Genomic DNA, 55532 nt, shown 5'->3' with positions numbered 1-55532 from the left:
GGGGAAATAGTCGACCTTTATCCTCGAGCGGCGAACGCCCATGGCCAGCAGCTTCTGGCGCAGCGCCTTGACCATCGCCTGCGGGCCGGAAATGTAGAAGGTGCGCTCGAGATAATCGGGCACGGCCAGACGAATCAGGCGCTCATCGATGTATCCGTGATACTGCCCGCGCTCGCTGCCACGCGCCACCGCGTGGACCGTCTTGATACCAAGTTCCTGCCTGGCCGCGCCAAGCACATCGCGATACGCGATGTCCTGCTGTCCCTCGGTTCCGTAGAGGATGACGATCGGTCGCCGCTCCTTGCGATCGAGCAGATATTGCAGCATCGAGCGGAACGGCGTGATGCCTATGCCTCCGGCCAGGAAAGCGATCTTGGTTTCGCGACGGGCGGGCAGTGTGAAGTTGCCGGCCAGTTGCGCGGCGTGGATCGTGCTGCCTGGCTTCATGGTCATCAATTCGCGCTTGAAGGCGCTTGATTGCGGATAGAACTTGACGCCGAGGCGGACCGTTTCCTCCGTCGGCGCCGAGGCCACCGTGAAATAACGGCGATTGCCGCGATTGTCGGCACGATCGAGGCCAAGCGTCCATTCAAGATATTGGCCGGCCTCAAAGGCGAGCTTGCGCGGCGACCGGAAGATGAAGTCAAAGCTATCGACGGCCGATTGCTCGATGCGTTCGAGCGTCAGCACGAAGCGACCCTTGGGTCCTGCCGCATAGGCAAACAGGTTGCCGGCGAGCAGCGCCAGTTCCGGTGTGAAATAGAACGAACCGATATGGATGTTGGGAGCAAACAGAAAGCCGACGATGGCGGCAAAGGCGAGGCGCGGCCATCGCATCGTCGGCGCCGTCAGCGGCTCGGTCAGCATCACAAAGGCAAAGAACAGCAGAGGTGACGAACCCAGTGTCTCCGTAAGTGCGGTCCAGTACTGCGACGGATCGCTGGTTGCCAGAATGGTCGCCAGCGCCACGACAAAAAAGGTCGAGACAAGATCAAGCCGGCGCAGTTTGCGGACAATGAGCATGCCGCCGAGCAGAACGAGCGGAAGCAACGGCAGATTGCCGCCAACCCACCAGGTGGCTGATTGGTCGAGCAGCAGCGCCGACAGCGCCACGCCCAGCGCAGCCGGATTGAAAAGGTGCTTCCGGCCGATGGCGAGAATGAATTTGGATGAAATCGCCCAGACGGACGCGAATCCCACCGCTGCGATTCCCTTGATGTCGGTGGTGGCTACCGGATCGAGGATGAGCGCAAGGATGAGCGCGGTGATGTAGACGGACTCGTTGTTGGCCGGGACCGCGAAGACATGCGCAAAGACCTTGTTGGTGAGCCAGCAGGCGGCCAGCGCCAAAGTCATTGTGAAGGCGAGCGCAATCGGATCATGGGGCACGAGCTTGGCGAAGCCGAGCACGAGCGCTGCGCCGACCAGCGCCATCAGATAGTAGAGGACCAGCCGGTACATGGTCAGATGATCGAGAAATCGGTCGATGGTTTTGATCATGGCAGGCAAAGGGCTCCGAACCCGGTTGTCGGTGTGGCGCGGCCATTGGTGTCTATGACATAGCCCTCCAGGCCGGGCGTCTGCTCGATGAAGAGAATGCCGTCCCGGCCCATGGCGAAAGCTGCAGTGGCGAAACGATCGGCTTCGAGCACATCGGCGCCGATGACGGTCAGGCTGACGATGTCCTGGATCGGACTGTCAATTGCATGCGGGTTGTAGATGTGTTGACCCCGCACATAGGTTCCGGAGGTCGCCAGTCCGCGACCACGGGGATAGACGATTTTTACGATCTCGTGGGCGTTGAAGGGATTGCGGATGCCGACGCTCCAGTCCTGACCCGAGGCATTCTTGCCGCAGGACTGCACGTCGCCTCCTGCCTCGATGAAGAAATCGCGGATGCCGGCTCGCTGAACGATGGCTGCCGCATTGCGGATTGCCCAGCCCTTGACGATGCCCGATGGATCGAGCGATCCGTCGGGCTTGCGAATATCGAAGTATCCGCCGGTCTCGTCTTTCGTCTGCCGCGCGAGAGCAAACACTTCGGTCATCTCGCCGCTCCACTCGACGACCGGAACGTCGCCGCGGTTGATGGCCGTGATTTCGCTGTCGGCCCGGTATGTGCTGAAGCGCCGATCGATATGCTCGAAATAGCCGAAGACCGTCTCGATCAGCTCATCGCTCGACGCGCCGCCGACGTCGACCGTAATGGGCATTCCCATCAAAATACGCGTTTCGCGCATGGACCTAGGACGACGCTTTCTTCAGCGCGCCGCGCAGCGACTGGATGAAGGCCCTGCTGGTCAGGGTCGCGCCCGAAATGATGTCGACATTGGCGCTTTGGGCGCGGATCGCTTCGTCGCGCAGCATGGGCAGCGCCTGCCTGTTGATGCTGACGGAGGTGCGGCGATCGGATGGATATTTGAGCACTTTCAGCGCCGTAAGCTGTCCGCCCTGCACGAGGGCCTGAATCTGGATGATGCCGTAATAGGCATCGGCGGGCGGGCCAGTGTAGACGCCGTCGGCATAGGCCTGTGCGGCGAGCTTCATGCCGACCCGGACAACATGTGCGGGCGCCTCCGGATATGCCGGCCGCTGCTGCGGGACAGGTATGTAGACGGCAGGAGTTATGGTGAATGAAGGCGTTGACGACGCAGGATTGCTGACAGCCGGCAGTACTGGCTGCTTCGGTGGCGCCGGCGATGGTTGTGGTGCCACCCCAACTGCTGTCTGCTCCACGGGATCATTTGGCCGTCTGGCGTCAACTGCTACGCCCGCCGTCGCTTCCCTTGCGATCGGGAACCTTGTCCTGAACTGGGGTGAGGGCGCCGGCAAGGTCCGGAACACCGGCGCGGCTGAGCCTGGCGCCTCTGTCGCGTCTGCCGGCAGCGCCGAACCAAGCACATCTTCGGCTGGCCGTTTGCCGGCTTGATCCCAGACATAGGCGCCGGAGGCGGCGATCACCAGAAGTGACAGAGCAATCTGTTTCATCGGAATTGTGCTTCCACGTTGAACCTTGCAGAGGCGACCCATCTGGTGCGCTTCGGGTGCAATATCCCACGACCAAGCTTACAACTGGCTGTCAGCCGAGGACGAACTCCGAGGGCCGTGAAAGCTCAAGGGACGGCAAAGTGACTTGTCCTAGATCAAGATCGTCGCATAAGCAGCGAGGTAGGAAGGTTCTCTCAAACGAGGTAGCTGCCTATGACTGTTGCCCACGAGCCGGCCGGATACACCGGAACCCAGATAGTGCTGCATTGGACTATCGCGGTGCTGATCGTTCTGCAGCTTGTGATCGGTGAGGACATCAAGCCGGCTTACCGGGCGTTCTCGCGCGGCACCGAGCCGGCAGCTGGCGACATCCTTAACGCGAACATTCATGTCTATGTCGGTTTGGCCGTTCTGGTGCTGGCGACCTGGCGGTTTGCGATCCGTCTACGGGATGGTGTGCCGGCGGCGGCGCCCGAAGAAAGCATCTTGTTGAAGCGGATTGCCGCGGCAGCCCATTTCCTGCTGTATCTTTTCATTTTCGGGATGCCGATTACCGGGGCGCTGGCATGGTACTCCAGCTTTCGAGTGATGGGGGAGATTCACGAACTCGCCAAGCCGGTGATCATCATTGTCGTCGGCCTGCATGCCGCAGCCGCGCTGTGGCAACATTTCTATGTAAAATCGGATGTGCTGGTCAGAATGCTGCGACCTGCCGGACGGCGTGCGCAGTGATGTCATGAGCCGCCTGCACAATGAAAACCATCTCGTATCGCGCGTCGGCTGGTTGCGTGCCGCCGTGCTAGGCGCCAATGACGGCATCGTTTCGACGGCCAGCCTGATCGTTGGCGTGGCGGCGGCCAATGCCGCGGCCTCCAATGTTCTGGTGGCTGGCGTCGCCGGACTGGTCGCCGGTGCGATGTCGATGGCGGCGGGCGAGTATGTCTCGGTCAGTTCGCAGTCCGATACCGAACAAGCCGACCTTGCCCGCGAGAAAGGGGAACTGGCGACGCAGCCAGATTTCGAGCGACAGGAACTTGCGGAGATCTATGTCAAACGTGGCTTGGAACCAGCGCTTGCCTTGCAGGTTGCCGACCAATTGATGGCGAAGGACGCGCTCGGCGCCCACGCTCGTGACGAACTCGGTATTTCGGAGGTGACGACGGCCAGACCGATCCAGGCCGCGCTGACCTCTGCGGCAGCATTTTCGGTTGGCGCGGCCATGCCATTGGCGATGGTGCTTGTTACGCCGGCCGCCTGGCTTGCCGCAACGGTGTCTGTTGCCTCGCTCCTGTTCCTGGCGGTTCTGGGCGCCATTGGGGCCAAGGCCGGCGGCGCCAATGTGTTGAGGGCAACTGTTCGCGTCACCTTCTGGGGGGCGCTGGCAATGGTGCTGACCGCCGGTATTGGTGCCATCGTTGGTACTGCCATCTGACGGTTTTGCGACCTTGATCCCGACCTCCGCCATCGGCGCTTTTCCTCCCGCAATATAGTCTCGAGAGGGTTCGGCCCATTTCTACGAAGTTGCGCAAGCACAACGAAGGCGGCGCGCGCGGGATGTATCACGAGGCTTCGCAAATCGCGGAGACCCTATCGTGAAGGAACTCAGTTCGATCGGGCGGGACATGATCGTCGACGAGATCATGCGGAAATGGCCGGCAACGGTGGCGGTGATGCTGAGCTACAGGATGCTTTGCGTTGGCTGCCCGATCGGCACTTTCCATACCGTTGCCGAAGCATGCCGCGAACATCGGATCGACGAGGCCCGCTTCATTTTGGACCTGGAATCGGCTGTTCGAGGCGAACGGTGAGGATCACCCCTTGCTGCGGTTCTCGGCCAGAACCACAAGGCGATGCGCATCTTTCACGGTGACTTTCTGGCGCCCGCTGACGATTATTCCATTGTCTTCCCACTTGCTGAGCAGGCGGCTGACGGTGTGCAGCGTCGTTCCCGTCATCTCGGCAATATCCTGCCTCGAAATCGGGAAGTCGATTTCGATGCCGCTGTCGGTCTTTCGGCCGGTCTGGTTTGCCAACCGCAACAAGGCATGCGCAACACGCTGCTCCACCTGCTCCGTGGACATCTCCACCACCCGCGTCTGCGCCTCCTGCAGCCTGGCTCCCACTGTCCTGTAGGTGGTTGCCCCAAACGCCGGGAACCGTCGCGCCAGCTCCGGCCAAAGAGCGTTGGGCCAGGCCAGCACCACGCAGTCGACCGCCGCGACAGCGCTGGCGGGATAGTTGGTCCGGCCAAGCGCCGCGGCGACACCAAAAATCTCGCCTTCGCTGATGTATCTGGCGATGACCTGCTGCCCATCCGGCGTGGTGCGGACGACGCGTATGTGGCCAGAGATCAGCACGAAAAACGAATGGGCCTCGGTTTCCTGCTCGAAGATGGCGGAGTCCTTGGCGTAGCGTGACGATCGAGCGCCTTTGAGAATCTCGCTTTGCTCCTGGGGCGCCATCCCCTGGAAGAGCGGCAGCCGCGATATCAGCGATCGGTCCAGCGCAACCAAGCGGATTTCCTCACAGCCCTACGGTTTCTTTCCTATGGGTTCAGGCATCGTAGCGCAGTTTGGCTGACTCCCGCTCTGGCCCAACTTCGTTCTGGATTAGCGGTCGCTCTTGTCTTCCCGATCGATGAGGATCCTCTCGGCTGCTCCATCAAGATCTTCATACTGGCCACTTTTCAAAGCCCACAGGAAGCCCCCAAGGCCAAGTGCCCCAAGGAAGAGGGCTACGGGTATGAGGTAGGTGAGGTTTGTCATGACAAGCGGGCCAGTTCGTTGAAGTCGGATTGCCTGTTCCGGCGAACGTCTTTTGCCGGTGAATTCGGCATAGAAGTCTGCAATCGCAGTGCATTTCCGATGACAAGCAGTGATGAGGCGGACATGGCGATCGCCGCGATAAGAGGTGTGACATGCCCCAGAATGGCGATTGGCACGGCGACAGCATTGTAGACGATCGCGATCGCGATGTTCTCGCGTATCAGGGTTCCTGCCTTGCGTGAGACGCCCAGAGCGAGTGGGACAGCGAGAAGGCTTTCGCGCAGGAAGACGAAGTCGGCTGTGTTGCGGCCAATGTCGGCGGCGGTGGCTGGTGCAATCGACACATGTGCCGCGCTCAGCGCAGGGGTGTCGTTGAGGCCATCGCCAACCATCAGAACTCTATGTCCGTCTTTGGCCATGGTCTCGATGCGTTCGACCTTGCCTGACGGCAGCAGGCACGGAACGAAGTCGTCGACACCGAGCATTCTTGCAACTTCGCCGCAGGCGCCAGCAGTGTCACCCGACAGCATTTCCACCGACACCCCGGCGTGGTTCAGTTGCTCGATGGCCGCCCTGGCGTCGGCACGCAGCGCGTCTTCGAAATCAAAGGTCGCGACAATGAACCCGTCTTTTGTCAGGACCGTTCCGCCATAGCCATGTTTGCCTTCGCCACCGGTTCGGGCCTTCCATCCAGCCCATCCACGTCGACCCAGTCGCCAGGTGCTCCCGGCGTCAATGGCTTCGATACCAAATCCGGGGTGCTCGGTGACCGCTTCGAATTTGTGTTGCCTTCCAGAAGCGGCGAAGCCGGCTATGGCCTTCGAAAAAGGGTGGCGGGAATGCGCGGCCATGTCTGCAGCGATTGCCAGCATGCCCGTATCGATCGAAGCCGAATTCACCAGCCGAGGCTGGCCGAGCGTGAGTGTTCCGGTCTTGTCGAACACTGCGGTATCAATCGTCGCCAGGCGCTCCATGGCCGAACCATCCTTGACCATGATGCCGTTCTCGAACAGGCGCCGCGCGGCGACCACCTGAACGATCGGCACGGCCAGGCCGAGCGCGCACGGGCATGTGATGATGAGAACGGCAATGGCGATGGTAATCGCCCGGTGCCAGTCGCCCGTCGCCGCCATCCAGCCAAGGAATGTTGCGAAGGCGGTGAGATGAACCACCGGAGCATAGAGCGCTGAAACACGATCGGCGATCCGGCGATAGTGCGCGCGGCCGCCCTCTGCGGCCTCCATCAGCCGAACCATTTCCGCCAGGAACGAATCCTTGGCGGCGGCTGTCGCCTCGATCGTCAATGAGCCGGTGAGATTGAGGACACCGGCCTGCACGGTCTCGCCTGGCGCCACGTTTCTGGGCGTGCTCTCGCCAGAGACCACAGAGCAATCCAGGTCCGACGCGCCATGAGTGATCTTGCCGTCGACGGGGATCCTCTCACCAGCCGTTATCAGGAGCTGCATTCCCGGTTCGATCTCGCCTACCGGCAGATAGTCGCGGGCGCCATTGCCGCGCAGCACCATGGCGCCACGCGCGGCCAGCTGTGACAGCCCTTTCACGGCGGTGCGGGCGCGTTCGCGCATCACGTGATCCAGCGTGCGGCCGATCAACAGGAAGAACAGCAGCGACACCGACGCGTCGAAATAGGCGTGGTCGCCATGGTTGATTGTCTCATAGAGGCTCATTGCATAGGCCAGCGAAACCCCAACCGCTATCGGTACGTCCATGTTCATGCGGCCGTGGCGCAATGCGTTCCAGGCCGAGCGGAAGAAGATGCCGCCGGCGAAGGCCAGCGCGGGAATGGCGATCAGCGCCGAGACCCAGTGGAACAGGTCGCGGGTCGCACCCTCTGCGCCGGACCAGACCGAGACCGAAAGCAGCATGATGTTGCCAGCCGCAAAGCCGGCAACAGCGACGGCGCGGATCAGCTCCGAAAGCATCTTGTCTTTCTCTTCGACCTCGGGCTCGAACAGGTGCGCCTGGTAGCCCAGCCGTCCCAGCGCGGCGACGAAAGGTGGTACTTCGTTCCCACGCCAGCGGACCGCGACCCGCTTCGTCGACAGGTTGACACGAACGGCCTCGACTTGATCGAGCTTTGCCAGTGCTGTCTCGATCGCCTGGATGCAGGCCGCGCAATGAACCGTCGGCACTGAAAGGTCGGTCTGGCGAAGATCATCGCCAAGCGATCGGCTTGCCAGCCTGATCTCCTGGCTGGACGGCAGGACCGATGTGGTGCTGGTCAGATCCAGCGCCATTTCAGCGCCCGGTGCACAACAGCTCATTTCAACGCTCCATGGGAAATCATGATCCTGCGGACTTCGCGGTAGGGCTCTGCCAGACCGGCGTCGGCGTCGACTTCGACGATCCAGACGCCGTCCTTCGGCATGTGCTGTGCGGCGAATTCCTGGCCTGAGGCGAGAGCAAGAATGACGGCCTTGTCCTCTTTCTCGTAGGCGGGATGGCGAAACAGCACCTTAACGCCATGCAGGGGAACCGGCTTGCCGGCGGCGTCGGTGAGGCCATAGCGGACTTCACCCCATGCGATGGTCAGTTTGCCGGTCCAGCCCAAGGCTGCCTGCGCGCGCCCTTCCTCTGCCTTCTTGTTGAACTGCTGGCTCGCCACATAGGTGTTTTCAACGACAAGTCCGGTCCAGCTTGTGTTGGCGAGCGTCGCCATCGTCAGGTTGACCGCGATGACCACGCCGAAGAAGGCAAGGATGAAGGCCAACATGTGCCTGCCGGTGAATTCCCGGGGTTTTTGAGCTTTGACGGTCATCTGGCGATCTCCGGTGCGTTGAAGGTGGCGGTGTATTCGTCGGCCTCGAAGCTCGCCTTGTCCTCGACACGGAATTTGAAGGTTTGCGCTATGCTCTGGATCTGACCCGCGGGCTGGCGCACGAAGACCTTCAGCATTTTCAGGCGGTCGGGCTCGACCGGAATGGCAAAGGAGCGGCCTGGCTGGATGTCGTCGCCGACCACACTCATGTCAGCCCCTTGCAGGCCTTGCATCGTGACGACGATGGTCCTTGGCTCGGGGACCATGTTGAGCAGCTTGACTGTATAGCCATTGCGGATCGAACCGTCGGACAGCGTGACGAATTGCGGATTGCGGTCATGCAGCACGTTGACTTCGAGCCGATCGCGCGTCAGCAGCGAATACAGCAGGCCCAGGCCGATCAGCGACCACATGCCCATGTAGACGTAGGTGCGCGGCCGAAAGATCTTGCGGATATGGAAATGCGCCACCTTGTCGGAGAACAGCCCATCAGCGGCCCGGACCAGCGACGGATCGACTGAACTGGTGCCGCCGGCGGTCGCCAGCATCATGTTTGCGTTGTAGTCGGAAAGCGTTGCGTAGGAGATCAGCCCGCGCTCCTTGCCGATCTTGTCCATGACTCCGTCACAGGCGTCGATGCAAAGCGCGCAGGTGATGCATTCGAGTTGCTGGCCGTCGCGAATGTCGATCCCCATCGGACAGACAGCGACGCAGGCATTGCAGTCGACGCAGTCGCCGACGGGCTGCCCTGCGGCAAGAACCTTCTTGGCATGACGTGAGCGCGGTTCGCCGCGCCAGTCATTGTAGGTGACGGTGAGCGAACTTTCGTCGAGCATGGCCGCCTGGATGCGCGGCCATGGGCACATATAGGTGCAGACCTGCTCACGCATCAGCCCGCCGAACGTATAAGTCGTTGCCGTCAGCACGGCGACGGTGATGTAGGCGACAGGTGCCGCTGTGCCGGTGAAGAGCTCGCCAATCAGCGTCGGCGCGTCGGCGAAATAGAAGATCCATGCGCCGCCGGTCGCCGCGCCTATGACCAGCCAGATGGCGTGCTTCGATACACGAAGCACGAGCTTGCGGGCGGTCCAGGGGCCGGCATCGAGCTTGATACGAGCATTGCGGTCACCCTCGATGGCGCGCTCGACGACCAGAAACAGATCGACCCAGACGGTCTGCGGGCATGTGTAGCCGCACCAGGCACGACCGACAGTCGACGTGATCAGGAAAAGACCGATGCCGGCCATGACCAGGAGGCCGGCCACATAGTAAAATTCCTGGGGCCAGATCTCGATGAAGAAGAAGTAGAAGCGCCGATTGGCGAGATCGAGCAGCACCGCCTGGTCCGGGGCAAACGGACCCCGATCCCATCGCAACCACGGCGTTAAATAATAGATGCCGAGCGTGATCGCCATCACGATCCATTTGAACTGGCGAAAGCTTCCTGAAGCCCGCTTCGGAAAAATCTTCTTGCGCGCGGCATACATTGGCTGGCGCACACGGGCGGAGTTGACCGCCTCGGCCTCAAGCCGTTCCACCTGCGTATTATCCAGCACCGCTATCTCCAGTCGCGCAGCTTCTCATATCGCCGGGGGCAATCGGCCTGATTCTCTCAGGCAGGTATGCCACATGCTGCGTTGAGTAGACTTTGCCGTGGACTGGGTTACGCCGCGTTGATGCAGGTCAATCGCCGGGACCGCAATACAAGTCGAGGCCCGGACCAGCCGGGCCTCGTCGCCTTGACGGTGAAGGCAGGGAATAGGCCCCGTTCCTATTCCCCTCCGCCAAGCGAATGGATATAGACCGCCAGTTCCTTGACCTTGGTCTCGCCCAGGCGTCCGCCCCAGGCCGGCATCACGCCCTGTTTCGGCGCGCGGACCTGTGCGGCGATGGCTGTTTCGCCGGAGCCATAGAGCCAGATGGCATCGGTCAGATCGGGAGCCCCGAGTTCCTTGTTGCCTTTTGCGTTGTCGCCATGACAGGCCACGCAATTTTCGGCAAAGACCTTGGCGCCAGGCTCGATCAAGCTGGCGTCCTGGGCCTTGCCGGAAAGGCTGGCGATGTAGGCACTGACCTGAGCGATCTGGTCAGCGGTAATGATGTCACCAAAGGCTGGCATTTCCGACAGCCGCGTGTCGGGGTCGGACGCAAAACGGACCCCGTGCGTGATCGTCTGCTGGATCTGCTCGGCCTTGCCGCCCCACAGCCAGTCATCGTCATTGAGGTTGGGGAAGCCAGCCGAGCCCTGGGCGCCCGAGCCATGGCACTGTACGCAATTGACCTTGAAGGCCGCGCCGCCGGCCGCGACGGCGAACTCGCGCAACGCATCGTCCGCGGCAATCTCCGAGACGCTCTTCGACTCTACCGCCGCGACATACTTGCCCTTCGCGACTTCAGCCACGGCCAGTTCGTTCTTGACCTCGTTGCGGCTGGAATAGCCGAGCACACCCTTGGTTGCCGAGTGCAGCAGAGGCCATGCCGGATAGGCGATGGTGTAGCCGATTGCCCAGACCACAGTGATGTAGAACGTCCAGACCCACCAGCGCGGCAGGGGGTTGTTCAACTCTCGAATGCCGTCCCATTCGTGGCCGGTGGTCGAGATGCCAGAGATTTCATCGATATGCTCGTCGCTCATGATCACTCGTCCTCAAGGGGAATCCGGGCAGCTTCGTCGGCCAGCTTGCGGCTGCCGGGGCGGAGTGCGAAGGCAATTGCGCCGACAAAGAAAAGCGCCATGGCGACCAGACCCCAGCTGTCGGCAAACTCTCGCATCAAATTGTAATCCATGAATAAAACTCCCTCAGCGGTAGCCGGCGGCTTCGTCGTAATTCTTGAAATCGACCAGCGTGCCAAGCATCTGCAGATAGGCGACGAGGGCATCCATTTCGGTGACCTGTTGCGGGTTGCCGTCGAAGTCGCCGACCTTGGCTTTCGGATAGCGCGCCTCAAGGCCCGAACTATCGGCGTTCGGGTCGGCCTGTGCCATCAGATCGGCGTTGGCATGCGCGATCATGTCGTCGGTGTAGGGGACGCCAACGCGTGCGTTGGCAACCAGATGCGTCGAGAAGTCCTTCACATCGATCGGCGCGTCTTTAAGGAACGCGTAGCTCGGCATGATCGATTCCGGCACGACCGAACGTGGGTCGGAAAGGTGATCGACGTGCCAGACATTGGAGTAGCGGTCGCCAACCCGGGCGAGGTCCGGTCCGGTGCGCTTCGATCCCCACTGGAAAGGATGATCGTACATCGACTCGGCCGCCAGGCTGTAGTGGCCATAGCGTTCAACCTCGTCGCGGAACGGCCTGATCATCTGGCTGTGGCAGAGGTAACAACCCTCGCGCACATAGATGTTGCGCCCGGCAAGTTCGAGCGGTGAGTAAGGCCGCATGCCTTCCACCTTCTCGATCGTGTTGTCGAGATAGAAGAGCGGTGCGATCTCGACGATGCCGCCGACGGTCACCACAAGGAGGGAGCCGACGAGAAGAAGCGTGGCGTTCTTCTCGATCAGTGCGTGTTTGTCCATCAAGCCCATTTTCTGGCTCCTTATTCGGCAGGCTGAAGGGCGGGAACGGAGCCGGGTAGAGGCTCCTCCTCGCGCTGGTATCCAAGGATCGTCATGGTGATGTTCCAGGCCATGATCAGGGCGCCGGAGAGGTACATGGCTCCGCCGATGGCGCGCATGACATAGTAAGGGTGCATGGCGGCGACGGTTTCGGCGAAGGAGTAGACCAGGAAGCCCTGCTCGTCGTATTCGCGCCACATCAGGCCCTGCATGATGCCGGACACCCACATGACCGCGGCGTAGACAACGATGCCGAGCGTCGCCAGCCAGAAGTGCCAGGTGACGAGCCGCAGCGAGTAGAGACGTTGACGGTTCCACAGCTTCGGCACCATGAAGTAGATTGCGCCGAACGAGATCATGCCGACCCAGCCGAGGGCACCGGAGTGAACGTGGCCAATGGTCCAGTCGGTATAGTGCGACAGCGAATTGACCGCCTTGATCGACATCATCGGACCTTCGAAGGTCGACATGCCGTAGAAGGCGATAGCCATCACCATCATGCGGATGATGGGATCGGTGCGCAGCTTGTCCCAAGCGCCCGACAGGGTCATCAGGCCGTTGATCATGCCGCCCCAAGACGGCATCCACAGCATGATCGAGAACACCATGCCGAGCGTCTGCGCCCAGTCGGGCAGGGCGGTGTAATGCAGGTGATGGGGCCCGGCCCAGATGTAGAGAAAGATGATTGCCCAGAAATGGACGATCGACAGTCGGTAGGAATAGACCGGCCGGTTCGCCTGCTTGGGCACGAAATAATACATCATGCCGAGGAAGCCCGCGGTCAAGAAGAAGCCGACGGCGTTGTGACCGTACCACCACTGCGTCAAGGCGTCCTGGACCCCGGAAAAGGCGGAGTAACTCTTGGAGCCGAGGAAGGAGGCCGGCATCGACAGATTGTTGATCACATGCAGCATCGCGATGGTGACGATGAAGGAGAGGTAGAACCAGTTGGCGACGTAGATGTGCGGTTCCTTGCGCTTCAGGATCGTGCCGAGGAACAGGATGAGATAGGCGACCCAGACGATGGTCAGCCAGATGTCGACATACCATTCGGGTTCCGCATATTCGCGGCTCTCGGTGATGCCGAGCAGGTAACCGGTCGCGGCCATGACGATGAAGAGCTGGTAGCCCCAGAACACGAACCAAGCGAGATCGCCGCCGAACAATCTGGCGCGGCAGGTGCGTTGGACGACGTACATGGACGTGCAAAGCAGAGCATTGCCGCCGAAGGCGAAGACAACCCCGGATGTGTGCAGCGGACGCAGGCGGCCGAAATTGAACCAGGGCTGGATGTTGAGATCGGGGTAGGCAAGCTGCAGCGCGATGACCACGCCGACAAGCATGCCGACAACACCCCAGAACATGGTGGCGATGGTGCCGTAGCGGACTGGCCCGTCCATATAGGCGGAAGGGTCGATCGGAGCGGCAGCCTCGAAACTCGTGTTGCGGATGAGGATGGCGACAAAACCGAGCAGCACAATAAACAGCACCCACATGTGCTGTCGGAACGGCTCGTCCACCCCGAAGCCAGCGGCCACAAGAGCCGCAAATGTGAGCAGGCCCAAAGCGAAGATGTGAGTGCCGAACTTCATGAGATGTCCCCGACCTCGGATTGTGATGCGCGGACGCCAATCCGCGTCGACACCAATTCAGCAGTCGACCCATCGCCGCATTGATTTATGTCAAGGCCATTTCATTTTGGATTGGGCAGCGTCGGTCGCACAAACGATCAGGAGGCTGCCGTTGAACAGGGAGAAGGAGCTGGGATCGTCGCTGAGCGAAACAAGCCGTGAAAATTCGATGCTGGCAGCTCGATATGGCAGGGAAGCGGTTCCGGCGGCGGTGATGAAACGTGCGCATCTGGAAAAGCTGCAGCTCTGCGAGGCTCTCGAAAGAATCGCCGACACCTTGCCGAAGGTTGATCGGTTGAAATGCCTGAGCACGGCAAACGCGATCGTCCCGCTGTTGCGAAACATCCATCAATATGAAGAAACGGTCATCTTTCCGGTCTACGAGGCTGTTTTGACCGGTAGCGATGCGAACCTTGCTTCAACCCGGCGATTGCGCGCCGAGCACGTCGAGGACGAATGCTTTGCCGGCGAGGTGACTGAGATTCTGCTAGCGATCGGCCATGGCGAGACGGTCGAGAATGCCGAGGCTGTCGGCTTCATGCTGCGCGGCTTCTTCGAAAGCTTGCGCCGGCATATCGCCTTTGAACGCGAGCACGTCTTGCCGATGATCGGGGTCGTCGATTGAGCCTAGATTGGTTCAGCGTTTCACGATCGAACCCCTCTACTTTCTTTGTTTTGACGCAATTCCCCAAGGGAAAGCGCTACGCGCTTTTCTCGGGAAAACCGTTCCACACTTTACCTGGAATTGCTCTAGACGCCGGAGCGCCGCTGCAACCGGGTCAAGTTGTCGACGGTGACCTCCCGGTTGTTCTCGATCCGGATCACGCCATCCGATCGCAGCCTGGTCAGTTGGCGGCTCACCGTCTCGATCGTCAGACCCAGGAAATCGGCGATGTCGGCGCGGGTCAGCGGCAGATCGAAACTTGTTGACTGGGCGGTTGGATCGAGGCTGGGGTCGATGTTCCTGGCGATCATCAGGAGAAAGCTCGCCACCTTTTCGGAAGCACTCTTGCGCCCCAGTGTCACCATCCAGTCGCGGGCTTCGTCGAGTTCGTTCAGCGTCTGCTTGAGAAGACGATGCTCGAGTTCGGGCGATTCCTTCATCATCCGTTCGATGGCGGCCCTTGGAAACGAACACACGGAAACGGCGGTGGCGGCTTCGGCATTGATAGCGCTTTCCACCTTGAAGGGCCGGCCTAGAAAATCGGGGGCGAACTGGAGGCCGACAATCTGCTGGCGTCCGTCCGACAGGCTCTTTGTGAGCTTTACCACGCCGGAAAGCACGTTCGAATAACTGTCGACGGTCTCAGTGTCGCCAATCAGTTCTACGCCCGGTTCAACCGTATGCTTCGACGAGGTCTTGGCCAGGCCCACCAGTTGATCGGGATCGAGTGCTCCGCAGACGCCATGGTGGCGCGCTTCGCACGATTGGCAAAGCACGGGAATGCCGGCGCTATGAACATCCTGACGCACTGTCATCATGATCGTCCGAGGATCCAAATGCCGGCAAGATAGCATCGGCGGCAGGAAAATCCTTGCGGCAGTTTGTCCGTGGATGGCTTTGACCGAAATCAAGGCTGCCGGCGTCCAATGTGACCAGTGTCGCGCCATGCAAGATGGAGCGGATAGAGACATGCGGCCAGAATTAGTTGCCAGACTTGGTGAGAACGTGCCGCGCTATACGAGCTACCCGACAGCGCCGCATTTTAACGCAAGCGTTGACGCTACCGTCTGTCGTGGCTGGCTTCAGGCCCTCAACGAGGGCGACGAAATATCGCTGTATCTGCACATCCCGTACTGCGACAAGCTTTGCTGGTTCTGTGCATGCCATACCAAGCAGACACGCCATTACGAGCCGGTGACCACCTATCTGCGCTCGCTGCATGCGGAGATCGCCACCGTAGCCGATCTTGTCGCAGGCAAGGGCCGCGTGCGTGCCGTCCATTTCGGCGGCGGCTCGCCGACGATGCTCAAACCTAGCGATATAGTGGCGCTGGGAAGCGTCCTGCGCAACAGCTTTGCCTTTCTTCCCGACGCGAAGATCAGTGTCGAAATCGAACCCAACGACATGGACGATGACCGCCTTGATGCACTGGCCGAAATCGGCATGACAAGGGCGAGCCTCGGCGTTCAGGATTTCGATCCGAAGGTGCAGAAGGCAATCAACCGCGAGCAGAGCTTCCTGCAGACCAAGACGGTGGTTGACGGCGTTCGTTCGCGCGGCGTTGAATCGGTCAATCTGGACCTGCTTTACGGCCTGCCGCACCAGACCAGGGAGAGCGTCGCTTCTACGGTCGCGCAGGCACTGACGCTGGAACCGGATCGGATCGCGCTTTTTGGCTACGCGCATGTACCGTGGTTCAAGAAACATCAGACGATGATCGACGAGGCCTGGTTGCCGGGACCCGCGGAGCGCTTTGCCCAGTCGCAACTGGCTGCGCAGGCGATTGTAGACAATGGATACGAGGCAATCGGGCTCGACCATTTCGCCAAACCGGGCGATGCGCTGGCGATTGCGGCGCGCGCCGGGACTTTGCACCGGAACTTTCAGGGCTACACCGAGGATCGTTGCGAAACTTTGATTGGCCTCGGCCCATCGTCCATCAGCCAATTTCGGCAGGGCTATGCACAGAACATGCCTTCGACCACCGAGTATGGGCGCATGGTCGCGGACGGCGGGTTGGCCGCTGTCCGCGGGATTGCGTTTTCTGACGACGATCGCGTTCGCGGCTGGATCATCGAGCGGCTGATGTGTGACTTCGGCTTCTCCGCGATCGACCTGCTGGAGCGCTTTGGCGAAGCCGGTCAACGGCTTCTCGTCAAAGCGAGTTCCACCGCCCTTCACGATCCTGCGCGGTTGCTTGAACTTGACGGTGACCGCTTCGTCGTGCCGGCGGAAAGTCGGCCCTTTGTCAGGAGCATCGCGGCGAAGTTCGACAAATATTTCGAAACCGGCAAAGCCAGGCACTCGGTGGCGGTCTGAGCATTGGCTCCCGTTAGAAATGTTCGCCGGCCTTGAACGGGCCGATGCGGGTGCCAGGACACGCCATGCGGTTAGGGCCGGCGGCGCCGCGATCTGGGCCTGCAATCGGACAACGGATTGCAACCCTTGTTCAACAAGGCCATTGCTGCAACTGCCAAACGCGCGCGAGAGATCCCCACGGGGGAATGAACGCCGCCGGCGTATCCGAAGGCGCAAGAGAAGCAAAAGTCGCCTGCCAACTTTACGCGAAGGCAGTTGTGGCGCCAGGTCGCGATAACAATCCAGAATTCAGCTTCCGAAGACTGTCTCGACCCAGTCGAGAAAGCAGCGTAACTTTGCCGAAAGATAACGCCGCGTCGGGTAGATCGCATAGATCGGCCGTGACGAGGCTGACAATTCGGGAAAGACACGGCAGAGCCGGCCCTCGGCCACATGAGGAAGTGCTGCAAAGTCGGCGCATAGAGCAATACCAACCCCACCGAGCGCAGCATCGAGCGCCGCTTGGTCGTCATCGATTTCCAAACGCGCACGCCGATCGATTTTCACGGTGCCGTCCGGCCCGGTGAGTTCCCAGTCGCGAGCAGCACCGTCTCGCTGGCTTAGAACCTTAATCAATTCTGCCGAGCCTAGGTCACCGACGTTCTTCAGCTGTGTGTTCTTCCGCACCCAATCGGGAGAAGCAAAGAGCCCAAAACTCACATCGCAAATGTGTCGAGATATCAGGGTTGAGCTCTCCAGGCTCCCACCTCGAATGGCACAGTCCAATCCGGCTTCGTTGAGATTTTCGATGCGGTCAGAGGCCGACAAGGTAAGTGAGACATTCGGATATGAGGCGTAAAACTCCGCCAATCTCGGCAGGAGAAGGACGCGAGCGACCTGGCTCAGCGACGATACCCGAAGTCGACCCGACGGGACTTCGCCCACGCCGCTCAAGGCCTGTTCGGTGGTATCGATCTCATCGAGGATCTGATTGCACTTCTCGAAATAGATGCGCCCCTCCTCCGTGAGTGAGACCACGCGCGTCGTTCGATAGAGCAACCGCGTCGATAGAGCGGCCTCAAGGTCCTGGATTCTTTGTGAAATTCTGGTCTTCGGAACCGCCAGTGCCTGAGCGGCACTGGAAAAGCCACCGGCATTCACAACCGCCACAAACGTGCGCATTGCGGTCAGCTTGTCCATGAGAACTCCCGAAAGAAATTAGGAACTCCCGAAAGAAATTAGGCAGAATTCTCAAACAATAAAAGCATTCTTTGGACATTGTCCAATTATTCATGCGCGCAGTCAGCCAAGGTTCCGACCTCGCTCCAGCGCTCAGGCAGAGCCAATTCGCCGAAGTGCGTCCCTGCAGATTGTCCATTTTTTCAGGACAGTGATTGACGATCTTCGCAACTTGTCTCGTAACAGGCCGAGATAATAGCCTGACAAGAAGGTGCACATCGAATGTAGGGCGAAATGACAAAAGATTTGGAAGGCGGAATTACGCGTGCTGGAGAGGGTTTCGAGTCCGTGGAATGGGATATTCTGGGCCAGAGATACTTCCCCAAGGCGGATTGCGATACGTCTTTCGCGTTCGAAGCGATTTCCAACCCGGGTCAGTTTGTGCCCGTGCACATTCATCCTACGCAGGATGAATTTATTCTCGTTCAGGAGGGCCAGCTCGAACTGAAGCTCGACGGAAAATGGACGACCGCAAAGGTAGGCGATCTCGTGCGCATGCCGCGAGGTGTGCCTCACGGCTATTTCAACAAATCGAACAGGCCGGCGAGAGCACTGTTCTGGGTATCCCCCGCCCGCAAGCTGCACGACCTCTTCAAGGTCTTGCACAACATGTCGGATGTGGAAGCCGTTGTCCGCGCCTCCGCCGAGCATGAAGTGGATTTTCTTCCGCAAGAAGCAAACGATTAGTCTGCTTACATCGGCACACTAAAAGGGGTGGAGGCGTTTACGCTGTTTTCAAGCTTGGATCGCGAAAACTCAAACCAATCAATGGTCTGATTGGGTTGCAGCCTAGAGCATAATGACAGGCTCCGGCAGGCCTGGACTATCGACCGGCCGCATGAAAACCGCGCCGCCCACATCGCTCATCTTGGTCGCTTCCGTCGTGCTGCTGTTCCAACCGGTCGTCACATACAGCGTCTTCAGTTCCGGTCCGCCGAAACAGAGGCTGGTTACGAAAGTGGCCGGTAAATAGAGTGACCTTCGAAGCGTTCCCCTGGCATCAATGCACACGACTTTGCCGCCGCCATAGAGGGCGCACCAGACATTGCCGGCGCTATCGACCGCGAGGCCGTCTGGCATCCCGTCATTGTTTGCAAAGGTGAAGAAGATCCGACGGCCGGATATTTTCCCGTCCCGGTCGAGGTCGTAGGAGAGGATGCGATGGCCGACCGTGTCACTGAAATAGAGCATGCGATTGTCGGATGAGAAGGCCGGGCCATTGCAGATGACAAAACCTTTGTCGGCCACTTCCGCCGTGCCGTCCAATCCCACCCGATAGAAAGCCGCGCCGGGCTCCCTCTCGGAGAGATCGTAGGTTCCGATCCAGTATCGTCCGGCGCGGTCGACCTTGCCGTCATTGTAGGCCAGGTTCATTTTCCCGTTTTTGGGATCGGCGAAGAAGCGAGTTTTGCCGGTGCTGGTATCGAGAAGGTGTAGGCCGTGATCAACGGCGAGAAGAAGGCGGCCCTTATCGCCAAAGACGAGCGATCCGATCGTTTCCCCGAGATCGATCTTCCAGCTTTCGACCACGCCGCGGCCCCCCTTTTGGCGATGGACGAGTGGGCCGTAAAAATCGATCCAGTAAAGAGCTTGCTCCGCCGGATGCCACAAGATGCTCTCGCCCAGCCGGTCGCGCGTTTGAGAATAGATCTGCCATTCTGAATTGCCCGTCGGCATGTCAGCTCCCGATGTGGAACGTCTCGGTATGGCCGTCGACGGCGATGGCCTGGCCGGTCACCATCTTCGCGGCCGGCGAGGCAAGGAAGAGGCACATATCGGCGATCTCTTCCGGTTTCACGAAGCGTTTGATCGACTGTGACTGGACGTATTCCGTCTGGACGATGTCGAGCGAGACGCCACGGCTTTCGGCCTCGGCCTTGATCACGTGCTGCATGCGAGCGCCATCGACGGAGCCCGGGCAAATTGCGTTGGCGCGCACATCGTAGGGGCCGAGTTCGACGGCGAGAGATTTGGTCAATCCGATCACCGCCCATTTGGCTGCGGCGTAGGGCGTGCGAAGGCCGTAGCCGTAGAGCCCGGCGGTTGAGGAGATATTGATTATGCTTCCCGAACGTTGGGTCTTCATAGGGGGCGTGGCGCGTCTGGCGCAGAGGAACTGCGAATCGAGACAGACGCTCAGGCATGCGCGCCAGTCGTCCAACCTGATTTCTTCGACGTGGCCGGTCGGCCCTTTGGTGCCGGCGTTGTTGACCAGGACATCGAGACCGTTCAGGTCACCCAAGGCATCATCAAACCAGCGGTCGATCGCTGCCTCGTCCGTCAGATCGAGCCGCCTGACGGCGATCTCAGGATATGTCCTGGTGACTTCGTCCAGCGCCCGCTCGTCGACATCGCAAATATGAACCTTGGCGCCATTGTCGGCGAACGCCTTCGCGATCGCCCATCCTATGCCTGAGCCGCCCGCGGTGATCATGACCCGCTGCGGCGGTTTGGCGGCTGCCGATGGTGCTGCAGTCATCGCGAAAGCTCTCCGCCGTCCACGACGATATTGGATCCGTTCACATACGAGCAGAGGCCTGAGCAGAGTGCCACGGCGACCGAGGCAATCTCCTGGGGTTGCGCGAAACGGCCCATCAGGATAGCTGCCTCATAGCCGGCGCGAATAGCCGCGGCATCAGTTCCCGATTGCCGTGCAATATTGGCCGTCGTTGTTGCGACCATCTCCGTGTCGACGCTGCCGGGCGAAATCGTATTCACGCGTATGCCTTGCGGCGCGAGTTCCCCGACAAGCGTGTCCGCAAGCCTCAAGACGCCGGCCTTGGAGGCACAATAGGCTCCCCACAGGGGCCAGCCCTTGAGGCCGTACTGGGACGCGACAAGGACCAGATTTCCGCCGCGGCTCAAATGGCGCGACGCCTCTCGCGCAACCAGGAAGGCGCCGGTCAGGTTCACGTCCAGTACGCGGCGGAAATCCGCCGCCGACATGTCAGCCAGCGCAGCGACGGCGCCAATGGCGGCTGCGTGAACGACGTCATCGATAGGGCCCTCAGTGGCCACATCCATGAAGGCACGCACCACTGAGTCTTCATCGGCGACATCGCAGCCGCGAACGGCGTCGGATGCATTGATATCGAGGCGGACGACTGTCGCTCCGGCTTGGTCAAAAGCATCGGCAATCGCCTTGCCAATTCCGCGTCCCGCGCCGGTCACGACAGCACGACGTCCAACAAGAAGCGGTGGCATCTGGAATTGGGGAGACGACCTCCCCTGCGGCGAGTGATTGAGTGTCATGGCAAGGCTCCCGGTAAAGCATCTTGGATGTGCCGGAAGCGTATTGCACAGAGCGCGGCGCCAACAATGGTGCCGACGGTCACCATCTGCGGAGGGCCTCTGCTGCGGCTGGGCCGCCGTTTGCCGAAGTCTTCGCGGCAACGCGCCCAAACGTGTCGGCGCATAGTTTATGGTGACCGTCGGCACCATTGTTGGAGCCGCGCTCCGTGAACTAGGCTTCCGGCACATCCAAGATTGTTTTGCCGGGAGCCTTTGCCATGAAGCCAGATACTCTTCCCAAATGCTGCATCATCGGGGCCGGCTGCAGCGGGATCGTCACCGCCAAGGCGCTTGCCGAACGCGGCATCCCTTTTGACTGGTTTGACATGAGCGACCGGATTGGCGGCCAATGGGCATTCGAGAATCCAAATGGGAAGTCGGCAGCCTATCGCTCCCTGCACATCGATACGTCGAAGTTGCAGCTGCAGCTGTCGGACTTTCCGATGCCTGCCGACACGCCTCACTATCTGCACCACACGCAAGTGCTGGCCTATCTGACGGCCTATGTGGAGCACTTCGGCCTGTCAGGCAAAGTCAGGCTCAACACCGAAGTCACCGAGGCCACACGTGACGGCCAGGGAACATGGCAGATTCGCTTGGGCGACGGCCAGACGCGCTCTTACGATGCCCTGTTCGTCTGCAATGGGCATCACTGGGATTCCCGCTTGCCGGACCCAGCCTATCCAGGCCATTTCGACGGCACGCAAATTCACTCGCATGGCTATCGCGACCCATTCACCCCGATCGACTTCAGAGGCAAAAGCGTTCTCGTCGTCGGGATGGGCAATTCGGCAATGGACATCGCCAACGAGCTTTGCCCCCGCCACATATCGAAGAGGCTCTTTGTGAGCACGCGGCGCGGCGCGCATATCTTTCCACGATTTCTGCTCGGAAAGCCGGCCGACAAGGGCAAGCTCTATCCCTGGCTGCCGCTGTCATGGCAACGCTGGGTCGGTCGTCGGATATTCCATTTCGCAGTTGGCTACATGGAGGACTTCGGTCTGCCGAAACCGGACCACCGCGTCTTCGAGGCTCATATCTCGGTATCGGACACCTTCCCGACTCTGGTCGCTTCAGGCGATATCGAGATTCGGCCCGGGATCAGAGAGCTCGATGGGGACAGCGTCGTTTTCGAAAACGGGCGCCGCGAACAGATCGATATCATCGTCTGGGCCACCGGCTATAGGGTCAGTTTTCCGTTCTTCGATCCGTCTTTCATATCGGCGCCCGGCAATCGGCTGCCTCTCTTCAAGCGCGTCCTCAAGCCCGGCATCCCGAACCTGTTCTTCATCGCTTTGGCCCAACCCAGCATCACGCTGTTCGCGCTTGCCGAGCGCCAGGCGAAATGGATCGCGGCCTATCTGTCGGGTGAATACGCATTGCCGGACGTGGAGGAACAGTCACGCATGATCATCGCCGACGAGAAGAAGCACATGGCGCGCTATTACGCTTCGGCGCGCCACACGATGCAGCTCGATCAGGACATCTATTTTGCCGAACTGGACGGTGAGCTGCGGCGCGGCCGGAAGCGAGCGCGTGCCCTTGGCTTCGGACGCACACGACTGCCGGTGCCTAGCCTTGCTGAGACCGAAGTTCCCGCTGCAGCCGAGTGAACACGGGTATCATCTTCCAGGTGCTCGCAGATGTTGCATGTAGGTGAGGAAGAGTTCTCTCTCGGTGGTGATGTCGAGCTTCTGGTAGAGGCGAAGCCGATGGTTCTTGATGGTGCCGCGCTTGAGGCCGAGGCGGCCGGCTATGCTGGCGATCGGATGCCCTTCCAGGGTGAGCATCACAATCTGTTTCTCGCGGTGGGTAAGGCAGGCAAGCCAGCCGTCGTCTTGCCCGCTCGGAGCGTGCAGGGCGGACACTTCCACCTGATCACACATGCCTCCCGGAGCAACACCAAAATCCGTAGCCAGGGGAGACCTGATGATGAGCCGGCCGTCGGCAAGCGTTGTCTGCGTTCTGCCGGGGCTGGCCAAGTCCGCCAGAGCCTCAGTGAGCCCGCCATTTGGATCAGCCTCAAGCGTCCTCCAGGCGCGATTGGCGGCGAGCTCCTTGCCGCTGCGGTCGATCAGTCGGAACGGTTTCTCGGTCGAATGGTCGACCAGGCCACGGCCGATGATTGCCTTGAGGTGCGCTTTGTGCAGCCCCGCCAAAAGCGGAAAAACGCTCTCGATGCGCGCGATCTCAACGGCGGTGAATTCACCTGCGGCCCGGTCAAGAATAAGCGTCGGGCTGGCGCCGCCGATTGGCGGCAAGAACACCGCGATTTCATCGCTGATTCTTGCGGCGCGCAGGAACTCCAGGGCGTAGCGGCTCTTCCACAATTCCGCCGGTGCCAGTCCCCGCAATGATTTGACGGCAGGCGCGGCGACTGTTCGCCAGTAATGATGGAAAGGGTCGAACGCATAGAGACCAGAGTCATAAGGCGCTGCAACCTCAGTCCTGATCTGACGAGGGATCACGAGGTCTGGCGCGCCAAAACTTGAATAGCGGACCAACGACAGGAGATCGGCTTCGACCAATGATGTCAGCACCTCCAGCAGCCGGTCATAGAAAGCCTCGCCGCCTATGGCAGCACTTGCACGCTCCATCGCGTCCCAAAATCCCGTCCCGGTCATGTTCCGCGGAACTTCGAAGGCATTCAACGACAAGGCTTGGTGTCGAGCATCGGCACGTACCGGAGAAAGAACGTTCATGTCTCACCTCCTTGGCTGATTGGCTTGAAAATTGGTCGTCTGGCCAAGTATTGATCCCATTGGCCAAATATGTCAATATCGACGCATGAGCCTGACCAGAATAAGCGATATTCGACGCCGAGAACTGCGCCATGCCGCCTATGAGGTCCTCCAGGCGGAGGGGATGGGCGGGGCAACCATCGAAAAGGTTGCGCAGAAGGCGGGCGCGTCCAAGGGCATCGTCCACCACTATTTCAAGACCAAGCAGGAACTGTTCGAGCATGCCATGCGGCACTCGAATGCTTTGCTGCGCGATGAAGTGATCCGGCTGATGCGCCTTGCACGTAGCCCTGATCAGCGGCTATGGGCGATCATCGAAGGCAATTTCAGCACGGCGTTCTTCACGCCCGGGATCTGTCGCGCCTGGCTTGCCCTTTGCGCCGAAATCCCGCGCGAGCCACAGCTGGCGCGTATCCAGCGCGTCGTTCATGCCCGCATGCATTCGAACTTGATGACCGCACTGTCGGCACTGGTTCCAGCAGACGAACGGGAAACTGTCGCGCTTGGCATAACGACACTTATCGACGGGCTTTGGCTCAGGCAGGGGCTGCATCCAGGCCAGCTGACCGCATCGGAAGCCTTGGTGCAAATGGCCGATTATCTGGCCCATCGCATCCCGCATCTAGAATGGCACGAACATCTCTCCCGGACTCATGCTGCTGTTCAGCAACTGCGCTAGTTGACCGTCTCCATTGCCGGGCTTGCTTGAGCCGGTTGGAGTTGAGCAGAGCGAGGCGCGCGGAATTTTCCAGACAGAGGTTCGGCGTCGTTTGAGCTAGGGCGATCACGGCCAGCCTCCTGGCTGGGCTGCCCGCGGCGCCTCCCCCATCAGCCAGCGGTCGGCGTTCGGTGCTTCTTGGCCGGCTGAAAACGAGTGATAAGGTCGGCCTGCGCTCAGAGTCAAAGATGGGCCGGGGGTACAGAAAATGGCACACCCATTATGCAACGCAATGCTTGGCTTCTCGGCCCTTGCCCTGGTCGCGTGCCAAACTGCCCCTGAAACGCAGCAACCTGCCGCTGTCGAACCTGGGCTAGGACCTGGTCCCAATCCTTCCCAACCTGCCTTGGCTCCTGCCGCTGTTTCTTCCGGTTCGGCACTCATGGATCAATCCGTGGCGATCACGCCCCCTGGCAAGGGCATTCCAGCAAAGTACGCTGCCTTTTCGGGTCTATGGGCCGGGCGATTGGAAGGGATGTATGAAGCCAAACTTGCCGTTCAGACGATTTCTTCCAACGGAAAGGTGACGGTCACCTATGCGTGGGGAAATCTGGCCGACAACTATCCGGGAGAGGCCGCCGGCGCCGGAAGAATAATAGGGACCACGTTGAAGCTTGGGCGCCTCCCGAATGGCGCGGACCTCAGCTTTGTGATGCAGTCAGACGGAACCCTGGCCGCAACCGTTGCGCTTTCTGGCCAGACCTACACGGGCTCGTTCCTCAAGCAATAATCAAAGACGCGTCTGCTGGGTCGCGCTCCGGCCAACCTCCGGGGCAACATGTCAGTTCGCAGATTCCCGATGCTGGAAGAACTGCAAAAACAGTTCCCGCTCGGTGGTGATGTCGAGCTTCTCGTAAATGCGGCGGCGATGGTTCTTGACGGTGCCGACGGTGATGCCGAGCCGCTCGGCGATGTTTGCGGTCGGGTGTCCGGCCAGGATGAGTTGCACGAGTTCACGCTCCCGCTGCGAGAGTTCCGGCCACAGGCTCGCCGGGATGCTGGGCTCCTGCCGCGGTGAAGCCCCGGGGCCGGTCGGCGCCGATGTGCGGGAAAAGTCCGCGCCGCGCGCGGTAATGTCGAGCGCATGCAGCGCCTCGAACACCGGCAGCCGCTCTTCCAGCTGGGCGATTTCGCTGTCCTTGAACGAATTGGTCGAGCGGTCGAGGAAGATGCCGAGGCACCAGTCGCCGCCATCGGCAAGCATGATGCCGACCTCGTCGCAGATTTCCGACTGCGCCAGGAAGCCGGCTATGTACTGGCCGCGCTTGGCGGCATCGTCGGCAAGCCCCTTCAGCGGCATGATTCCGAGCCGACGCTCACTCCGCCACGAGGCATAGAACGGATCGAAGACATAATAACTGGCGAGATAACGCTGGACCATCTCGTCCGAAAAGCGCCGGTGCTTGATGAATTCCGGCGTCTGCGTCGCCGAATAGCGCGTCACGGTGACGAGGTCGTGCGCAATGTCGGCGCCGATCAGATCGATCAGGCAGTCGACATGCCTGTCCGTGCCGGTGGCGGCGATCGCCTTGGCGAGCGGCGCCCAGATATTGCCCATGCGCATGCCCTTTTCTCGGCGATCCCGGCCCAACCGTCATTGTGTCTTTAGGCATATGGCGCGAGGCAGCCTGTCCAAACTAGCCTTGCGTCATCCTAGACCACATCCCGAGGCGACCGTGACCCAGCCCAATCCCGCCGGCCCCATCGTTGGCAATCCGCCGATCATTGGCAATCCCATCGTCATCGGCATCGATGCCGGCGGCACCATGACCGACACGATCCTTGTCGATCAGGACGGCCACTTCAAGATCGGCAAGTCGGCGACGACACCGAAGAACGAAGCCGAGGGCTTTCTGGCCTCGGCCGAAGACGCGGCCGATGCCTGGGGCATCTCGCTGGAGCAGCTCTTCTCCGGCGTCAACGTCGTGCTCTATTCCGGCACCGGCATGCTCAACACGCTGTTGTCGCGCACCGGCCGTCGGCTTGGCCTGATCACCACCAAGGGCCTTGAGGACATGATCCTGATGGGCCGTGGCCTGCAGGCCTGGGCCGACTATTCCTATGCCGACCGGCTGCATGCTGTGACCCATCACCATCCCGATCCGCTGGTGCCGCGCCGCCGCACCCATGGCGTCACCGAGCGCATCGACCAGTTCGGCGACATCGTGCTGCCGCTCTACGAGCATGAGGTCGTCATTGCTGCGAAGAAGCTGATCGCCGACAAGGTCGAAGCGATCTGCATCATGACCATTTTTTCGCACGTCAATCCGGTGCACGAGAAACGCATCGCCGAGATCTGCCGTCAGGAGGTCGAGAAGGCCGGCGCCGACATCATCGTCTACACCAGCCATGAAGTCCGCCCGGTCATCCGCGAGCAGTCGCGGCTGAACTCGGTGCTGATCGAGGCCTACGCCACCTCGCGTGGCCGCAAGCAGCTCAAAGGCATCGAGGACGTCTCGAAAAAATACGGTTTCAAATATGGCGTGCAGACGCTGCTCTCCTTCGGCGGCCTGACCTCGATCAACCATCCGCGCCTGCATGAAACCATGATCTCCGGCCCCATCGGCGGCATCCTCGGTGCCGCCTATGTCGGCAAGCTTATCGGCAACGACTCGCTGATCTGCTCGGACATGGGCGGCACCTCCTTCGACATGGGCGTCATCACGCGCGGCCAGACGCGGATCGAGAACGAGCCGCTGATGGACCGCTTCAAGCTCAATGTGCCGACGCTGCATCTCGACACCATCGGCGCCGGCGCCGGCATGATCCTCAAGGTCGATCCGCTGACCAAGAAAGTCTCGCTCGGGCCGGAAAGTGCTGGCTCCGATCCCGGCCCGATCTGCTTCGATCGCGGCGGCACCGAACCCACCATCGCCGATTGCGATGCCATTCTCGGCCGCCTCAACCCGCATTATTTCCTCGGCGGCAAGGTCGTGCTGCAGGTCGAAAAGGCGCGCAAGGCCTTCCAGGAGAAATGCTCCGACATACTGGGCGTCGGGCTGGAGGAGGCCGCCGAAGGCATGATCGACATGCTGGAGTCCGACGCCAACAATGCGCTGCGTCGCGTCATTTCCGGCCAAGGCATCCACCCCTCGGAATTCACGCTGCTCTCCTATGGCGGTTCCGGCCCGCTGCATCTGGCCGGTTGCTCCAGAGGCATCGGCTTCAAGGACATCATCACCTTTCAGTTCGCCGCCGCCTTCTCCGCCTTCGGCTGCACCACGGCCGATTTCATGCGCCGGCATTCGGTGTCGACGCAGCACGACATCCCGTCGCGCGCCGACGAGGCCACACTTGCCACGTTCGGCGCCAAGGTCACCACGGTCTGGAACGACCTGACCAAGGCAGCGGTCGACGAGATGATTGCCGATGGCCACGCTCGCGAAAAGATCAAGACCGTGCCGTTCCTGATGATGCGCTACACCGGCCAGCTCGAGGATGTCGAAGTGATGGCGCCGCTGGCCGAAGTCAATTCGGCCGACGACATGCGCAAGGTCATCGACGAGTTCGAAGCGGTCTATGCCAAGGTTAACCACCGCGTTTCGCGCTATGGCGAGGCCGGCTTTACAATCACCGAACTTGGCCTTATCGCCACCGCCGACAAGGTCAAACCGGTGCTGCTCAAGCGGCCACTCGGCAAGTCGGACCCGGCAGCCGCCCACAAGGGCGTGCGCGAGGCCTATATTGGCGGACGCTGGCACAGGGCCAATCTCTACGAGATGGACCTGCTGCAACCCGGCCATGAAGTGATCGGCCCGGCCATCATCGAACATCCCGCCACCACGCTCGTCGTTCATCCGCAGGACCGTGTCCATGTCGATGAATGGACGCTGCTGCACTACACCCACGCTTGAGAGGGCACCGCCATGTTGGACAAACCTGCTTCGGCCCTGCGCCTTCGCGAAAGACTGCTCGATTCCGAGCGGCTGATGGAAGAGACCGGCTGCTATGACGGCATCACTGAACTCACACTGCGCAACCAGGATCCGCTGAAATTCGAGACGCTGCACACCAAGCTGCGCGCCTATTGCGTCTCGGCCCGCGAAATGGCCCGCCGCATCTCCGCCTCGCCCGGCGTGCGCGAGGTCGGCGAAATGGTGGTCGCCATCTACACGCCGGAGGGTGACGCCATCGCGCTCTCCAACGGCATCATGGTGCATGTCCATACGATGAGCCGCTTCATCAAATGGATGATCAAGAACAATTACGAGGAAAACCCGAAGATCCGCGAAGGTGATATCTTCGCCAACAACGACGCCTTCATCGGCACCGTGCAGGTGCCTGATGTCATGGACGTGGTGCCGATCTTCCATGAAGGCACGCTGGTCGGCTGGGCTGGCGCCGTCTGCCACGAGCTGGAAGCCGGCGGCATCACCCCTGGCGGCGACGTCTGTCTCGCGCAGGAGCGCTTCACCGAAGGCCTGTTCGTCTGCGCCGAAAAGATCGGCGAGAATGACGAGATCCGCCGCGATTACGTCATCCGCTGCGAGCGCAATCTGCGCATGCCGATCTACTGGGTGCTCGACGAAAAGGCCAAGGTCGCCTCCTGTATCGACATGCGCGAAAGCGTCAAGCAGCTGATCTCCGAGATCGGCCTCGACTACTGGATGAAGGTGTCGAAGGAGTTCATCGAGGAAGGCCGCCGCGCCCAGCTCGCCCGCACCCGCCAGCTCACCGTGCCCGGCATCTATCGCGGCCACACCTTTTACGGCCATGTCACTGCCGGCAAGCCCGGCTTCCAGCTGCTCGGTGATCCCGACTGGCTCTACAACATCCCGATCGAGATGGAGATCACCACCGACGGCAAGATCACCATGGACTTCGAGGGCACGCAGGCCTGGGGCTACCATTCGATGAACTGCACGCCGGCCGGCATGGATGGCGGCATGTTCGTCACGCTGACCCAGCACATGAATTTCGAAGGGCTGGTCAATGACGGCGCCTGGATGGCGACCGAGCTGAAATTGCCGCATGGCACCTGGACCAATCCCGACAACGAGATGGTGGCGACCGCCACCTCGTGGGCCCTGCTGCTGCCGGCCTATGGCGTCTTCCAGCGGCTGTTGTCGCGCAGCTTCGTGGCGCGCGGCTTCGTCGAGGAAGCCTTCGTCGGCCAAGTCAACAGCCCGATGATCGAGATGGGCGGCGAAAGCCAGTACGGCACGCCGTTCGGCATGGCGCATTTCGAATGCGCCGCCGCCGGCTCCGGCGCGCTCGCCATCAAGGACGGGCTCGACACCGCCTATGTCGGCTGGAACCCGGAATCCGACATGGGCAATATCGAGGTCTGGGAACAGTCGATGCCGATGGTCTATATCGGCCGCTCGATCGTGCCGAACTCGGGCGGCGCCGGCAAGTATCGCGGCGGCTGTTCGTTCGTCTCGACCTGGCTGATCAACAAGACCTCGCATCTCAGGCTCCACACCTCGGAGCACTCCTCGCGTGTGTTCGACAATGGCGGCATGTGCGGCGGCTATCCGGCGCCGACCTGCCAGAAGCATCGCGCGGTGCGCAATTCCAACATCCACGAGCTGGCGGCAAAAGGCGCGCCGCTGGCGCATGCGCCCGGCATCGACCCGCATGTCTCCGATTACGAGAAGAACATCGGCGGCGACCATGTCGTGGTCGAGGGCCCCTACATCACATCTCCGCACAAGTCCGGCGACATCTTCAGCCATTCCTACAATGGCGGCGGCGGCTATGGCGACGTGCTGGAGCGCGATCCGATCAAGACGGCGTGGGATGTCGAGAACGGCTTTCTCACCCGCGAGGCGGCGGACCACGTTTTCGGCATCGTGCTGAAGGACGATGCCGATGGCTATCCGGTCGCGGACATAGATGCGACGGTCGAACGCCGTGCCGCCATGCGCAGAGAGCGCCTGGCCAAGGCGATCCCTGTCACAGACTGGATCGCCGCCGAGCGTGGCCGGGTGGAGAAGGCCGAATTCGCGCCCGAGGTGAAGAAAATGTACGCCAGCGCGATCAAGCTGTCGTCGCGCTTCACCAGGGATTTCAGCGAGTTCTGGAACGTCGACGCCAGATCGATCTTCATGCCGGGAGCAAAGCCATGACCTCATACAGCAAGGAAGTCATCCGCGATCTGGCCGCCGGCCAGCTGCCCTGGCCGCAGACGCGGCGCATCATGAGCACCTACAAGGACGATGACCGCTTCTTCAAGATGGTCGCCGTCTATCAGGACCGCGTTGCCTGGAAGGATCCCATCCTGCTGCCGGTCTCCGATCATTTGTTCATCTGCCAGAGCGGCGATGAGCGCATCACCCGCTGCGAATGCGGCCATTCCTTTGGCGACTACCGCAAGAACTGGAAGCTCAAGGCCGCGATCAACGTACGCAACACCGAGGGGGCGCTGCGCGAGATCTATCCCAACAGCGATCTCCCCGATCCCGAATGGATGGAGATCCGCGAATTCATCTGCCCGCAATGCGGCACGCTGCATGAGGTCGAGGCGGCGGCACCGGGCTATCCGATCGTCCATGATTTCGAACCCGACCTCGAAGGCTTCTATCGCGAATGGCTGGGCAAACCTCTATGAGGGCATTGGTTTTGTGAACCGCGTCGCAAGCAAGGTAGCGCTCGTCACCGGTGCCGGCATAGGTCTAAAACTATCGCATCAGATTTCGGCATCGGAGACCCATTGCCTATGACAGACCTTTCCGGCCGCAGCGCGATCGTCACCGGCGGGTTTTCCGGCATGGGTTTTGCGATTGCCACGGCGCTTGCCCAAGTCGGCGCCAATGTTGCCGTCGGTTCCTACGTTGCGCCCGCCGGCGCCGAGAAATCCGATGCCGCCTATTATCCCGGCGCCGATGAAATCGAGCGTGTGCGCTCCGCCCTGTCGGCCCATGGCACCAAGGTTCATGCGGCTCATCTCGATGTCCGCGACAGCGAGGTGACCAACCGGTTCTGGGCTGAAGCCGAGGCGGCTATCGGGCCCGCCGACATTCTGGTCAACGCTGCCGGCACCACCGCCGAGCAGCCGGTTTGTGGTCATTCCGACGCGCTGTGGGACAAGATCGTCGACACCAATCTGACCGGCGCCTTTCGTGTCACCCGCGCCGTGTTGCCTGGCATGATCGCGCGCGGTTGGGGCCGCATCGTCAACATCGGCTCGACGGCGGCTTCTGTCGGCTGGAAGGACAACCCGGCCTATTGTGCCTCCAAGGCCGGCCTTCTCGGGCTCACCCGCTGCGTGGCGCTGGAGGGGGCCGCGCACGGCGTCACCTGCGTCATGATCAGCCCGACCTGGGTCGAGACCGAACTGATGCGCCGCAATGTAGCGCAGGTCGTCGAGCGCGAGGGCAAGGGGCGCACGGCCGAGGAAGCGATGGCCGAGATCGCCAGGGGCAATCCGCAGCAACGCATGCTGCAGCCGCAGGAGATTGCGGCACTCGCCGTCTTCCTGTGCTCGGATCTGGCCAAGGGCATCACCATGGAAAACATCCAGATCACCGGCGGAGCGTTGTGGTAGCGTTTTTCCAGGATGGTTGCGGCCTTCATGGACCATCATGGCGGCCCTGTGGATGCTGGGAGTGCCATTGGATTTGCGCACGCCGCGCAGTTTGAGCTCAGCCTTGGCTTGCCTCCCGGGCACCGGCACGTGAGGTCGTGCCGTCGTTGTTTTCATCCTGCGCCATCGCCAGCGGCGCGCCTGGTTCGCCTTCCCAAAGGATCAGGCTGGCGGCGCCGATCAGTCCGGCCTGGTTGCCAAGCTGCGCCGGCACGATAGGCACGTCGCGATAGGCCGGCATCGCCCGCTGCTGGACAACTGCCCTGATGCGCGGAGCCAAAAGGTCGAAGCCATTGGCGAGGCCGCCGCCCATGACGATCAGGTCCGGCGAATAAAGGTGAAGCAGATTGGTGAAGCCGATGCCCAGCCAGTTCGCCTCCGCGTCGACCAGTTCGAGCGCGCTGACATCGCCGGCCCGCGCTGCCTCGATCACATGCCGGGCCGACACGTCGCCGTCCGCCGAAAGGCGCCGCAGCGCAGAGCCATCGCCAGGCGAGGTCAGCGCCGTGGCGCGCCGCCCAAGCGCGGTTCCGGAGGCGACCGCCTCGAAGCAGCCGATGGCGCCGCAAAAGCAGCGCTCGCCTTCGCCGGTGATGGTCATGTGGCCGATCTCGGCCGCCAGCCCGCGCCTGCCATGATAGATGTGACCCTCGGCAACGACGCCGCCGCCAATGCCGGTCGATACGGTGACGAACACCATCGATCCGGTGCCGCGACCTGCGCCAAAACGCCATTCGCCGAGTGCTGCCGCATTGGCGTCGTTCTCCAGCCGCACCGGCAGGCCGAAATGCTTGCCCAAAATGTCGATCAGCGGCACGTCATGCCAGCCGGCCAGCGTCGGCGGCGCAATGACGATGCCGGCCTTGGGATCGAGCGGCCCCGGCGCCCCGACGCCGATGCCAGCGACCTTGGCCTGGGGGTGCTGTGTCAGCAGCTCTCCGGCCAGCGTGATGATCTGGCCGATCACCGCTTCCGATCCCGCACCCGCCATCGTCGGCGCCGAAACATGGGCGACCACGCGGCCGCCGCTGCCGACCAGCGCGCCGCGCAGCTCCGTTCCGCCGAGATCGAAGGCGAGCGCGACCTTTGTCATCAGGCGGCGACCTTCAACCCATGCAGCCAGGCCATGCGCTGCGCAAGGTCGGGGTCGCCGAAAGCCAGAGAGCCAAGCACCACGGTTTCGGCGCCCGCGGCGCGCAGCCGCGGCACCGTCTCGTGGCGGATGCCGCCATCGGCCGCCAGGATGATGTCGGCTTCGCGGCCGGCTTTTCGCATCAGCGCGCGTGCCTCGATCAGGCGCGGGCAGGCCTGGTCGGACAGGCCCTGCCCCTTGACGCCGATGGATGTGCCGAGCAGCGTCACGAAGGCCACTTCGGGCAGGAAGGGCGTGACGGCGCTGACGGGCGTTTCCAGCCGCAGCACCACGCCGGCCTCGACGCCGAGCTCATGCGCCAGCCGCACGGCGCGCAGGCCGGCTTCGCCATTCTCCGCATGGACGCTGATCAGGTCGGCGCCGGCCTCGATGAACTGGCGCGTCTGCTCCTCGACGATTTCCGCTTCGACCATCAGGTGCACATGGATCGGCCGCGCCGTCAGATTGGCGATGCGCGCCACCAGGTCGGGAAAGAACAGGAAACCAGGTGTGAAGCGGGCGTCTGCGACGTCGATGTGATGCAGATCGACAAAGGCATCGATGCGCTTCAGATCGCGCTCCATATTGGCGAGGTCGGCCGACCACAGGGAGAACTCGCCGAGCAGCCGGTTGCGCGGCAAGGCAGCTATGGCAGCACGGCCGGACAAGGATTTGGTGGTCATGACGCAACAAGGCTCCGAACTTTGAAGTGGGTGTGAAGGAAGGTGGTGATCTCAGCCTGCAGCTCGGCGAAATGCCTGTTGCTGTCGAGCGCCTTGGATGTGATTTCCACGAAGGTCGCGCCGGGAATGGCTGTGGCAAGCGTGTGCGCCGCCGACAGCGGATGCAGGGCATCGAGAGTGTTGCCGACGACCAGCGTGGGGATGCCGAGCGCAGCGGCGTCGCTTGTCGAGACGCCGGGTCCATCGGCAGCGATGTCGGCGAGGACCTGCGCGAACGCTGACCCATCCGGCCGGTCGAAATAGCCGAACAGCGAGGCGAGATTGTCGGGCGCCTCGCGCCGCAGCCGTGCGGCCGTCTGCGACTGCGCGAAGATTTCTTTCGCTTTGTCGGGGCCGTAGCCGAGGATGAGGCCGGCAACCTCGGCGATCGGCCGCAGGTTCGCCGGCGCCTTGTCGAACGTCCAGGCTGGCCGCACCAGCAGCAGGCCGGCGACGCGGTGCGGGTGGCGGCAGGCGAGGCGCAACGCAATCGCCGCGCCCATCGAAATGCCGCCGGCGACGAAACGGTCGAGACCGGCCTGGTCGGCGGCGGCGAGCACATCATCGGCGAACATCTCGAAAGAGAATGGCCGGCCGCTGCCGAGTTCCGAGCTGCCGTGCCCGCGGCATTCCAGCGTGATGCGTCGGCCGGCGGCGGCGGGGAAGGATTGCAAGACCTGCGCCTCGTTGCCGCCCAGCCCATGCTGGAAGGCGACAGAGAGCCCGTCCCCGCTGTCGGAAACCCGAAGCGTGGCGTCGTCGCGGAGCAAGGTGGCCGGGCGCGGCATCAGGCCAGCCCTTTCAGGAAGCGGGCGACACCGGGCGCCTCTTCGGCCGATAGCCCGTGCGTGACCAACGGTCCGTCAAAGCCTGTTGCCTTGAGCCGGGCGACGAAATCGGGGAAGTCGACGACGCCTTGGCCGGCAGTGGCGAAGCGGCCGTCGACGAAACGGTCCTTGGCGTGGGCCATGGCGACGTGGCCGGCTGTGGCTTCGACGGCTGCAGTGACGATGGCGCGCGCCTGTCCGGCGCTCGCCTGCTCGAACAGGTTTGCCGGATCGAGCACGATGCGCAACCGCTTCGAGCCCATCTCGGCGATGAGGCGCATCGCGTCCGCCGCCGACGTCACGATGTTGGCCTGTTCGGGCTCGATGCCGAGATCGACACTGTGGCGCTCGGCAAGTTCAAGCGCCTTTTCCATCTCGACTGCCATATCGGTCCATGCCGAGGGGTCGGCATTGTCCGGATGGTGCGCCCATTGGTCGTCACGATTGCGCGTTCCGGTGCAGAGCGTCACGAGTGGCGTGGCAAGCCTTGCGGCGGCTTCGATCACCACCGTCAGCCGGCGCAAGCCATCGGCGCGTACCTGCTTGTCCGGATGGGCCATGTTGTAGGTGCCGGAGAGCGCCACCAGGGCGACGCCTGAGGCATCGGAAGCGGCCGCAATACTGCGGATGGCGTCGTCAGGCACCGCATCCGGCATCGACGGCAGACCGGCGCAGGCAAGGTTGAACTGGGTGACGGCAAATCCCGCTTCGCGTACCGCCGCCAGCACGCCGGCCGGTTCGCTGCCCGGAAACGTCTTGGCGAACACCCCGATCTGCATCACACCGTTCCCGTCACGGCAGCGATCTCGACGCGCTCGCCGCTTTCGACCGAGCGGGCAATCGCCACCATGGCGCGGATCGAGGCGAGGCCGTCCTCGACATTGGCGCCGCGCATCGGCTTGCCGTCGAGCACCGTCTCGGCGAGACCTTCGAGCTGGCGCCTGAAGAAGTGCCCGTCGGCGCCGAGCGGCTTGCGCGAGGTCGCATCCTTCTCGTGAAAAATGTCGACCTCGCTCGCCCGGAAATACCAGGGATTGAAGGTCTTCGCGATCACCGAGCCGTTCTCGCCATAGAGCTGAAAACCTTCGTGCCAGTCCATGCGCACGGCCACTGTGAGGTCGAGATGGCCGAGCGCGCCATTGGCGAATTCGGTTTCGACGAACCAGCAATAGGCGCCGAATTTTTCGTTGAGACGCGCGCGCACCGCAACGATCTCGCCGCAGAGAAAACGCGCGGTGTCGACGAGGTGCGAGCCATGCGCCAGCATGAAATATTGCCGCAGATCGGCCTTCGGATTTCCCGCCGGCTTGCGCGCCAGTTTGCTGGTCACGGGTAGCGGCTGGATGGCGTCGGTGTTGGTGTAGCGATGGGTGGAATCGCAATACCAGGCTTTCAGCGCCAGGATCTCGCCCATCTCGTCGCGGACGAAATCGCGGGCCGCTTCCAGCGCCGGATCGAAGCGCTTCATATGGCCGACCTGCAGCACCTTGCCGGAGCGTTTGACCGCATCGGCGAGTTTTTGACCTTCCTCGACCGAGACGCCGATCGGCTTTTCGCACAGAACGTGCTTGCCGGCCGCCAGCGCCTTGATCGACATCGGCACGTGATAGGCGTCCGACGTCGCGACGATCACCGCCTCCAGTTGCGGGTCGGCCAGCATGGCATCGTAGTCGCCATACATCTTCTCGGGCTCATAGGTTGCGCCCATGCGCGCCAACAAATCGGGGGCGGCATCGCAGATCGCGTAGAGGTCGGCATTGCTGGCCTTCACGCAGGATTCCAGATGGGCAAATTGCGCGATCGGCCCGCAGCCGAGCACTCCCACACGAAGACGACGGTCTTGCTTGCGGATCATGGTCTCTTCCTCACGCGCCGTAGCCGCGCATGGTCTGGCGGTTGATCTTGACCGCGGCGGCCGGATCGGCGGCGGCGGTCTCGGATTCTTCTTCCAGCACCAGCCAGCCGTTGAAGCGTGGCGCGGCGCTGGCGATGTCGATCACGGTCTGGGTGTCGCAGACGCCCTTGCCGAGCATGGCCCAGATGCCCTTGGCGTCGACGTCCTTCAAATGGACGTAGCGGATGCGGTCGCGGTAGGTGGTGAGCGTATCGGCCATGTCGGCGTGGCCGCGCAAGATGTGGCCGGTGTCGGGCACCCAGCCGACCAGCGACGGATCGAGCAGCCCGAAGATGCGGTCGTAATCGGCGCGGTCGAACAGCAGCGTGTTGTGGTGCGAACTTGGATGCACCGCGACCTGGACGCCGGCCTTTAGGCCGAGTTCACCAGCCTTGTTGTAGACGTCGGCCGCGATGGCAAACTTGTCGTCGCGCGGTCCGTCGGAGACGACGGTGGCCGAACCCATCGAGACCAGTGCGCCAGGAAATTGAGCCGCGAAATCGATCCAACGCTGCGCTGCCTCGAGGTCGACGCCGATCCTGTCCTTCAGCGTAAAACCGCTCTTCGAGCCGAAGGCGAAGGACACCAGCGTCAGGCCGGAAGCCTTCAGTGCCGTGGCAAATTCCGCCGGCTTGTCGGCATAGCGGCCGATCATCGTGTCGGTGATCTCGATGCCGGCATAGCCGCCATCGGCGATCGCCTTCAGCAGGTCGTCGGGGCCGCCGGCAAAACGGTCTCCGAGCATTTCCCAGGTAAAGGTCTGGCACCCGACTTTCAGCTCTTTCACGATCATCCTTTCATTCCTTGATGCCACCTGCGTAGGTGGCCTACTCCCTCAGTTCTCCGTGGGAGGGGCATCCTACTTGACCGAGCCTGCGGTCATGCCGGCGAGGAAATACCTCTGGGCAACGAGGTAAATGAGCAAGAGCGGCAGCGAGCCGAGCACGCTCATCGCCATCATCTGGTTCCATTCAAAGGCGTGCTGCCCCATCAACAGCTGGATGCCGATCGGGACGGTGCGCATCGACGTTGACTTCGTCAGCGTCAGCGCAAACAGAAATTCGTTCCAGCACAACAGGAAGGTGTAGACCGACGTCGCCACGATACCAGGCAGCGAAATCGGGACGATCACCCGCCAGAGCGCGGTCCAGCTGGTGCCGCCGTCGACAGCCACCGCCTCATCGAGATCGCGGGGCAAGGTGTTCAGATATCCCGTCATCAGCAGGATCGCGTAGGGCAGCGTGAACACCAGGTAAGTCAGGATCAGTGCGACGTAGGTGTCGAAGATGCCATACGAAACGACAAGCCCGAAGAAGGGGATCAAAAGCGTGATCGGCGGGATCGTCTGCGTGCTGATGATGAGTGTGTTGAGGCTGCCCTTGCCGCGGAAATTGAAACGGCTGAACCCGTAGGCCGCCAGCAAGGCGATCAGCACCGTCAGCACGGTCACCGATCCGGCCACGAAGTAGCTGTTGAAGAAGAAGCGCAGCTTTACCGGGTCGCCAAGGATGGCCGCATACGCTTCCAGCGTGAAGGCCTTCGGCAGGACGGTCGGTGGCAGGGCAAAGATTTCGGTATTCGACTTGAACGAGCTGCTCAGCATCCAGTAGATCGGGAAGGCCGCGAAAAACAGCCCTGCGGCAAGCGCGACATGCAGCGCGACGGTGATCAGCCTGTCTTTCGGCGTGTGCCTTTTCCTCATGGTGACTACCGAGCCTTTTGATAGCGGATGTAGAACAGCGTCAGGCCGAGAGAGATCAGCAGGATGACCACGGCGCTCGCCGACGCCTGCGAGAGGTTGTAGCTCGAAAACGCCAGCTTGTAGGTGTAGGTGCTCAGCACCTCGGTTGAGTAGATCGGACCGCCGCCCGTCGTTATCCAGATCAATGGAAAGACCTGCATGGTCCAGATGAAGTCGAGCAGCGAGATACTGATAATGATCGGCATCAGCTGCGGGATAGTGATGAAGATCAGCTTCTGGTAGGCCTTCGCCCCGTCGATATCGGCGGCCTCGTAGAAATCCTTGGGAATGCCCTGCAGGCCTGCGAGCAGGCTGACCATGAAAAGCGGGTAGCCCGCCCAGATATTGGCGAAGGTGACGGCGTGCAGCGCGGTCTCGGTCGAGGAAAACCACTCGACCTTGGAACCGATGATGCCCATCTGCATGAGAATGCTGTTCACGACACCGTTCGGCTCGAGCAGGAGGCGCCAGATCACGGCGATAATCACCGCGGTGAACAGCCAGGGCAGTATGTAGAGCACGCGCAGGACATTGCGCAGCGTCGGATTGATGCGGTCGCTGTTCAGCATCAGCGCGAAGACCATGCCGATGGTCATATGGAAAATGACACTCATGCTTGTGAAGTAGAGCGTATGCCACAGCGAAGCCCAGAACACGGGATCGGCAAAGATCGCCTGATAGTGTTTCAGCCCGGCAAAGGACGGGTCGCGACGCAGCACCGCGCTGTTCTGGAACGAGTACGCAATCACCGTCACCATCGGCAGCAGCATCAGAAGGCCGATTATGAGGAGCGAGGGCGACAAATAGAGATAGGGTACGACCGCTCGTTTCAGTCTATGGTGGGAGCGCTTCTGCCGGGTCATGTGCCAACCTTGGGATACACCTTCAAGAGAAGGTGAGCTTCGCAAACAGGTCCATCTCAAATTGCCGATCCGTTGTTGCCGGGTGGCCTGCCCGAAGTCAGGCCACCCGGTCGAAGATAGCAAACGGGGAACAGGCCGATCAGAATTTCGCCATCCAGCCCTTTTGCGCCGCAGCGGCCGCCTCCGCCGGCGTTTGCTCACCGGCAAGCATCTTTTGAGCCTGCACGTCGAACTGGGTCATCAGGTCTTCAGCCACCGGCAGGCCGGTGAACTCGTTGGCGAGATAGCCGGTCTTGAAGATTTCGAAAGCCTTGCCGAAAGCCTTGTCGGACGTCACGAAGTCGGGCTTGGCGTTGACGTTGCCCGGGAAGGCGTTTGCAAGCGAAACCAGCTTCGCGTTCACCTTTTCACTCATCAGATACTGGACGAGTTTCCAGGCCTCTTCCTGATGTTTCGAGCTGGCGGAGACGCCGATGCCCCAGGAGGCATAGGGAAGGCCGCGCTTGCCGTCATAGTTCTCCACGACCGGGACCGGGATGAGGTCGAAGTTCAGGTTGGGATTGCGTTTGCGGATGAGGTTCACATGCGCGAGCGAGTCGATCATCATCCCGACCCGGTTGTTGACGAATTCCTCGACCTTTTCCTGTTCGGTCTTGGTGGCGATACCGGGCGAGATGGTGCCCGCATCGTTGAGCGATTTGACGAAGGTGAGCATATCCACCACCGGCTTGCCTTCGAGGTCAGGCTTGCCGTTCGCCATCATCGATTGGCCCGAAGCCCAGACCCACGACATCAGATCGTTCTGGACTCCGCCGGGAGACTGCAGCGACAGGGGCAGCACCCAGCCATACTCGTTCTTGTCTGCATGGGTCATCTTCTTGGCGGCGTCGAGAAATTCCGCGCGGGTCGACGGCAGCTTGGTCACGCCTGCCTTGGCGGCGAGGTCCAAATTGACAAAGACCGGATAGACGAACGAAGCCACGGGAAACATCACCGCCTTGCCGTCCACCTTGATGATATCCGCGACCTGGGTCTTGTCGAACTTGCTCGCATCCATCATCGGGTTCATGTCTGCCAGCGCACCCTGCGCGTTCAGATTGTTCACCCAGGCGCCATCGAGACCGACGACGTCGCTGAGCGTTCCGGTTGCTGCGCCAACCGAGATCTGGTCTCGCGTGGTCGCGTAGGGGCCGCTGACCAGCGTCACCTTGATCCCGGGGTTTGCCGTCTCGAACTCATCCATGATTGCCCTGAGCGAGCCAGCCGGCAATTCGGGCTCCCACCATTGGGTGAATTCCAGCGTCGTGTCCGCCGCCATGGCGCTGGTTGCGCCAAGCAACCATGCGGCCGCGGCTATTTTCAGCATCGCGGGTTGTATCCGAAACATCGTTTTCTCCTCCTTTTTCAAGATCGACCGCACAATGCGAACGATCGTCTGCTCTATTCAGAAGCCTTCTTGTCTTCCGCAGGCGCCTCGCTCTCGCCTGCGTCTTCCGCAGATCTTCAGATCGCCAGATGCGTCTCGGGATCGAAGAAATGGAACTTGGTATCATCCACGGCCAACCGGATTTCCGAGCCGGAGTGGATGGCGCTGACCGGCTCGAATCTCGCCACCGCGTTCGATGCCAGGCCAAAATCGTCCACCGCGTCCGGATCGCCGGAGTCCACCCGGACCGCGTCGATGTTCAGGTGGACGATGTGTTCAGAGCCGAGCTCTTCGATCGAAGTGACCTTGGCGGGTATCGTCTGATACTTGCGGCCGGATTCGAGGCTGCTGTCATAAAGATGCTCCGGCCGTATGCCGAACACGATCTTGCGCCCCTCATAGGACCTCAGGGCGGGCCTGCCGACGAAAGCTGCATCCTGCAGCCGGATGGCGAAGTCGCGAAAAACGAGCTCGCCACCCTTTAGCGTCGCTTCGAAAAGGCTCATCGAAGGCGAACCGATGAAGCCGGCAACGAACGCATTCACCGGCGATTCATAGAGCCTCTTGGGCGTGTCGACCTGCTGCAGCACGCCGCCTTTCAACACCGCGACCCTGTCGCCCATCGTCATCGCTTCGATTTGGTCGTGGGTCACGTATATGGTCGTGACGCCGAGCTGCTTTTGCAGGCTGGTGATTTCGGCGCGCATTTGCACGCGCAGTTTCGCGTCCAGATTGGAAAGGGGCTCGTCCATCAGAAAGGCGGCGGGCTCGCGCACCATGGCGCGGCCCATGGCAACCCGTTGACGCTGTCCGCCTGAAAGGGTCGCGGGTTTGTTGTCCAGCAGAGACGTCAGTTGAAGGGTTTTGGCGATCTCGTCCACGCGCTTTTTGCGCTCGGCCTTCGGCTTGCCTGCCAGGCGCATCGAAAAGGCGATGTTTTCGAACACCGTCATATGCGGGTAGAGTGCGTAGCTCTGGAAGACCATCGCGATGTCGCGGTCCTTGGGCGGCATGTCGACGACGTCGACTCCGCCGATCCGAAGGCTGCCGCTGGTGATGTCCTCCAATCCCGCGATCATTCGCAACGCGGTGGATTTGCCGCAGCCGGACGGCCCGACGAGAATCAAGAACTCGCCGTCCTTGACCGATAGGTTCAATTGGTCGATTGCGCGAAAATTGTTCCCGTAGGTCTTGCAGATATTCTCAAGAATGACTTCTGCCATGTTCCTCCCTCCACAAGTACAAGCCACTGATTTTTGTAGTTATCCTCGGCTTATGTTAACTTGTGAAATATTTTATCGGATAGTTTCATGCTATGTTCCAGTATCGAGCTGCGCATGTTTCAGTTCGACTGCTGACGGCGCGTTCGTCGATGCCAGCAGTTCCGTGACCTGGTCGTCGGTAGGAAGCGCCTCGCGCCCGCCACGCCCCGTTATCGAAAGGGCCGCCGCTGCGGCCGCGAATGCCACCCGGCCTGCGGTGTCGGCTCCGCGCGTCAACGCATGGGCATAGGCGCCGTGAAAGCAGTCACCGGCGCCAGTCGAGTCGACGACGACAACCCGGTGCGGGGGCAGGTGCCAGAGACCTGTCTCTTCACGCCCGCGATAGTACACGCCCCTGCCACCATCGGTCAGAACCACGGCGCTCCGCGACGGCAGCCACAATGCATCGAGTATCTCGGCGGGCGATCGGCACCCCGTGGCAGTCCGCGCAAAGCCGAGGGGAAGAATGAGATGGTCGCACAGCGCGATCAGCCGCTCCGTGGCTGCACCGCTGCTCCATTCGATATCGCCGAGGATGGCGAGGCCGAGATCGCGAGCCCGAGCCACGACATCCAGCGACCGGATCGCGTAGCTATCGACGATCAGGACGGTCGCGCGGCTGAGGATATCGTCCGGAAAGTCCGGAGCGGTACCCAGCATCGCATCGTCGTCATACGCGATGAACCGTTCCCCGTCCGAGCCGACGGTGATGCGCGAGCGCACCGGGCGCGCGTCCGGGTGGCGCGGCGCGAATGCGGTTTCAACACCGCTCGCAACGAGATCGCACAGCACGACGTCGTCAGCGGCACTGCCAAGCCATCCGACGAACCCGGCGGTTCCGCCGAGCCGCACGACGGCAGCCAGCGCCGTCGCGACATTTCCCCCGAAAGCGCGGGCGCTTTGCAGAACCTTCCCCTTGCCCGCCGACAACGGCTGATCGACATAGACGATGTCGTCGATGGCAATAGCGCCGAAGCCGAGGATCGAGGGGACGGTGGGCATCGTTCAGGCACCCGCCTTCGCCAGCGCGTCTTGCGCCGAAAGGCCGTCATGGATGACGCCCCGAAAGGCAAGCGCTGCCTTCTGCGGATCGCCATGCCCCCAGAGATTGCGGCCGACCACGGCACCGCGTGCGCCGGCACGGATGGCGTCCGCCGTCTGCTGAAGCGCGCCGAGCAGCGTATCGGTCTTGGGACCACCCGCGATCACAACCGGCACCGGGCAGGTCCGGACGGTCTCTCGGAACGATTCGAAATCGCCCGTATAGCCGATCTTGATCACGTCGACGCCGGACTCGTAGCCGATGCGCGCCGCATAGGCGATCTCGTCGGGGGTGAAGACGATTTTTGCGCCGTCGGTGAAATCGCGAGGGTAGATATGCGCCACCACAGGCATACCGTAGCGGGCCGCTGCATTTACCGAATCGGTCAGCCAGCGTATGTATTTGCCCTCGGTCGCGCCGCGCACCGGAATGGCCACGGCCAACGCATCGGCCCCCGCGCGCACCGCATCCTCGGGCGTTGCGATCAACTCGCTGATGCGATCGTCCGCAGTGAAGCAGCCCGCCTGAATCACCAGGGAAGCTTTGCCCGCATATTGCGGCCACAGATGGCGAGCGGTGCCAGGCTGGATGCTGACATAGTCGGGTTTGCCCGCCATGACGCGTGCGAGCGCACCCGGCAGGTCGGCAAGGCCGCCTTTGCGCACGTCGCCATAGCCGACGAAGTGGTCGACCGCGCCGCCAAAAAGGTTCCCCGATGGATGCGAGAAGAGGCGCGCAAGACGCACTTTGGTTCCTAGGCTCATGAGTGCAAAATTCCCTGATCGTTTGATTTCAAAACCCTGGATCCAGTGTCTCCAGTGAGCGCATGACCCACGGGCTTCGAGCCGGAGACCGGCCCTTTCGTCACGTCTGTCATTTTCTCCTCCTGGCGCTGGCAGCCTCCCAATATCGGGCCAGCGTTCCCATATGTTCTATAAAAATTTTACGCGCGTCAACATTTAAAATGCTCTATAGCGGTTTTCGAACGGGACCGGCTGCTGGTGCAACGGGACAGCCAGTGTATGATGGCGTTGGGAGGTGAGGCTGAAAATGCAAGCAAAATCAAAGGAGAGGCTCGGTATCGGCGTCATAGGATGCGGCAACATCTCGACGACCTATCTACGCAACGCAGCACTCTTCGGTGGCGTCGAGCTGCGTGCCTGCGCCGACATTTCCACCGAGCTGGCGGCGCTGCGCGGCCGCGAATACGGCATCCGGGCGGTCAGCGTCGATGCGCTTCTGGCCGATCCCGAGATCGACCTTGTGCTCAACCTGACCATCCCGTCGGCACATTTCGACGTCTCGTTTTCAGCGCTCTCGGCAGGCAAGCACGTCTTCACCGAAAAGCCGCTGGCGACCTCGGCCGGCGATGGCCGTCGCCTTGTCACCGAGGCGGCGCAGCGCGGTCTGCTGCTGGGCTCGGCGCCGGATACGTTTCTTGGCGCCGCCGGCCGGCGGGCGCGCCGCCTGATGGACGAGGGCGCGATCGGTCGCGCGGTGACCGGCACCGCCTTCATGATGGGGCGCGGCATGGAGCACTGGCATCCCAATCCGCAATTCTACTACCAGCCCGGCGGCGGCCCGGTCTTCGACATGGGCCCCTATTACCTGACCATGCTGGTCAATCTGCTCGGGCCTGTGGCGCGCGTCATGGCGATGGCGACGCGCGGTCAGGAAGAACGCCTGATCACCGCCGAGGGGCCTTACAAGAACACCTCTTTCAAAGTCGGCACGCCGACCAACATCCTGTCGCTGCTGGAGTTCCGCTCGGGCGCTACCGTCACCTTCGGCGCCTCCTGGGATGTCTTCAAGCATTCCAATCATCCGATCGAACTGCATGGCACGGAAGGCTCGCTCAGGCTGCCCGATCCGGACACGTTCGGCGGCACCGTCTCGCTGTCGGAGCGCGGCGCCGACTGGGCCGATTTTGCCAGCGAGAGCGAACTCTACGGCGCGCGCAACTGGCCTTACGCCGCCCCCGACCGCGCCAACTACCGCATGCTCGGCGTCGCCGATCTGTCGCGCGCGCTGGCGACGGGCAGAAGGCCGCGTGCATCCGGCGACCTTGCGCTGCATGTGCTGGAAATCATGGAGGCGATCCTCGCTTCGGGCGAAAGCCGCGGCTCGGTCGCCGTCAACGGCACGGTCGATCAGCCGCCGCTGCTTGGCGAGGATGAGGCGAAGAGCCTGCTTGCCTGAGATGCCGTCCACGACACCATCGCCTTCGCACTTGCTCGACCCGCAAGCCCGCCATGTGCTCGACCTCGGCCGCCAGGCGCCCGCGCCGCCGTTCGAGACCGGCACGCCCGAGGAGGCGCGCCGCGCCTATGTGGAGGGCCTTCCGGCCATGCAAGGCGAGCGCGAACCGGTCGCTTCGCTGAGCGAGCGCACCATCGCCGGCCCCGGCGGCCCGTTGCCGCTCAGGATCTATCGCGGCCAGGGAGCGGCGGCAGCCGGTGCGCCAGCGCTGCTCTATCTGCATGGCGGTGGCTGGGTGATCGGCAATCTCGACTCGCATGACGAGATCTGTCGCTGGTTTGCCAACATGGCGGCCTGCGTCGTCGTCTGTCCCGACTACCGGCTGGCGCCTGAGCACAAGTTTCCTGCCGCCGTCGAGGATTGCCGCGCGGCGCTGGCCTTCATGCAGAGCGAGGCCGAGGCTCTCGGCATCGACGCAAAACGGATCGCTATCGCCGGCGACAGCGCCGGCGGCAACCTCGCCACTGTGCTTTGTTTGATGGCGCGCGGGGACAAAGATCCGCCGGTGGCGCAATTGCTGTTCTATCCGAACACCGATGCCGCGCAGGGGGCCGACAGCTACCGTCGTTTTGCCGAGGGCAACGGCCTCACCGCGGCAACCATGGCTTGGTTCCGTGATCACTATGTCAGCCATGCCAGCGATATCGACGACTGGCGCGTGTCGCCGCTGAAAGCCGCCAGCCTTGCCGGCGCAGCACCTGCCTTTGTCGCCATCGCCGGTCATGACATTCTCGCCGACGAAGGCGAGGCTTATGCTAGGCGTCTGCAAGATGACGGCGTGCCAGTCGTGTTGCGCCGCTGGCCCGGCCAGATCCACGGCTTCGTCTCGATGGGCCGCCATGGTCCCGCGTCGCGAGAGGCGGTCAGTGCCGCGGTTGCCGCGTGGCGCGGCTTCGATGGAGCAGCCTAGGCCGACTGACGCATCACCAAGGTCGCGTCGAGATTGACCTTGGCGGCAACCGCCGCGCCATCCTCGTTCAGCAAGGCCAGCAGCGTCTCGACACTGCGCCCGGCCATGGCGGCAAAATCCTGCGCCATGGTGGTCAGGCCGGGGCAGGTGTAGCGGCTCAGCGGATGATCGTCATGGGCCGCGACACGCAGGTCGCAATCGCCCTTGCGGCCGACCTTGAGACCTTGCGCGAAAGCGGCCGCCATCACGCCGAAGGCGAGACGGTCGTTGTTGCACAGGATGGTCTTGCCCGGCAGGCCGCCATTGCCGAGCATCTTTTCCATCTGCTCGTAGCCAATCCGTTCGAAGTCCCATGTGTAGTCGTCGATGTTGCCGATGACGACGGGCTCGTGTCCGAGCCGCTTCATCGAGGCGACATAGCTCTTCAGCCGTTCCGGCGAATTGTGGTTGACGTGCGGAATATCGAAATAAACCGGGGCGTCGCCGGACCGGCAGAGATAGTCGACGATGGTCGAGACACTCTGGCTGTTGTTGTTGCCGACGAAGGGCGTGCCGCCTTCGAGATAGGTGTCAAAATAGACGACGGGTATGGCCTGCGTCAGCTTCTCCAGCGTGCGATGGTCCGAACGCAGGCCAAGCGGCGCGATCAGCGCGCCGGAAACTTTCAAGGAGAGGATGGTTCGCGTCGCCTCCACTTCGAGTTCGCGCGAGCCGTGCGAGGAGATGACGATCGGCCAGTAGCCTTCGTCGCGCAGCCGAAGTTCGATGCGGCTGACCATCTCCGAATAGAAGGGATCGGCAACCGTCGGCACCATGATGCCGATGCTGCGCGTCCGCTTGCGGTTGAGGTTGCGGGCAAACAGATTGGGCTGGTAGTCGGAGGAACGCAGCGCCTCTTCGATCCGCCGCCGCGTCGCCGGCTTGACGCTGGTCGGATCGTCGAAATATTTCGAGAGTGTCGGCCGGGAGACGCCGCAGGAGCGGGCAAAATCCTCCATCGTCTTGTGCGTTATCGGCATCAAACCCTCGCGGCACGGACATCCAGTATCTGGTCGCCTCGGCGCCGCCCCATGCCTCTACATACGGTGCGCCGGCTTGCAACTGCAAGGCGAAATTTTACAGACAATTTCGATAGTTTCCATACGTAAATTTATTATTTTACGCGGAAAAGCGCAAGCGGCTACACAGAGGCAGCGGATGAAAACGCTCTGGTTTCCACGATCATGTTCGCTGGCGGGAGAGGGGAGACAAATCAGTTTGGCTTCCTTATCAATGTCGCCGCCATCAAGGAGAAGACCTTGCGAAGAATCGGTATCGGCATCATCGGCTGCGGCAATATTTCGGACGCCTATCTGAAGGCGTCGCCAAAATTTCCGGTGCTCGACATCGTCGGCGTTGCCGATATCAACCCGGCGGCTGCCGAAGCCAAGGCGCAGGCCTACGCCCTGGCGGCGATGACCATCGAGGCGCTGCTGGCCGATCCCCGTGTCGAGATCGTGCTCAATTTGACGACGCCGCAGCATCACGTGCCGGTCGGCCTGCAGGCCGTGGGGCAAGGCAAGCATGTCTATTCGGAAAAGCCGCTGGCAACGACGCTCACCGATGCGGCGCGACTGGTCGCGGCCGCGCGCGAAAAAGGCGTGCGCGTCGGCTGTGCCCCCGATACTTTCCTTGGCGGCTCGCACCAGACGGCGCGCCGGCTTGTCGACGAAGGGGTCATTGGCACCATCGTCGCCGGCTCGGCCTTCATGCAGGTGCCCGGCCACGAGCTCTGGCATCCGAACCCGGATTTCTACTACCAGCCCGGCGGCGGGCCGATGCTCGACATGGGTCCCTATTACCTGACCTGCCTGGTCAATCTTCTCGGGCCGGTGAAATCGGTGACCGGGCAGGCGAAATCATCCTACGCCACCCGCACCATCGGCTCCGGTCCGCGCCAGGGCCAGACCATCGAAGTCGAGGTGCCGACCCACATTTCCGGCCTGCTGGCGTTCGAGAATGGTGCTGCGGTTTCGATCACCACCAGCTTCGACGTCTGGAAGCACGAGCACAATCATATCGAGCTCTACGGCACGTCGGGCTCGATGATCGTCTCCGATCCGAACCAGTTCCAGGGCGACATCAGGACCAGCCTGCGCAAGGGCGACTGGACGCTGGCCGATCAGATCCATGCCTATGGCGACGGCAACTACCGCATCCTCGGCCTTGCCGACATGGCGCAGGCGATCGTGTCCGGCCGGGAACACCGCGCCAGTCTTGAGCTTTCCCTGCATGTCCTGGAGATCATGGAACAGATCATCCGTTCGGCAGAGATCGGGCAGCGTATCGACCTGAAGCATGGCTGCGCGAGGCCGGCGCCGATGCGCGCCGACCTGCCTTTCGGAATTCTGGAATAGGAACGACATCATGGCCAAGACAGCACTGATTTTCTGGGGCGGCTGGGAAGGCCACACCCCGGCCCGCAGCGCCGGCATCGTCAAGGACATCCTGACCGGGCATGGCTTCGATGTACGGATCGAGCAGGGCACCTCGGCACTCGCCGATCCGCAGCTCTCGCAACTCGATCTCATCGTCCCGGTGATCACTATGACGACGATCGAGAAGCCGGAGCTGGAAGGCCTCACCAGCGCGGTCAGGGGCGGAACCGGCCTTGCCGGTTTTCACGGCTCGATGTGCGACAGCTTTCGCAACGAGACGGAATACCAGTTCATGACCGGCGGCCAGTGGGTCGCCCATCCCGGCAACATCATCGACTATCACGTCGACATCGCCAGGCCCAACGATCCGATCGTGCAGGGCGTCGGTGGTTTCGCCTACCGCTCGGAGCAATATTACATGCATGTCGACCCGACCAACGAGGTGCTGGCGACGACGACCTTTACCGGCGAGCACCTCGACTTCATCGATGGCGTCGTCATGCCCGTCGTCTGGAAGCGGCGCTACGGCAAGGGCCGCGTTTTCTACAGTGCGCTCGGTCACACGGCCGATGAGTTCGACGTGCCGCAGATGCGCACGATCTTCGAGCGCGGCGCGCTTTGGGCCAGCCGGATTGCTGTTTGAATGAAGGATTTCTCCGTGCGATGGCTTGAAATCGCCAGGGAGCAAAGCGCGTCATGATCGTCGACACCCATCTGCACCTGATCGACCTCTCGGCGCTGCGCTATCCCTGGCTCGCCGGCGTGCCGGCGCTCAACCGCGACCACTCCTACGACGAATATGCGATCCAGGCCCGCCGTGCCGGCATCGAGGCTGCCTTGCACATGGAGGTCGATGTCGATCCGGCCGACATCCAGGCTGAAACCAGCCATGTGAAGGCACAGTCACATCAGAAAGGCAGTTTGCTGCGCGGCGCGATTGCCTCGTGCCGACCGGAGGAGCCCGGCTTTGCCGCCTATCTCGAGCGCCAGCGAACCGATCCCTTCGTCAAGGGGTTTCGCCGGGTGCTCCACGTCATGCCGGACGCGCTTTCGCAAACCGCGCTGTTTCGCGAAAACATCAAGCGGCTTGCCGGCACCGGCCTGACCTTCGACCTCGTCGTTCTGCCGCATCAGATCCCGAGCGCAATCGCGCTCGCCGATCTCGCGCCGGATGTGCAGTTCGTGCTCGACCATTGCGGCGTGCCCGACATCAAGGGCGCCAATGAGCATCCGTGGCGCGAGCATATGGCTGACATCGCGCGGCGCCCCAACGTCGTCGGCAAGATTTCCGGCGTGGTCGCCTATGCCGCCGGGTCATGGACCGTCGAGACACTGCGTCCCTATGTCGAGCACACCATCGGCTGCTTCGGCTGGGACCGCGTCGTCTGGGGCAGCGACTGGCCGGTCTGCACGCTTGGCGGCGGCCTTGCGACCTGGGTGGCGGCGACGCATGCGCTGCTTGGCGGAACCAGCGCCGACGAACGGTCAAAGCTGCTCTCCGCCAATGCCAAGGGGATATGGGGATTGTAGGCAGACCGAACAGCGCTCGCCCGTCGATAGTGCGCACCGGTTGGGCGGCTTACGGCTACTTTTCCCGCATCGCTCGGCGGAAGTTCTGCGTGATTGGCTCGGCAAGGTAAGAGAGAACGGTGCGAGCACCCGTCCGGATCATCGTCTCGCTCGACATGCCGGGCAGCAGCTTGCGGCCCTCCAGCTTGGCGAGTTCGCTCTTGTCGATCAACACGGTCGCGGCGAAATACGGCGCCCCGCTGCGCTCCTCCACCATGCGGTCAGCCGACACGATCTCCACCACGCCGTCGAGTGGCGGCAGGTTGTAGCGGGCGAAGGCCGGGAAGCTGACGCGCGCGCGCTGTCCAGGCGCGATCGTCTCGACATCCTCCGGCTTCACCATAGCCTCGACCACGAGTTGTTGTCCGAGCGGCACGACTGTCATCAATGTCTCGCCGGGTTTCACGACACCGCCCGCCGTGTGGACCTTCAGGTCCATGACAATGCCGTCAACCGGTGCGACGACATCGGTGCGGGTAAGCACGTCCTGGGCGGAACGCTCCTCCTGTCTGAGGTCGAACAACTCCGCCTCCACCTTGCTCAACTCTTCGACAGCCTCATTCAGCCGCACTGTGCCGAGGTTCAGGATTTGCATGTCAATCTCGGCCATGGCGCTTCTGGCACGAGCGATGGCCGCGACATTGGTGCCGCGCTCCCCTTCGATCTCCCGCGCTTGTCGGCTGAGCAACAGGTACCGCTCGCGGGTGGTCAACCCCTTCTTGAGCAGACCCTTGAGGTCTTTGGTTTCACCCTCGATCGCCTCGATCTGCTTGTCCTCGGTGACGATAAGCTGCTCCAGTCCCGTTATCTCCTCCTCGGTCTGGTGACGGCGCTGGCCGAGAATTTCCCGCTCGTCCTTCAGATTGTGGTGCTTCGCCGCGAACACGTCACGCTGTGCGGCCACCGCGTCCCTTACGGCAGTAGCGGCGTTTGCCATCAATGCCGGATCAAACGTGATCTCGGCCTTGCCGTCACGCTCGGCCCTCAGACGCGCGGCCAGCGCGTCACGCGTTGCTATCCGGTTCTGGATCAGGTCGAGCTGCGCCCTTGCCTGTGTGTTGTCGAGCCGGACGAGGACCTTGCCGGCCTTGACGATATCACCATTGGCGGCGTTCAACTCCGCGATGATGCCGCCCTCGAGGTGCTGGATGAGCTTGCGGTCGCCCGCGACCTTGATGACGCCCGGAGCCACCGCGGCGCTGTCCAACGGTGCCAGTGCCGCCCACCCTCCGGCCATGCCGAAGAACAGGAACATGATCGCGAACCCGGTGCGCGTTACCCCTGTGAGACGCAGGGGTAGTGGTTCCAGCAACGAGGGTGGGGGGACGGGTAACGGCACGAGGTTCATGTCTGTTCTCGTTTTCATGCCTGGTTCGCCACTATAGCTGGCATCTGACGCACCTTGCGGATGCGCGCCGCGAGTTCGTTGAAGACATAGTCACGTGGACCGTAGAGGTCTTGTTGGCCCCGGTTGAGGACCAATATCTTGTCAGCCTTCTCCATGACGTTCGGTCGGTGCGCGATCAGGACAACAGTCGTGCCCGCGGCCTTGACCGTGCTGAGGGCTGCGATCAATGCGTCCTCGCCCTCGCGGTCGAGGTTGGAATTGGGCTCGTCCAGGATAATGAGCACCGGGTCGCCGTAGAGTGCCCGCGCCAACCCGATGCGTTGGCGCTGCCCGCCTGACAGCACCGCGCCAGATTCGCCGATCTCGGTGGCGTAACCCTTCGGCAGTCCTTTGATCAGGTCGTGAACTCCCGCCAGCTGCGCAGCCTTGACCACGTTGTTGAAAACCGCCGGGTTGAGCTTTGCGAAGCGGCAGATGTTTGCGGCGACGGTACCGGCGAAGAGTTCGATGTCCTGCGGCAAGTAACCGACATAGTGACCGCGGTCCTCCGCCGCCCATTGGGCAACGTCCATGCCGTCCAGCAACGCACGCCCGCCGGATGGACGCCAGGCGCCGGCCAGTATTCGCGCCAGGCTCGTCTTGCCGGCCCCGCTCGGGCCGATCAGCACCATTGCTTCACCCGGGTTGAGTTGGAAGTTGATCCCTTTCAGGATGTGTTCGCCGCCCTGTCTGGCGAGCACAAGGTTGTCGGCCTCGAACCTGCCTTTCGGTCGCGGAAGTGGCAGGACCGGTGTAGCCTCCGGGTGCTGTCCGGCGACTGCGCTGAGACGCCGGTAGGCGGCACGCGCACCGACCGTTGCCTTCCAAGTGCCGATCGCTTGCTCGACGGGGGACAACGCGCGCCCCATCAGAATTGAGGCGGAGATCATGATTCCGGCCGATGCCTCGTTCTGAACCACGAGATAGGCACCAAAGCCGAGTATGGCCATTTGCAGGGCCAGCCGGTGACAACGCGCGATGGCCGCGATGACGCCGCCACGATTGGCAGCAAGAATTTGTCCTTTGTTTGCCTCGTCCTGCTGCGCCTTCCAGCCTACCAGCAGCGGCTTCAACATGCCCATCGCCTGTACGACCTCGGCGTTGCGGATCGCCGCCTCGGCCAGCCCGTATGCCCGCGACTGTGCGCTGGTAGCCTCGGTCAACGGCTTGCGTGTGAGGTATTCGTTGAGCAGCGCCAGCGCGAATAGGACAATCCCGCCGGCCAGCGCCAGCCAACCCAGCCAAGGGTGCATGAGGAATATGGCGGCGAAAAACAGCGGTGCCCAAGGCGCGTCCAGGATCGGGAAGATGCTCGGGCTGGTGAAGAAATTCCGGACCTGGTCCAGGTCGCGCAGCGGACGGGCATTGACCTGGCCGGGCGCCGAGGCGGCATATTCTACCGATGCGGTCAGGAGAACCGGTGCCAACCGCGCGTTCATCCACGATCCGACTGTAGCCAGAAGACGCCCGCGCACCACCTCCAATCCCGCCATTGTTGCGAGTGCCCCTGCCGCCATCAGCGACAGCATCACCAACGTCTCCAAACTGTGGCTGGTCAACACGCGGTGGTAGACCTGGAGCATGTAAAACGCTCCGGTCAGCATCAGCACGTTGATGCCGGCGCTGAACCAGATAAGCGGAAAGATGGCGCGTTTTGCCTCCTTAATCACAACTTGCAGGGCAGGGGGCTGTAGGTTGGTTTTCATCTGGATGACATTTCGTACAACCGATCGCGCGCGTGCGGGGGGCAGCATCGGCTGCCCCCGTTGGTCAAGTGTCAGGCGACGTCAACGAGTATGTGCTGCATCTCTGTCTGGTCCGCGTCTGCGTCTTCCACCTGGAAGGCGAAGTCGAGATGGGCATCCGGCGCCTCGGTCACAGTCGTGGTGAAGCCGATGTCCGTGATCTTCAGCACATCGTTATCGGCGCCGTCGAAGTTCAGCAGACTGGTGGTCGCATTGCTGCCACCGCCAGCGCCGGTCGTCCTGTTCAGGTCGATCGCCGTGTTGTCGCCGGTGATCCCGTTGCCCGACTGCATGATCTGGACACCCTGCAGCAGGTAGTCTTCGCCGGCTGCGTTGTAGTCGTTCTGCTCGAGGATCACGAGGCCGTCATTGTTGTCGAGCGGGAACTCGCTGGCGTACGGGGCCGGGACCTGGCCCTTCCTGAAGAAGTCTTCGTTCGACACGTACACGGCCCGCGTGATCGTGGCGTTGTCGTCCAGGGTACCGTCGATGTTGTCTGCGCCGTTCTTGTCGATCAGGTCGAGGACCAGCATCAGGTCCTCTCTGTTGCCGATGCCGTCGAACTTGATGGCCATGGCACCGGCGGTCGTCGTCGGGATTGTAGCCTCGTTCACAATACCGACGTTGTCGTTGAAGAACCGCAACGTGAGCAGTTCGCCTTTCTGGATCGTGTCGCCGGCGACACCGTTCGTGGTCTGCGTCGCGGACACCCAATCCTCGTGGTTGTTGCTCACCATCTCGTGGCCACCGAGGGTGAACACGGAGTCAGCCGACGACGCCTCGCCATCGTTCGTCAGACGGAACGGGTTGGCTCTGTTGATCGAGTTTCCCGTGAACTGCACGTAGAAATCTTCGTCACCCAGCGTGCTCGCGTCATCCGCCTGCAATTTCTCCAGCACGATCTGCGGGTGGCCCGAGTTGCCCGTGGGCTCCTTGGATAAGAGCTCACTGGTGTGGATAAAGTCGAAGCTGGAGCCTTCGAGCGGGTCGGTCAGGGTGATGGTATAAGTGTTGGCAACCTTGTCGAAGGCGAGGGTACCACCCGCTGTGCCTGCCTGAACACCAGGCGCCGGGTCCTTGTCGTAGGTGAAGCTGAAGTTGAACGTCGCGGAGGTGGGATCCTCCGACGCGAGCGTCACCTCCGGGGTGAGGATATTGCCTCCGCCGCCGCCGATGATCGTGCCGCTCAGTCCGATCTGGACGCCAGCAAGCACGGCGTCCTGGTCGACAAAATCAGAACCGCCACCCGTGTAGAACGCGGCCGTGTGGGCATCCGCGCCGATGTCGTACCCGAAGGCTCCAGTGGCCGACGCGTTGAGCGTGTTGGCCAGGGTCTCGGGGGTTCCGGTACCGTTGCCGGCGTCCTCGTCACCGTCGAACGGCACCGTGATCGCCGGAGCGTCATCCTTGAAGATGAGGCTTGTGCCGATGTCGACACTGTCGAAGGCCTGATCGCCGTCACCGTCGGTAATGGTCGCCGTCAAAGTGACGAGATCATCCAACGCCAACGTTGTTTCCTGGTCCGGCCCGCTGTCGGGCGAGTGTATGACAGCACGCGCCTGATCGAGTGTCACAGTACCGTCAGCAGCTACGCTCACCGTGAACACGATATCGCCGGCGGCTGAACCGGCGCGACCGACCACATCGTCACCTTCGACGAAAAGCAGGACGGACTGGCCGGTTAGGGTGTCGACGAGACCGCTATCGTTCGTGACCTGATTGATGCTGAGCGCATAGGTGATGGCATCGGCGTCCTGGACAGTGTCGTGGTCGCTGTCCTTGAAGCCGTCGGTGCCGAACGCGGCGCTGAAGATGTTGGAGAAGTCGGTCGATGCGGTGTCGGTGATGTCGGTGTCGTCGGTGGTCAGCGTCGGCACCGTGCCGTCCGCCGTCACTGACGGGCCATCATCCTCGAAAGTGAAGGCGTCACCGATATTGGCCGTCGCGTCGGCGGTGTCGCCGTCACCATCGGTGGCGGTCGCGGTTAGCGTCACCAGGTCGGCCGCGGCCAATACCGCCGCCGAGCCACCGCTCTCCACCGGATCGCTCGCATCGTCATGGACGACCGAGCGGTTCTGGGTCAGCGTCACCGAGCCGGTGGCATCGACGCTGATCAGGAAGAAGGCGACGGT

The 55532-nt window shown here is 61.9% G+C and carries 53 protein-coding genes (1 of these 53 running past the window's edge); 18 read left to right on the top strand and 35 right to left on the bottom strand.

Features of this window, described 5'->3' with window-relative positions; genetic code table 11:
- The 3 genes in view from AC1DXN_RS29840 to AC1DXN_RS29830 are tightly spaced (at most 25 nt apart) and all read right to left on the bottom strand, a layout consistent with a single transcriptional unit that may run on beyond the window.
- On the bottom strand, positions 1–1500 hold the 5' portion of the coding sequence (locus AC1DXN_RS29840; RefSeq protein ID WP_477278049.1) for an RnfABCDGE type electron transport complex subunit D. The gene continues 12 nt to the left of window position 1, outside the view; 1500 of the gene's 1512 nt are visible here — the first part of the coding sequence; the start codon lies at positions 1498–1500; its stop codon lies off the left edge, out of view.
- On the bottom strand, positions 1497–2219 hold the full coding sequence (locus AC1DXN_RS29835) for an FAD:protein FMN transferase (protein WP_477278047.1): 723 nt from the start codon (positions 2217–2219) through the stop codon (positions 1497–1499). The genes AC1DXN_RS29840 and AC1DXN_RS29835 overlap by 4 nt, the downstream gene beginning before the upstream one ends.
- A gap of 25 nt (positions 2220–2244) precedes the next feature.
- Complete coding sequence (locus tag AC1DXN_RS29830; RefSeq protein WP_477278045.1) at positions 2245–2988, bottom strand: FMN-binding protein; 744 nt, start codon at positions 2986–2988, stop codon at positions 2245–2247.
- 213 nt (positions 2989–3201) lie between these two features.
- Between AC1DXN_RS29830 and AC1DXN_RS29825 the strand changes: the two genes are divergently transcribed.
- From AC1DXN_RS29825 to AC1DXN_RS29815, 3 genes are all read left to right on the top strand, one after another.
- On the top strand, positions 3202–3720 hold the full coding sequence (locus tag AC1DXN_RS29825; RefSeq protein ID WP_477278043.1) for a cytochrome b: 519 nt from the start codon (positions 3202–3204) through the stop codon (positions 3718–3720).
- 4 nt (positions 3721–3724) lie between these two features.
- Positions 3725–4420 (top strand): VIT1/CCC1 transporter family protein, encoded by a 696-nt coding sequence (locus AC1DXN_RS29820; protein WP_477278041.1) that lies wholly within the window; start codon positions 3725–3727, stop codon positions 4418–4420.
- Between the two features lie 190 nt (positions 4421–4610).
- Complete coding sequence (locus AC1DXN_RS29815) at positions 4611–4796, top strand: DUF1858 domain-containing protein (RefSeq protein ID WP_184872276.1); 186 nt, start codon at positions 4611–4613, stop codon at positions 4794–4796.
- Positions 4797–4799: 3 nt separating this feature from the next.
- On the opposite strand, the gene AC1DXN_RS29810 is transcribed toward AC1DXN_RS29815, so the two are convergent.
- The 9 genes from AC1DXN_RS29810 to ccoN all read right to left on the bottom strand — a co-directional run bounded on the left by AC1DXN_RS29810 (position 4800) and on the right by ccoN (position 13686).
- The gene (locus AC1DXN_RS29810; RefSeq protein ID WP_477278039.1) at positions 4800–5501 is read right to left on the bottom strand and encodes a Crp/Fnr family transcriptional regulator; all 702 of its coding nucleotides are present in this window, start codon (positions 5499–5501) and stop codon (positions 4800–4802) included.
- A gap of 96 nt (positions 5502–5597) precedes the next feature.
- The gene (gene ccoS, locus AC1DXN_RS29805) at positions 5598–5753 is read right to left on the bottom strand and encodes a cbb3-type cytochrome oxidase assembly protein CcoS (RefSeq protein WP_477250185.1); all 156 of its coding nucleotides are present in this window, start codon (positions 5751–5753) and stop codon (positions 5598–5600) included.
- Complete coding sequence (locus AC1DXN_RS29800) at positions 5750–8038, bottom strand: cation-translocating P-type ATPase (RefSeq protein ID WP_477278037.1); 2289 nt, start codon at positions 8036–8038, stop codon at positions 5750–5752. Before AC1DXN_RS29800 ends, ccoS begins: the two co-directional genes overlap by 4 nt.
- On the bottom strand, positions 8035–8532 hold the full coding sequence (locus tag AC1DXN_RS29795; protein ID WP_477250188.1) for a FixH family protein: 498 nt from the start codon (positions 8530–8532) through the stop codon (positions 8035–8037). The genes AC1DXN_RS29800 and AC1DXN_RS29795 overlap by 4 nt, the downstream gene beginning before the upstream one ends.
- Complete coding sequence (gene ccoG, locus AC1DXN_RS29790; RefSeq protein WP_477278035.1) at positions 8529–10088, bottom strand: cytochrome c oxidase accessory protein CcoG; 1560 nt, start codon at positions 10086–10088, stop codon at positions 8529–8531. The genes AC1DXN_RS29795 and ccoG overlap by 4 nt, the downstream gene beginning before the upstream one ends.
- A gap of 215 nt (positions 10089–10303) precedes the next feature.
- Positions 10304–11167, bottom strand: coding sequence for a cytochrome-c oxidase, cbb3-type subunit III (gene ccoP, locus AC1DXN_RS29785; protein ID WP_477250191.1), 864 nt, complete (start codon positions 11165–11167; stop codon positions 10304–10306).
- A gap of 2 nt (positions 11168–11169) precedes the next feature.
- Entirely contained in the window at positions 11170–11319 is a 150-nt protein-coding gene (locus tag AC1DXN_RS29780; RefSeq protein WP_023759205.1) for a CcoQ/FixQ family Cbb3-type cytochrome c oxidase assembly chaperone, read from the bottom strand.
- Between the two features lie 13 nt (positions 11320–11332).
- Positions 11333–12064 (bottom strand): cytochrome-c oxidase, cbb3-type subunit II, encoded by a 732-nt coding sequence (gene ccoO, locus AC1DXN_RS29775; protein ID WP_184871873.1) that lies wholly within the window; start codon positions 12062–12064, stop codon positions 11333–11335.
- Between the two features lie 11 nt (positions 12065–12075).
- A complete protein-coding gene (gene ccoN / locus AC1DXN_RS29770; RefSeq protein ID WP_477278033.1) occupies positions 12076–13686 on the bottom strand; it encodes a cytochrome-c oxidase, cbb3-type subunit I in 1611 nt (536 codons plus the stop codon).
- Between the two features lie 253 nt (positions 13687–13939).
- Between ccoN and AC1DXN_RS29765 the strand changes: the two genes are divergently transcribed.
- Positions 13940–14350 (top strand): hemerythrin domain-containing protein, encoded by a 411-nt coding sequence (locus tag AC1DXN_RS29765; protein ID WP_477250219.1) that lies wholly within the window; start codon positions 13940–13942, stop codon positions 14348–14350.
- Between the two features lie 125 nt (positions 14351–14475).
- On the opposite strand, the gene AC1DXN_RS29760 is transcribed toward AC1DXN_RS29765, so the two are convergent.
- Complete coding sequence (locus AC1DXN_RS29760) at positions 14476–15204, bottom strand: Crp/Fnr family transcriptional regulator (RefSeq protein WP_477278078.1); 729 nt, start codon at positions 15202–15204, stop codon at positions 14476–14478.
- Positions 15205–15358: 154 nt separating this feature from the next.
- Between AC1DXN_RS29760 and hemN the strand changes: the two genes are divergently transcribed.
- The gene (hemN, locus tag AC1DXN_RS29755; protein ID WP_477278076.1) at positions 15359–16708 is read left to right on the top strand and encodes an oxygen-independent coproporphyrinogen III oxidase; all 1350 of its coding nucleotides are present in this window, start codon (positions 15359–15361) and stop codon (positions 16706–16708) included.
- A gap of 288 nt (positions 16709–16996) precedes the next feature.
- Here the strand turns inward: hemN and AC1DXN_RS29750 are convergent, their stop codons facing one another.
- On the bottom strand, positions 16997–17887 hold the full coding sequence (locus tag AC1DXN_RS29750) for a LysR family transcriptional regulator (RefSeq protein ID WP_477278031.1): 891 nt from the start codon (positions 17885–17887) through the stop codon (positions 16997–16999).
- A gap of 273 nt (positions 17888–18160) precedes the next feature.
- Between AC1DXN_RS29750 and AC1DXN_RS29745 the strand changes: the two genes are divergently transcribed.
- Positions 18161–18613 (top strand): cupin domain-containing protein, encoded by a 453-nt coding sequence (locus AC1DXN_RS29745; protein ID WP_477278029.1) that lies wholly within the window; start codon positions 18161–18163, stop codon positions 18611–18613.
- 102 nt (positions 18614–18715) lie between these two features.
- Here the strand turns inward: AC1DXN_RS29745 and AC1DXN_RS29740 are convergent, their stop codons facing one another.
- From AC1DXN_RS29740 to AC1DXN_RS29730, 3 genes are read right to left on the bottom strand one after another with little or no spacing between them, the layout of a single operon-like run.
- Positions 18716–19603 (bottom strand): SMP-30/gluconolactonase/LRE family protein, encoded by an 888-nt coding sequence (locus AC1DXN_RS29740; protein ID WP_477278028.1) that lies wholly within the window; start codon positions 19601–19603, stop codon positions 18716–18718.
- Position 19604: 1 nt separating this feature from the next.
- Entirely contained in the window at positions 19605–20405 is an 801-nt protein-coding gene (locus tag AC1DXN_RS29735; protein WP_477278026.1) for an SDR family oxidoreductase, read from the bottom strand.
- Complete coding sequence (locus AC1DXN_RS29730) at positions 20402–21178, bottom strand: SDR family NAD(P)-dependent oxidoreductase (protein ID WP_477278024.1); 777 nt, start codon at positions 21176–21178, stop codon at positions 20402–20404. The genes AC1DXN_RS29735 and AC1DXN_RS29730 overlap by 4 nt, the downstream gene beginning before the upstream one ends.
- Before the next feature lie 257 nt (positions 21179–21435).
- On the opposite strand from AC1DXN_RS29730, the gene AC1DXN_RS29725 reads away from it, so the two are divergent.
- Entirely contained in the window at positions 21436–22830 is a 1395-nt protein-coding gene (locus AC1DXN_RS29725; RefSeq protein ID WP_477278022.1) for a flavin-containing monooxygenase, read from the top strand.
- A 9-nt stretch (positions 22831–22839) separates the two neighbouring features.
- Here the strand turns inward: AC1DXN_RS29725 and AC1DXN_RS29720 are convergent, their stop codons facing one another.
- The gene (locus AC1DXN_RS29720; protein WP_477243185.1) at positions 22840–23919 is read right to left on the bottom strand and encodes a helix-turn-helix transcriptional regulator; all 1080 of its coding nucleotides are present in this window, start codon (positions 23917–23919) and stop codon (positions 22840–22842) included.
- An 85-nt stretch (positions 23920–24004) separates the two neighbouring features.
- Here AC1DXN_RS29720 and betI point away from each other — a divergent pair, with 85 nt between their 5' ends.
- Positions 24005–24637, top strand: coding sequence for a choline-binding transcriptional repressor BetI (gene betI, locus AC1DXN_RS29715; protein WP_477278020.1), 633 nt, complete (start codon positions 24005–24007; stop codon positions 24635–24637).
- A 421-nt stretch (positions 24638–25058) separates the two neighbouring features.
- Positions 25059–25406, top strand: coding sequence for a hypothetical protein (locus AC1DXN_RS29710; protein WP_477278018.1), 348 nt, complete (start codon positions 25059–25061; stop codon positions 25404–25406).
- 51 nt (positions 25407–25457) lie between these two features.
- On the opposite strand, the gene AC1DXN_RS29705 is transcribed toward AC1DXN_RS29710, so the two are convergent.
- Positions 25458–26240 carry a helix-turn-helix domain-containing protein gene (locus tag AC1DXN_RS29705; protein WP_477278016.1) on the bottom strand — a complete coding sequence of 261 codons (783 nt, stop codon included), beginning with the start codon at positions 26238–26240 and terminating at the stop codon, positions 25458–25460.
- 160 nt (positions 26241–26400) lie between these two features.
- On the opposite strand from AC1DXN_RS29705, the gene AC1DXN_RS29700 reads away from it, so the two are divergent.
- From AC1DXN_RS29700 to AC1DXN_RS29685, 4 genes are all read left to right on the top strand, one after another.
- Positions 26401–28530, top strand: coding sequence for a hydantoinase/oxoprolinase family protein (locus AC1DXN_RS29700; protein ID WP_477278074.1), 2130 nt, complete (start codon positions 26401–26403; stop codon positions 28528–28530).
- Between the two features lie 12 nt (positions 28531–28542).
- Entirely contained in the window at positions 28543–30747 is a 2205-nt protein-coding gene (locus AC1DXN_RS29695) for a hydantoinase B/oxoprolinase family protein (RefSeq protein WP_477278014.1), read from the top strand.
- Positions 30744–31229, top strand: a complete 486-nt coding sequence (locus tag AC1DXN_RS29690; protein WP_477278012.1) for an acetone carboxylase subunit gamma — start codon at positions 30744–30746, stop codon at positions 31227–31229. The genes AC1DXN_RS29695 and AC1DXN_RS29690 overlap by 4 nt, the downstream gene beginning before the upstream one ends.
- 108 nt (positions 31230–31337) lie before the next feature.
- Positions 31338–32165 carry an SDR family NAD(P)-dependent oxidoreductase gene (locus tag AC1DXN_RS29685; RefSeq protein ID WP_477278010.1) on the top strand — a complete coding sequence of 276 codons (828 nt, stop codon included), beginning with the start codon at positions 31338–31340 and terminating at the stop codon, positions 32163–32165.
- Positions 32166–32262: 97 nt separating this feature from the next.
- Here AC1DXN_RS29685 and AC1DXN_RS29680 read toward each other — a convergent pair whose 3' ends face one another.
- From AC1DXN_RS29680 to AC1DXN_RS29625, 12 genes are all read right to left on the bottom strand, one after another.
- The gene (locus AC1DXN_RS29680) at positions 32263–33297 is read right to left on the bottom strand and encodes an ROK family protein (RefSeq protein ID WP_477278008.1); all 1035 of its coding nucleotides are present in this window, start codon (positions 33295–33297) and stop codon (positions 32263–32265) included.
- Positions 33297–34019 carry a ribulose-phosphate 3-epimerase gene (locus AC1DXN_RS29675; protein WP_477243192.1) on the bottom strand — a complete coding sequence of 241 codons (723 nt, stop codon included), beginning with the start codon at positions 34017–34019 and terminating at the stop codon, positions 33297–33299. Before AC1DXN_RS29675 ends, AC1DXN_RS29680 begins: the two co-directional genes overlap by 1 nt.
- A complete protein-coding gene (locus AC1DXN_RS29670; RefSeq protein WP_477278006.1) occupies positions 34016–34846 on the bottom strand; it encodes an alpha/beta fold hydrolase in 831 nt (276 codons plus the stop codon). Before AC1DXN_RS29670 ends, AC1DXN_RS29675 begins: the two co-directional genes overlap by 4 nt.
- The gene (locus tag AC1DXN_RS29665) at positions 34846–35664 is read right to left on the bottom strand and encodes a sugar phosphate isomerase/epimerase family protein (RefSeq protein ID WP_477243194.1); all 819 of its coding nucleotides are present in this window, start codon (positions 35662–35664) and stop codon (positions 34846–34848) included. Before AC1DXN_RS29665 ends, AC1DXN_RS29670 begins: the two co-directional genes overlap by 1 nt.
- Positions 35664–36740: a Gfo/Idh/MocA family protein gene (locus AC1DXN_RS29660; RefSeq protein WP_477278004.1), complete on the bottom strand. Its 1077-nt coding sequence runs from the start codon at positions 36738–36740 to the stop codon at positions 35664–35666. Before AC1DXN_RS29660 ends, AC1DXN_RS29665 begins: the two co-directional genes overlap by 1 nt.
- A gap of 10 nt (positions 36741–36750) precedes the next feature.
- Positions 36751–37572 (bottom strand): sugar phosphate isomerase/epimerase family protein, encoded by an 822-nt coding sequence (locus AC1DXN_RS29655; RefSeq protein WP_477278002.1) that lies wholly within the window; start codon positions 37570–37572, stop codon positions 36751–36753.
- A 66-nt stretch (positions 37573–37638) separates the two neighbouring features.
- Positions 37639–38481, bottom strand: a complete 843-nt coding sequence (locus tag AC1DXN_RS29650; RefSeq protein ID WP_477278000.1) for a carbohydrate ABC transporter permease — start codon at positions 38479–38481, stop codon at positions 37639–37641.
- Between the two features lie 5 nt (positions 38482–38486).
- A complete protein-coding gene (locus AC1DXN_RS29645; RefSeq protein WP_477277998.1) occupies positions 38487–39383 on the bottom strand; it encodes a carbohydrate ABC transporter permease in 897 nt (298 codons plus the stop codon).
- Positions 39384–39522: 139 nt separating this feature from the next.
- On the bottom strand, positions 39523–40749 hold the full coding sequence (locus AC1DXN_RS29640; RefSeq protein WP_477277996.1) for an ABC transporter substrate-binding protein: 1227 nt from the start codon (positions 40747–40749) through the stop codon (positions 39523–39525).
- Between the two features lie 137 nt (positions 40750–40886).
- Positions 40887–42032: an ABC transporter ATP-binding protein gene (locus tag AC1DXN_RS29635; RefSeq protein WP_477277994.1), complete on the bottom strand. Its 1146-nt coding sequence runs from the start codon at positions 42030–42032 to the stop codon at positions 40887–40889.
- Between the two features lie 90 nt (positions 42033–42122).
- Positions 42123–43073 (bottom strand): PfkB family carbohydrate kinase, encoded by a 951-nt coding sequence (locus AC1DXN_RS29630; protein WP_477277992.1) that lies wholly within the window; start codon positions 43071–43073, stop codon positions 42123–42125.
- Positions 43074–43076: 3 nt separating this feature from the next.
- Positions 43077–43877 carry an aldolase gene (locus AC1DXN_RS29625; protein WP_477243202.1) on the bottom strand — a complete coding sequence of 267 codons (801 nt, stop codon included), beginning with the start codon at positions 43875–43877 and terminating at the stop codon, positions 43077–43079.
- Between the two features lie 286 nt (positions 43878–44163).
- On the opposite strand from AC1DXN_RS29625, the gene AC1DXN_RS29620 reads away from it, so the two are divergent.
- Positions 44164–45312 (top strand): Gfo/Idh/MocA family protein, encoded by a 1149-nt coding sequence (locus AC1DXN_RS29620; RefSeq protein ID WP_477277990.1) that lies wholly within the window; start codon positions 44164–44166, stop codon positions 45310–45312.
- A 1-nt stretch (position 45313) separates the two neighbouring features.
- Positions 45314–46282 (top strand): alpha/beta hydrolase, encoded by a 969-nt coding sequence (locus tag AC1DXN_RS29615; protein ID WP_477277989.1) that lies wholly within the window; start codon positions 45314–45316, stop codon positions 46280–46282.
- On the opposite strand, the gene AC1DXN_RS29610 is transcribed toward AC1DXN_RS29615, so the two are convergent.
- Positions 46279–47301 (bottom strand): LacI family DNA-binding transcriptional regulator, encoded by a 1023-nt coding sequence (locus AC1DXN_RS29610; RefSeq protein WP_477277987.1) that lies wholly within the window; start codon positions 47299–47301, stop codon positions 46279–46281. The two genes, AC1DXN_RS29615 and AC1DXN_RS29610, sit on opposite strands and share 4 nt — an antisense overlap.
- 279 nt (positions 47302–47580) lie before the next feature.
- Between AC1DXN_RS29610 and AC1DXN_RS29605 the strand changes: the two genes are divergently transcribed.
- From AC1DXN_RS29605 to AC1DXN_RS29595, 3 genes are read left to right on the top strand one after another with little or no spacing between them, the layout of a single operon-like run.
- Positions 47581–48678 carry a Gfo/Idh/MocA family protein gene (locus AC1DXN_RS29605; RefSeq protein ID WP_477277985.1) on the top strand — a complete coding sequence of 366 codons (1098 nt, stop codon included), beginning with the start codon at positions 47581–47583 and terminating at the stop codon, positions 48676–48678.
- Positions 48679–48688: 10 nt separating this feature from the next.
- Complete coding sequence (locus tag AC1DXN_RS29600) at positions 48689–49342, top strand: ThuA domain-containing protein (RefSeq protein ID WP_477277983.1); 654 nt, start codon at positions 48689–48691, stop codon at positions 49340–49342.
- Between the two features lie 53 nt (positions 49343–49395).
- A complete protein-coding gene (locus tag AC1DXN_RS29595; protein WP_477277981.1) occupies positions 49396–50229 on the top strand; it encodes an amidohydrolase family protein in 834 nt (277 codons plus the stop codon).
- A gap of 55 nt (positions 50230–50284) precedes the next feature.
- On the opposite strand, the gene AC1DXN_RS29590 is transcribed toward AC1DXN_RS29595, so the two are convergent.
- The 3 genes from AC1DXN_RS29590 to AC1DXN_RS29580 form a co-directional block, all read right to left on the bottom strand.
- Positions 50285–51634: an HlyD family type I secretion periplasmic adaptor subunit gene (locus tag AC1DXN_RS29590; RefSeq protein WP_477277979.1), complete on the bottom strand. Its 1350-nt coding sequence runs from the start codon at positions 51632–51634 to the stop codon at positions 50285–50287.
- Complete coding sequence (locus tag AC1DXN_RS29585) at positions 51631–53361, bottom strand: type I secretion system permease/ATPase (RefSeq protein WP_477277977.1); 1731 nt, start codon at positions 53359–53361, stop codon at positions 51631–51633. Before AC1DXN_RS29585 ends, AC1DXN_RS29590 begins: the two co-directional genes overlap by 4 nt.
- A gap of 71 nt (positions 53362–53432) precedes the next feature.
- On the bottom strand, positions 53433–55532 hold a 2100-nt coding region (locus AC1DXN_RS29580), incomplete at its 5' end, for a DUF5801 repeats-in-toxin domain-containing protein (protein ID WP_477421777.1).

Source organism: Mesorhizobium sp. P2_H9 (genome assembly GCF_056403215.1).
Note: the sequence above shows the minus strand (reverse complement) of the source record. Positions and strands in the feature narration are given on the sequence as shown.

What these genes read in the sequence shown, in the direction of transcription:
- AC1DXN_RS29665 (WP_477243194.1), bottom strand. Translation starts at nt 35,664, where the DNA reads ATGCAGATCGGGGTGTTCGCCAAGACGTTTCCGGGCAGCGAACCGGCC.
- AC1DXN_RS29630 (WP_477277992.1), bottom strand. Translation starts at nt 43,073, where the DNA reads ATGCCCACCGTCCCCTCGATCCTCGGCTTCGGCGCTATTGCCATCGAC.
- AC1DXN_RS29735 (WP_477278026.1), bottom strand. Translation starts at nt 20,405, where the DNA reads ATGACTGCAGCACCATCGGCAGCCGCCAAACCGCCGCAGCGGGTCATG.
- AC1DXN_RS29585 (WP_477277977.1), bottom strand. Translation starts at nt 53,361, where the DNA reads ATGAAAACCAACCTACAGCCCCCTGCCCTGCAAGTTGTGATTAAGGAG.
- AC1DXN_RS29815 (WP_184872276.1), top strand. Translation starts at nt 4,611, where the DNA reads ATGATCGTCGACGAGATCATGCGGAAATGGCCGGCAACGGTGGCGGTG.
- AC1DXN_RS29615 (WP_477277989.1), top strand. Translation starts at nt 45,314, where the DNA reads ATGCCGTCCACGACACCATCGCCTTCGCACTTGCTCGACCCGCAAGCC.
- AC1DXN_RS29710 (WP_477278018.1), top strand. Translation starts at nt 25,059, where the DNA reads ATGGATCAATCCGTGGCGATCACGCCCCCTGGCAAGGGCATTCCAGCA.
- AC1DXN_RS29695 (WP_477278014.1), top strand. Translation starts at nt 28,543, where the DNA reads ATGTTGGACAAACCTGCTTCGGCCCTGCGCCTTCGCGAAAGACTGCTC.
- AC1DXN_RS29595 (WP_477277981.1), top strand. Translation starts at nt 49,396, where the DNA reads ATGATCGTCGACACCCATCTGCACCTGATCGACCTCTCGGCGCTGCGC.
- AC1DXN_RS29640 (WP_477277996.1), bottom strand. Translation starts at nt 40,749, where the DNA reads ATGCTGAAAATAGCCGCGGCCGCATGGTTGCTTGGCGCAACCAGCGCC.
- AC1DXN_RS29660 (WP_477278004.1), bottom strand. Translation starts at nt 36,740, where the DNA reads ATGATCCGCAAGCAAGACCGTCGTCTTCGTGTGGGAGTGCTCGGCTGC.
- AC1DXN_RS29745 (WP_477278029.1), top strand. Translation starts at nt 18,161, where the DNA reads ATGACAAAAGATTTGGAAGGCGGAATTACGCGTGCTGGAGAGGGTTTC.
- ccoO (WP_184871873.1), bottom strand. Translation starts at nt 12,064, where the DNA reads ATGGGCTTGATGGACAAACACGCACTGATCGAGAAGAACGCCACGCTT.
- betI (WP_477278020.1), top strand. Translation starts at nt 24,005, where the DNA reads ATGAGCCTGACCAGAATAAGCGATATTCGACGCCGAGAACTGCGCCAT.
- AC1DXN_RS29725 (WP_477278022.1), top strand. Translation starts at nt 21,436, where the DNA reads ATGAAGCCAGATACTCTTCCCAAATGCTGCATCATCGGGGCCGGCTGC.
- AC1DXN_RS29600 (WP_477277983.1), top strand. Translation starts at nt 48,689, where the DNA reads ATGGCCAAGACAGCACTGATTTTCTGGGGCGGCTGGGAAGGCCACACC.
- AC1DXN_RS29730 (WP_477278024.1), bottom strand. Translation starts at nt 21,178, where the DNA reads ATGACACTCAATCACTCGCCGCAGGGGAGGTCGTCTCCCCAATTCCAG.
- AC1DXN_RS29650 (WP_477278000.1), bottom strand. Translation starts at nt 38,481, where the DNA reads ATGAGGAAAAGGCACACGCCGAAAGACAGGCTGATCACCGTCGCGCTG.
- AC1DXN_RS29620 (WP_477277990.1), top strand. Translation starts at nt 44,164, where the DNA reads ATGCAAGCAAAATCAAAGGAGAGGCTCGGTATCGGCGTCATAGGATGC.
- ccoS (WP_477250185.1), bottom strand. Translation starts at nt 5,753, where the DNA reads ATGACAAACCTCACCTACCTCATACCCGTAGCCCTCTTCCTTGGGGCA.
- AC1DXN_RS29685 (WP_477278010.1), top strand. Translation starts at nt 31,338, where the DNA reads ATGACAGACCTTTCCGGCCGCAGCGCGATCGTCACCGGCGGGTTTTCC.
- ccoN (WP_477278033.1), bottom strand. Translation starts at nt 13,686, where the DNA reads ATGAAGTTCGGCACTCACATCTTCGCTTTGGGCCTGCTCACATTTGCG.
- AC1DXN_RS29645 (WP_477277998.1), bottom strand. Translation starts at nt 39,383, where the DNA reads ATGACCCGGCAGAAGCGCTCCCACCATAGACTGAAACGAGCGGTCGTA.
- AC1DXN_RS29835 (WP_477278047.1), bottom strand. Translation starts at nt 2,219, where the DNA reads ATGGGAATGCCCATTACGGTCGACGTCGGCGGCGCGTCGAGCGATGAG.
- ccoP (WP_477250191.1), bottom strand. Translation starts at nt 11,167, where the DNA reads ATGAGCGACGAGCATATCGATGAAATCTCTGGCATCTCGACCACCGGC.
- AC1DXN_RS29800 (WP_477278037.1), bottom strand. Translation starts at nt 8,038, where the DNA reads ATGAGCTGTTGTGCACCGGGCGCTGAAATGGCGCTGGATCTGACCAGC.
- AC1DXN_RS29720 (WP_477243185.1), bottom strand. Translation starts at nt 23,919, where the DNA reads ATGAACGTTCTTTCTCCGGTACGTGCCGATGCTCGACACCAAGCCTTG.
- AC1DXN_RS29690 (WP_477278012.1), top strand. Translation starts at nt 30,744, where the DNA reads ATGACCTCATACAGCAAGGAAGTCATCCGCGATCTGGCCGCCGGCCAG.
- AC1DXN_RS29825 (WP_477278043.1), top strand. Translation starts at nt 3,202, where the DNA reads ATGACTGTTGCCCACGAGCCGGCCGGATACACCGGAACCCAGATAGTG.
- AC1DXN_RS29705 (WP_477278016.1), bottom strand. Translation starts at nt 26,240, where the DNA reads ATGCGCATGGGCAATATCTGGGCGCCGCTCGCCAAGGCGATCGCCGCC.
- AC1DXN_RS29625 (WP_477243202.1), bottom strand. Translation starts at nt 43,877, where the DNA reads ATGAGCCTAGGAACCAAAGTGCGTCTTGCGCGCCTCTTCTCGCATCCA.
- AC1DXN_RS29780 (WP_023759205.1), bottom strand. Translation starts at nt 11,319, where the DNA reads ATGGATTACAATTTGATGCGAGAGTTTGCCGACAGCTGGGGTCTGGTC.
- AC1DXN_RS29590 (WP_477277979.1), bottom strand. Translation starts at nt 51,634, where the DNA reads ATGAAAACGAGAACAGACATGAACCTCGTGCCGTTACCCGTCCCCCCA.
- AC1DXN_RS29680 (WP_477278008.1), bottom strand. Translation starts at nt 33,297, where the DNA reads ATGACAAAGGTCGCGCTCGCCTTCGATCTCGGCGGAACGGAGCTGCGC.
- AC1DXN_RS29655 (WP_477278002.1), bottom strand. Translation starts at nt 37,572, where the DNA reads ATGATCGTGAAAGAGCTGAAAGTCGGGTGCCAGACCTTTACCTGGGAA.
- hemN (WP_477278076.1), top strand. Translation starts at nt 15,359, where the DNA reads ATGCGGCCAGAATTAGTTGCCAGACTTGGTGAGAACGTGCCGCGCTAT.
- AC1DXN_RS29820 (WP_477278041.1), top strand. Translation starts at nt 3,725, where the DNA reads ATGAGCCGCCTGCACAATGAAAACCATCTCGTATCGCGCGTCGGCTGG.
- AC1DXN_RS29830 (WP_477278045.1), bottom strand. Translation starts at nt 2,988, where the DNA reads ATGAAACAGATTGCTCTGTCACTTCTGGTGATCGCCGCCTCCGGCGCC.
- AC1DXN_RS29760 (WP_477278078.1), bottom strand. Translation starts at nt 15,204, where the DNA reads ATGACAGTGCGTCAGGATGTTCATAGCGCCGGCATTCCCGTGCTTTGC.
- AC1DXN_RS29610 (WP_477277987.1), bottom strand. Translation starts at nt 47,301, where the DNA reads ATGCCGATAACGCACAAGACGATGGAGGATTTTGCCCGCTCCTGCGGC.
- AC1DXN_RS29795 (WP_477250188.1), bottom strand. Translation starts at nt 8,532, where the DNA reads ATGACCGTCAAAGCTCAAAAACCCCGGGAATTCACCGGCAGGCACATG.
- AC1DXN_RS29670 (WP_477278006.1), bottom strand. Translation starts at nt 34,846, where the DNA reads ATGCCGCGCCCGGCCACCTTGCTCCGCGACGACGCCACGCTTCGGGTT.
- AC1DXN_RS29750 (WP_477278031.1), bottom strand. Translation starts at nt 17,887, where the DNA reads ATGGACAAGCTGACCGCAATGCGCACGTTTGTGGCGGTTGTGAATGCC.
- AC1DXN_RS29635 (WP_477277994.1), bottom strand. Translation starts at nt 42,032, where the DNA reads ATGGCAGAAGTCATTCTTGAGAATATCTGCAAGACCTACGGGAACAAT.
- AC1DXN_RS29675 (WP_477243192.1), bottom strand. Translation starts at nt 34,019, where the DNA reads ATGACCACCAAATCCTTGTCCGGCCGTGCTGCCATAGCTGCCTTGCCG.
- AC1DXN_RS29765 (WP_477250219.1), top strand. Translation starts at nt 13,940, where the DNA reads ATGAAACGTGCGCATCTGGAAAAGCTGCAGCTCTGCGAGGCTCTCGAA.
- AC1DXN_RS29740 (WP_477278028.1), bottom strand. Translation starts at nt 19,603, where the DNA reads ATGCCGACGGGCAATTCAGAATGGCAGATCTATTCTCAAACGCGCGAC.